This is a genomic window from Faecalibacterium sp. BIOML-A4 (assembly GCF_009679665.1).
Classification (GTDB): domain Bacteria; phylum Bacillota; class Clostridia; order Oscillospirales; family Ruminococcaceae; genus Faecalibacterium; species Faecalibacterium taiwanense.
Window position 1 is genome coordinate 55,413 of the sequence record NZ_WKZG01000009.1, and the last position, 57,671, is coordinate 113,083.

Below are 57,671 nucleotides of genomic sequence, written 5' to 3' on the forward strand. Positions count from 1 at the left end.
CCGTCTGTAAAGCACATCGTAGACAGCAAAGCCGGCCACCACAAAAAATATGGTAAGCAGGTAAGTTGTCCAGAGGTTATTCTCGATTGGTATACCAGTCATCATAAAGGCTCCCTTGGATCGAAACATAGTCATTTAGGTTGATGGATAGCATGCCGTCAGGAGTCCAGGTATCCCACACCTGTGTATAGATGATGTAGTCGGTGGCATCTGGGAACCACAGTGGTGTGAAATGCACTGTCCGGTCATAGGTGGAAAACTCGTTGGGCTTGAAGATGAATTTTGCACTTTGGCCGCCGGAACGCTGCAGAAGCCGCAGATAGGTCTGATACTGGAACTCAGGAAATACGGAAAAAGCAGTTTGGGGATAAGTAATGTGGCTGGTCGGGGCATCTGTGGACAGCGTTGCCCGTACTTCGGTTTTAACGCCGTACCCGCTTTTCATCGTCTTGCCGGATGCTGTGGGTACAATATCGTCTGGCATTAGGGACATCTCGCCGCTGATGGAAGCGGAGTAGCCCGTATATTCGTATTCCCAATATCCTTCATCAACCCAGTGCCCGCCATCTTCACCGTGGTCGCACCATACCCATACAGGCACCCAGTAGCAGCTCCAGACGCCCCAGTTGGCAGTGAGCTTCTGCGTTTCATTGGGCAGGGGCGGCACAGAGTAGCCGGGATTGGTGTCGGTTGCCACAGGGTCAGGCGGAATGTGCTCATTCAAATCTACAATCTTTGCAACAAAGGTATCCTGAGCGGTATAGGCGCCGCTGACAGATACTGTAATGGTCACGGTCTGCGGGGTGGATGGGGTATGCCATTTGACCCAGACTACCTGACTGTCACCGGCTGGGATTACTATATCATTGACTCGGTAGGTGGTGCCGAGGATATGGAAGGTAACCGATGCTGGATTATCCGGCGTCAGATCCTGGTCCGTCCGCAGTGTGACGGCGGTGATTACATCCGTGTCCACCCGGTATTCTACATCAGGAGCCTCAATTTCTCCTTCCGGCGGAGCTTCATCAAACCAGACGATACCAACGCCGAGGGTGCTGATGATGTCGGAATTGTTCTGCTTTCCAGTGGTGCTGCCTGTCCAGGCGGAGATGCCAAGGTCACTGAATTCCAGGAACATGGACAGCGGCAGGTTTTTATGGGTAAGCGAGGTCATGGTTTTCCGCAGATTGCCGCCGGACATCTGATCATACAGGCCGGCTTCAGTAGCTGTCATACAGTAATACTGGCCGTTGTGTGTGAAATAGGCAATGGGTTCGATCAGCAGCTTGTACTCGCCGGCAATCATCCGCTCATAATCGACTCCGGCTGCCTGAGCGACCATCATGCACGCATATTCAGAACAGAAATACCGTTTGATGGCTTCAATGTTGCTCTGCCCCTTGCTGCTGACGATTGTGGGCATAGACTGCGCGGGCTTAATGCAGGAATAGGCAACGCCGGACTGGAGGGAGAGACCGGTGCCGCTCAGGTATTGCAGTTTGTTGACCTTCCCAAAATGGAGAAGACTGGTCTTCTGCGTCCGGTTTGAAAAGTCCAGAGGAGAAGATACGGCAGTTCCGCTGGATGCGTCAACAACCGTAATGCGGACGCCATCATTACCCGGAGTCCAGAAGTTGCTGCTTGTGCCCTGACCCATGCCGCCACCTCCGCCATCTATGTTTCCATTTCCGCCCGTTGCAAAGGCAGAGGAGGGGAATAGACAGAAAACAAGGGTAAAGCAGCATAGGAAGGCGAGAAGTCGTTTCAAATACATCACGCTCCAATCCTTTTGAAAATAGGAAGGCCGCCACAATCCTGTGACGGCCAAGTAGTGCCATATTCAATTGTAGTAAATCAGCCCATATTGCCGACCTGTTTGTTCAGATCCCCATCGCTGTCACCGTTGGACTGCTGTACATCTCCGGGAACAACCCAGCCAAACACCGGATCGTATACAGCTCCATTTCCGTTGCTGGAGCCGGGAGCCGGTTCATTGCTGGGCGGTGTTTGCTCGGCGGGCGGGGCAGTAACCTCCGGAACTGACGGGGCGGGATTGACGGTATGCTCCTGACCAGGATCTTTGATTTCGGTCTTACCTTCCGGCACCGGAGGAGGCGTTTCTTCAGGCTTTTCAGTATCGGTAAAGTCGATCACAACCTCATCCTCCGTTTGGGAGGTTACTTTGGGATATTCTTCTTTGGCATCTGTGGACTGGCCGGGAGTATAAGCATCTGCTCCATTATCACCATCTGCGTGTGTGCCACCATCTGACCAATCGCCGGTGACGCTGCTGGGTGGGGATTCATCCGGCCTAAAATCTCTGGTACGGTCGCGGCTCACGAACCAGCAGACACCCAGAATAGTGACGCAGAGGAGAGCCAGCGAGGAAACAATAAAGCCTTTGGATTGGAAAAATTTCTTCATATTTTGCATACACTCCTTTTTTGCTGTTATATAAAGCCTATACGGTAGAATGTGCCGGGCTTTCAACAGTATTGTTAGAATTTTGTGTTGTGGTAGCCTGTCAGCTCCACCCGTTGGGTGATAGCCGGATAACTGTGGCCGAACATCCGCACATAGAACTCCACGTCACAGTAAAAGATGTACTCAACCCGTCCATCCTCAACATTGAAATCCAGGCTGATGTCGGAAACCTTGTAATCCTCCGTTGAAAGCGGAATCTTGGAGTCCAGGCCACCTGCCACTGTAGCCTCCAGCATGTCGGTATAGTCACTGCTGGAGTAAAGGGTATTTAGGTACTCTTCAAAGTTGGTCTCACGCTGGGAGCGGTAGGTGTCTGCATAAATCGTGCCGCTAAGATTATTTAACTCCATTTTAGCGCCGTTGCGGATGTTGATGCAGGTGATCCGGATGGAAGCATACAGGAGCAGGAAGGAAATCAGCATCACGATGCCTACCACAAAAAAGCAGGCGAAAAAGGTGATCTCGCCCCGTTCGTTTCGCAGCGGCTGTTTCAACCGCAGGAATATGCGTTTCATAGGTCACCTCACTTCCAGTAGTGCTCACTGACGCCGCTGCCACGGGCAACCACTGTGATGTTTACCAGGTCAAAATTCCAGAACCCGCCCAGTTTGGCATCTCCCTCGATAGTAATGAAGAAGGGGGTGCCCAACTGGATGGCATTTGTCATACCGGATGGCCTGGATGATGTGTAAGTAGCGTCAATGGAGTAGGAGATATTTTCGGCTCCTTCGATCTGAGAACTCAAAAATTCAAACAGTTCATCAGTCTCGCCGTTGACGCCGCCGGAAAGCTGGATCTGTTTGACCATCTGATCGGCGGCATGGTCAAGTTCCTGCTTTGTGGAAATAATGCTGAACAGGTCAATAATGAAGGCCAGCAGCAGGACAGCGATGAAGATAAAGACCACCGTACTGAAATAGTTGGCCTCGCCCCGCTCGTTGTTCAGCATTTTCCGGGCTTTTTGAAAGAGAATAGAAACCACCACCTTTACTGAAATTGAAAACAGCCGCTCCAAACCGGAGCGGCTGCTATGCAAAGTTTTGACTGTACCAAGTATAACAGATATGGATTTACGGCGAAAGGGCAGGAGTGTGCCAATGTAGAGACAATTTTGTGCCAACCATGTTTCTTTGAAACATTACAGCAGTGATTCCACCAGCTGATGGATGTCGGTAAATGGATTGACAGCAATTCCAAACGGTTTGCTGCTGTCATTTTGAAGATGGTATTGCTCTACACGTTTGGCGTTCTGAATCGCAATGGCTGTATGCTCTGCTAACTGGTTATATACATCGCCAGCTTTCTCGTAATCAGGGAGATAAGTGGTCAATGCGTTTTTCACTGCGGGGTAGTCTTTGAAAAATTTGGTGGTGTACTGGAAATGCAACAGATACCAAAATTCAAAGCAGGGATTGGAGAGTGCAATCTGAATCCCCTTCGCATCTGCCATTTTCCTTGCCTTGGAGAGCAGACTGTCCTTTGCAGTGATGGGGTCAGGGTTGTTGTAGTTCACATCTCCATCTGCAACTACCCATACAGAGTCTCCCTCTGATACGGAAATCTGATTTTTGTTCTGATATTCCACGGCTTTCCGGATCAGGCTGAGATAATCTGTTTCACCTCCGCTGGTGCGGCTGCCGACCACACGAATATCAATGTTTGTCTGACGGTTGCGGTAGTGTTCAAAATACTTAGGCTCAGTTTGAGAACCCTCCGTTACAATCAGAATGACAGGCTTTATTTTTCTGCGTCGCTGTCCACGCTTTTCAATTTTTCCACGTGCCATTTTACAGCCCTCCCTTGATAAAGGGGATCGCACCATAACGACCAATCAGATAGCCCTTCTCCACCTTGGCATCCTTGCGGATGGAAAAATCGTAAAGGGAGAACAGATCGGTAGCCGCTGTTTGCTCGTCTTTTTCGGTAAACCAAATCTGATCTCTCCTCAGTACATCCAGGTCAAGAAGATTGGTGTTGTGTGATGTGAAAATCAACTGGGCTCCATTTGGATTGAACTCCACGCTGTTAAAAAGTGAGACCAGATGCTTTGTCAGAAGAGGATGCAGATGAGCGTCCATCTCGTCAGCGACAAGAAGGGTTCCTTCATCCAGCACCTTTTTTACAACACCGATCAGTTTGAAATAACTGTTGGTGCCATCAGATTCCTCTGCCATGTTCAGCGCGTAGGAAGAAGTATTTCCCTCTGTATCCTGTACCGTGTGAATGGCCTCAATATTGGTAAAGATATCATTGCGCTGAGAAGGAGCGGGTTCTGCATCACGCATCTGAAGGGACTGTATGCCAAAATCTGCAACACGCAGCATAGAGGCGATCACATGCCGGTAGTCATCATCTTTGAGTTGTTCTGCTTCAAGGCCGTAGGCGTCTGCAACAGAATTTTTCGTGATGATCTGGCAGGAAGCAAACCATTCCAGAACCGGAATCACTTTGGAATAGCTCCAGTTTGATGCGACAGACAGATAGAGCTTGTTGGCCGAAGTGCGATCCTTGAGAGTGTTTTGTTCATCGACATCAACGGTAAAGCGAAAATCTTTTGTGTCTTTTCGCTCAAAAATGAGTGCCTGCCTGCCATTGGGATAGTAATACAGATATTCTTCAATAACAGCCTTGTCTGTTACAGAAAAGCCATACGCATATCGGATGCCATTTGTGGTGAAGATGACCTCAAAGCTGCTGGGGCGAGAGGGTGTTTCCCGGTCAAACTTGAACGGCGAACGCTCAATGGTTTTGTGGAGCTGCTGGTTATGCGAAGTCAGCACATAATTTACCATGAACCAAAACGCATTCAATACATTGGACTTTCCGGAAGCATTGGCGCCGTAAATCACGGCAGACTTCAAATGCTTTTTGCTTCCGTCCACAATCAGGTGCTCTGGATGTTCGTTATCCTTACTGGCAAGCAGGGATAACACGACATTATCTTTGATAGAGAGAAAGTTCTCTACACTAAATTGAATCAGCATAAAACAACCTCCTAAATCCTTGTTATAATATATTATATCCGCATTTTTGTGAAAAATCAACGCAAACGAAAAATAAAAATCTATATAGAGGGTTTAAGAGGATAGTCGTGTGGAGAGGATATGCGGTGGGAGTTTCGGTAATGATAAAAAGCAAGCCTGGGAAACAGTTCGCCGCTGCTTCCCAGGCACTTTGCTTACAGGTTCTGACGGATGATCCGGGTGATAATACCTACAGCCACACCCCGCTCCATATCCAGACGGGTGACGGCAAAAGATACATCGTCCTTTTTGCCGGGCATCCGGTAGTCATAGCAGGAGTGGGCTACCGCATTGACGCCGTTGGAGAGGCGTACATAGACAACGCCCTTGTGGACATCTGTGACACGGCCGGCATACTTGCCCTGGATACGGCACTTCTGCAGGTTGTCCCTGTCGGTGTTCTCGGAAATACTCTTGATGTCAGCCTTGATGCCCAGGTCCTCCAGACTGTTGCGCTGCACGCTGAGAATCCGGACCAGCACCTCATCGCCTACGGAAAAACGCTCATGGGCGTCACCGATCCAGTCCCAGGCAAGGTCACGGGCAAGGATGGAGGTTTCAACGCCGAAGACTTCCACGCGCACAACCTTTTCGGCCACAGCAATCACACGCGCCTGGACGATGCGGCCCTCATAGACACGGTACATACCGGCAGCATCCGTATCCAGATAGAAAATCTGGCGTTTGCGTAGCATGGCCTCCTTGCGGCTGGCAACTACGCTGCGGGTTTTGGAGTCGATACCACGCACGATGAAGTCAATGTCAGCGCCGAGCATGTTGCCAAGAATCTTATTTTGGCGCAGCATAAGGTCGGCGTATTCCTGACCGGAAGGGCTGCGGCCCAGATTGATCATCATTTCCTTGATAGGGATAATGACACGGAACCCCTTGTAATCCACAACTGCCACCGTCTTGCGGTTGTCCAGCTGTTCAATGCCGCCCAGCTTGCCGGTGATGATCTTGCGGGTGCGGTAGGCATTATGGATTTCATGCCAGATTACATCATCACGGTCTTCGGCAGTCTCGACATCATCCCGGCTGCGGATGGTAAGAACGGAGGCCTCGCCGCGCTGGGGGCGGGGCTGACGCCGGGGAGGAGAAGTGGGTGCAGGAGCGGCAGCTTCCTCCAAGGCAGAAGCATCAGGCTCCACAGCGGCTTCCTCCGCATCAGGGATAGTATCGGCTGTAGCTACCGGATCGGCAGCCTCGGCAGGGACTTCCTCTGTGACAATTTCTTCAGGAGCAGCAGCTTCTTTCTTCTTTCGGCTGGTACGCTTGGGCTTGGGAGGTGCAGGGGGTTCCTGCACAGCGTCGGCATTATCTTCGTAAACATCAGGCGGCTGCACATCAGAGTCTTCCGGCATATCAGTGGGAGCAGCGCTTTGATCGTCTGTTTCAGCAGGCGTATCCCCGAACATTTCCTCCTCGGTGAGTTCAGGAAGGGGATCTTCAGCCATATCTTCGGCAGAGGTGTCCTCCAGGGGCTGATCCATTTGCCCCAGCAGTTCGTTCAAATCCAGACCATCGCCAGCGTCAGCAGGAAGGGATTCAGGTTGAGCGGTATCGGCCGGCAGAGTTTCATCTTCCGACATAACGGTTTCGGTAACAGGAGTGTCCTGTTCCAGAAGTTCTTTTTTCTTGGTTGCCATAGATTAAAACCTCCTATGAATTTGATAGTTTTGTTTAAGACAGGATGGAATCCTTGTCTGTGGTGATAATGCCTTCCGGCGTACCGGCAGATTTAGGGGTCGGAGTCTCTTTGGGTGATTTATCCGTGGGGGATGCCGGCTTGGTGGCTTTGCGCTTTGCCGGTTTCTTTGCTGCAGGAGCCGGTTTCGGCGTGGGTTGCGGTGTTTTGGCGGCTTCTTCTTCCAAGCGGCGCCATTCCGGCACATGGGCAGATGCTTTGCAGGAACGCAGGTACTTGGCTTCCGGGTGTTTGGAGTAATCCATTTTGTCTACCTGCAGAACCTTCTTGCCACGGATGATGATGAGCGCCTGATCCAGCGGGAGCCGCAGGACTTCATCAGGAGTAAGTACAGGGCGTTTTCCAACACCGGAGGTCTCACGAAACTCTGGTGTATAGTTGGAGATACGCCAGGTGCCCAGCTGTTTGGATTTACTGGATACTGCTACAGAGGCAAGCCCTGTCCTGGCAGAAATAAATTCGGCAGTAAGCTGGTCTGTACAGCCTAAAAACAACTGCGCGTCACAGTTTCCAATGATTTCCTGCCACAAATTCTGCGGGTATCTGTTCTGCAATCCTGCGAGATTTTGGAACACACAGGACATGGAGATATTCCGGGATCGTATTACGCTGAGCCGGCGGGAGAGGTCTGGGATTGTGCCGCACGCTGTCAGTTCTTCCCCAAGGATATGGACAGGCACAGGCAGTTTGCCGCCCTCGCAGTTGTGGTCTGCATATCGCACCAATTTGATGAAGCAGAAAGATAGAAACAGCGAGGCCAGAAAATCAAAGGTGCTGTCCTGGTCGCTGGTAACGAGGAAGTAGGCACAGGGCTGCTGACCCGGAAGTTCCAGATCGATCTCATTCTTAGCGGTAATTTTTTTAATCAGCTCAGACTGGAATACCTGCAGGCGGCTGCCCAGACCGATAATCACGCCGCTTCGCACTGTGTCGCTGGCCTGCTTGAACAGGCTGTAGGGTGCTTTGGCAGGGTGCGTGGAAGGAAGCGCCTCGAACAATGTGTCAAGTTGGGATTCTCCATTGAGAGTCAGCAGCCGGTAGACTTCGCCAATGTTGCGGTTTTCTTCCGCATAGCCTTGATCCACATACAGTACCAAGGCCTTGAGCAGATTCATCTCGCAGGCATCCCAGAAATGGTCGCTCTTGCCGTTGTTCGTGGTGTTCTTGATGATGACATCTACAAAAAGCTGGGCCATTAGTTCCTGTCCCTCAACTTCGGCAAGGCAGCACCAGGAATCTGAGTTTTCAGGCGAAACGAGGTTGAATACCTTGACACAATAGCCCCGGCTGCGGAGAAATTCGCTTGACTTCTCGTACAATTCCGATTTGGGATCGCAGATGATCAGCGATTCTCCGGCGCTATTTTCGCCTCGGACAGTGGCCTGAAGGATACGGTTCATACAAAACGAACGGGTTTTCATGGAACCACTGGCACCGTAGACGGCCAGATTGCCGTTGATTCTGGTATCTTCCGGTATGCAGACTGCTTTGCCATCCAGCATACCCAGTACAACACCCTTGTGTTTTCGCAGATCAGGCACCAGATCCAGTACGCCGGACATCTCTTTGCGGGACATCCAGCCGGAGGTGCCATAAGTGCCTTTGGCGGAGTAGGAGAAATTACGGTCTTCATCATACTCGCCGGCATCACCATATCCCATGCGCATGACCATGATGAGCAGCACTGCTAACAAGCCAATGCAGATCAAGATGCCATACACGCCATAAGGCGGTCGGAGCACAGAGGAAAGGCAGAGAAGGAAGTCGGGCGAAGCGGCCAGCGGTGAAGTACCATCGCCGGGAATGCCGCCGCCCTGTTTCCAGGTTGCATAGTTGCCCAAAAGCTGCGCCAGAAAGCCGCCTGCGTATAGGATCGCAAGAATGGCAAAGGGCGCTGCAATCAGGCTCACGATCAGTTTTTTCTTGTTTATGGGAACAACCTCCCCTCGAATTTTGTGAAATCAATGGTCTGGAAGCGCACCCGGGAACCGCAGTAGCTGCGAAGTACCTCTGCCTGGAAGTCAAAGCAGATCAGTATGCCCGGGCGCTCGGATAGTTCGAGAGAGGTGTTAAAGCGTGCGATACGGGGCAGATCACAGAAATAGCCAAACAGGACTGGTGAGCCGTCCGGTGAAATTCCGTCATGCTCAATAGCCAGTCCGGGCTGCCTCGCAGTAAGACCTTGGAGCAGAATGCGATCCAGCTCCGCAGTTTTCCCAGGGTCGCACAGCAGTGCAAGTATCACCTCCCCCTGATGGTCGTTGGTAAGATAAAGAAAATGCTCATAGCTGCCATCCAGCATGAAGAAATCATGTTTGCGTCCTCCGGTGCTGGTCAAGATCTGGTAAGCCAGATCCATGCTGTTGCCCAGAATCAGTCCATGAACATCCTCATGGCGAAATTGTTGGGACAGGCGCTGTTGGCAGATTACGCTCCAGATCAATGCCTTGACCCGCATTTCCGATTTGTAGCGCCACTTCATCAGGGCGCTGCTGCTGTTGTAGGTCACGAAGATGCCGGAGGGCGCAAGGAGTATTCCAGTGGAGCGGGAACTGCGGATCTTCGTGGTGTCGATCCCCATTTCTTTCACTTCTCTCGAACTGAAAAAAGCAGGATAGACAATCCTGCCGCCAGCGTAACCCTCCGGCGCAAAAATTGCCGGTTTTTCATCCCGATACACACATACCCCCGCATTATCCATGGTCACATAGGTTTCTGCCAGGCGGTGTAGCCGGAGTCTTCGGTCAATTTCGCATTTCAAACGGTTGGTGTCGGTATCTCCTGTCAGATAGCTGGCAAACCTGTCCGGCCGGCTTTCCAGCAGAGTGGCTTTGGCTCGCGGCCCCAAACGGTAGCCGCGCAGTTTATCCCGGTAATAGGTACGCAGCAGCCCGTCTTTTTTCAGTGCAGTGACAACAGACTCCAGATAATACGGACTGCCGGGAAGTCTGTTAAGCTGGTCTGTGGGGAACTCGCCGGAGATGGCAGTCAGAGAGAGAAGCCTGTACGCCATCGTGTCTGGCTGTGGGAATTTCCCAAGTGATCACCTCCTTGTGGTGTGTGGCTTTTACCGAGACTGCAAGGAACTTCGGTAAAAATCCGTGGTGTAACGACAGAAAAAAGCCCCGAAATCCGGGGCGAAATACGGTGTTGCGGTAGGTCGGACAAGCAATGGCTGAAAATGCTCAAAAATCCGAGATGGATTTTAGGGTGTTTTCATGCTCAGCAAGCCAGGCGGGAAACCGCTTTTTTTCCATGACACTGATTCTGGTACAATCCTTTTCGCCCAGCGCAGCGGTGTTGTAGGCATCGCAGAGCAGGCCGGTATCGTCAGCCATGACGAAGGTGGAGAGGACATCCAGAAGCTGCTTTTCTTCCAGATTGTCGTAGTCACGGATACGCCGGGTGGGAAGGCACTGGTCATAAACCTGCGTAAAGCACACCACACAATCGCTGAAGCGGGGCATGGGATGCTCTTTGGCGTATTGCTCCAATGAGAAGTAGAACGGGTCGAGCAGAAACTCAGTGTTTTGCCTCTGCTTGCGTTTTGGGAGCAGACCAGGCAGGGTGACCTCCAGTACACCGTCCTCATAGACAACCTCAATTCCGTGTACAATACCGGCGGATGTCAGGTAATCGCCTTTGCGGATGGTGGTGCTGGAATATATCAAATGCCGCAGCCTGCAGGCAATTTTCTCTGCCCGCAGGGCGGCGTCAGTGGATAAGACTTCATAGTTGTCCGGATAGCGCTGAATATCCGTGGTATCCATCGCGTAAAGAGCATTGCTCAAACGGGATATATCATCAAGAATGCTTCCGATTCGGTGTGAGATGATTTTTCGTTCCAATCAAGTTCCTCCTGTTTTCTTAAAGTAATGCACCTGGCCCGCTGCATCCACGGTGCAGAAACCGGAAATGCCAGGGCAGTCAATGCGGCGAATGTCTTCCGGATTATCGACCAAAATGATGCGGCGTCCACCGCTGCGGTCATCCCGAAGCGCATGGTTGATTAGGGCCTCCTGGCCGGAAGCTGCGTAGACGATTTCATATAGTTCACCGTTTGCAAAGAAGATAAGCTTGACCGGAAAATCACCGGGAGCATGGTATTCCACCTGCCCGATAAAATCCAAGAGTACCCAGACAGCCCGTATCAGGGAGTTGTCTGATTTTGCTGCCCAACCAGACGGAAAGTAACCGCCTGTATCAGTTTGAAAAATACGGCCCTGCTTTTGCAGATGGGAGAGCAGGGTCTTGATGATTTCTTCTTTGCCAGGGTGAAAGCAAAGAAGCTGCTGCATATTGAGACCGGGATACATCGTGACGATCCGCAGCAGAGCCGCAGCTTCATTTCCATAGATTTCAGCCCTGGTCTTCATGGGTATCACCTCCAATGGCGTAATATAGGCGTATTCAAGACGCATTAAATAGGAAGGAAAGCCAGTCAGTGTAAGCTAAAAAGATGATCTGGCTGGCAAAACTGGCTTTTAGGCGTAATACAGACGCAAAGCAGACGCATAGCGGCGTCTGGCAGGAAAGTTGCACATGGGAATCACCTCGCTTTTCAAATTGTTATATCTGCTGTTCGGCAGATGTGGATTGTTCACGGCGTTTTCGCTCTACGATTTCACGCAGCTCGCGGCGGTCGGTAGTGATCAGATCCTTTTCCAGAGGGCTGGCTTTGAACTCCACCATAATATTGTTGTTATTGGTAGAAATCAGACCGTGACCTCTTTCAAAGTGAGTAATCTCCATTGTTTCAGCATCGGACAGGTGCAGGGCTTCCTGTACCCGCTGGGCTTCGTCGTCCTCCAGATTCAGAATGATCTTGGTCTTGGAGTTGTTGATGATGCCCTTACCAAATCTGCCGCCGTCAAGGTCAAAGAAATCGGCAAGATCCTGGCTTGCAAAAATCGAGGCGCCGCCGTAACCGCGTATGGTTTTGGCAATTTCCAAAAGAAAATCACCGGCCAATCTTACACCAGCAGCACCGGCACCGGATAGAAGCTGCCAACACTCATCGATGAAGATGGCTTTTTCTTCTGTACGGTCGGCTTTGGCTCTGTCCCAAACAAAGTCCAGCGCCACAAACATACCTACGGTGAGCAGGTCTCCGGTGAGGGAGGAAATATCCAAAACAGTGTACTTGTTGTCGAGCCGAACATTGGTCTGCTTATTGAAGGTGCTGGCGCTTCCGTTTACCAGACGATTTAGGATGTGGGCCATGCGCATCGTTTCCTTGGAGGTTTTCAAAATTTCGTACAGGTCACCAAGCACCGGCATCTCACGGTACTGGCCGGGCTTTGCAGGGTCTTCCAAAGAGGCATTATCATGAGTGATGCCTTTTGTGTTATAGGTACGAACAAGGGCTTCGTCCAAAAGCTGTCGTTCCTCGTGAGACATATCGGGGATCAGCAGACTGAAAAATATGTGGAGCTGTTGGATCTTTGCTGCAAGTTCAGATAACTGGATGCCTGGACCGTCCAGAAGTTCGTTCACCGAGCGGTCTACCCGCCGAATCTCCATGACATTGATGCAGTGGGGACTGGCCGGTGAAATCTGGATAAAGGAGCCGCCCACATTGGAGCAGGCGCGATGAAATTCATGGCCTTTTAGGGGCGCAACAATGAAAATGGGGATATTTTTCCGCCTCATTCGCAGCGCCATCAACTGCATGGTAAAGGTTTTGCCGGCTCCGCTCGTGCCAAGGATCGACATATTGGCGTTCTTATAGACCGCAGAATTGAAGATGTCCACGATAATAAGGGAACTGTTGTACTTGTTAACACCCAGCAGGATACCGTTATCATCACACATCTCATAGGATGTAAAGGGATAACAGCTTGCCGCACCGCCTGTCAACAGGTTGCGCTTACCCCGCTCATACAGTTTCTTTTCCATTGCCACCAATGGCAGGGCAGATAAAAACGCCTGTTCCTCCCGAAAATGGCAGGTGCAGGCGTTCATGTCCTGTGAGAGTAGGAGCTTTTTCATTTCGCTGACCTTCCATTCCAAGTCTTCCTCGTTGGAGGCAGTAATGGTAATCAGCAGATTCAAGTAGTAGAAGTCCTCGTTGTTGGCAAGGCCCTCTTTGAGAAAGTACCCGCTTCGGATAGCGCCATCAATGTCATCAAAGTCGGTGTTGGTGTCGCTGGCGTCCTTGATTTTGGAACGGTTGATACGCAGCTGCTGTCCGACTTTCTGGATGATGGTTTCTTTGGGCTGACGGGAGAGGAACATATCCATATCGATCCCATCACCGGCATTGACGATAAGACTGAGCCAGCCGGCTGGAACCTGCGTTTTGTAGCCATCAGAGGGCACCAGCAAATAAGCATAATACAGACCGTCAATGCAGATATGGTGACCATGCGTGAAGTCAATGCTTTTTGGCGCACAGAATTCGGTGGCAGGGATATGGTCAATCTCACTGTCGCGCCCTTTGGCAAGGTACTCAGCCACAACCTCCTGTGCCCGGATGGAGAGCGGCTTTACAGCACTTTCATTTCTGCAGAGCAGGTTATAGAGGACATCTACCGTAAACTCATCCCAGTTTTCCGGAACGATGACCTCGTTACCGCACTGACGGAGGTAGTTGGTAGCAGTATGGACTGCACTTTGCAGGGCATTGATTGCCTCGCCTTCTTCATCAGAGCGCTTGGTGTTGCTCCACGGCTCATATTCAAAAATCAGGAAGAAACGTCGGGTAATTGCCTCACGGGAACCGATCTGCTGAACGAACTGGAGGTAGTCTTCCTGCATGAGCAGACACTGTTCATTGGTCTCCTGTTCCATCTCCTTCCGAACGGTATCCAGATGGCGATTGATCTCTGCCCGACGTGTCAGTACCTTGATTTGCAGCTTGATGGGGCTGATTTTCAAGTAGGACACAAAGGAATAGATGATGTTCCGCTGTTCCTGGGCGCTGCGCAGCATAAAATTGATGGGTACTACCTCGACGACCTTGACATAGCGGTGGTCCTTCGTGTAGATGATGCCGTTTTCAATTTTGGAAATCGGCAGATAATCTGCTACCGGGTTAAGGCAGGCGGGCTTCGGCTCCTGAGTGCGGATAGGGCGTTTTACTTTGCGTTCCTTGGAGACCTTCTTTTTTTGCGTGGCGGCTTTCTTCTCCTTGGCAGACTTCTGCTTTTTCACAGGACGGAGTTTTTGGCGGATCTCGTAGCTGCGAACTTCATCAAACTCTGCTGGGAAATCCTCTCTGCCGGAGCGCCGTGACCGCCTGGGAGTCTTATCGGGTTTGTGTGCCTTCTTTTTAATATGCTTGCCGCCATGCTCTGCCGCAGGAACCGCATCTTCTGCGCTGTTACCGCCTACAATGCGGCGGTTTCGCAGGTACTTTAAGAAAATCAGCAGAAAAGAGGAAAGGCTCTCACCGGAAATTCCGATAAGCGCCACCAATGCTGCCGGCAGTGCGGTCAGGCACAAAGCGATGATACGGGCAGTCAGGCCAAGAGGGAGCAATGAAAAAACCGGCACACCAATGGCAAATGCCAGGATGCCGGCTTCAATCACATTGCGGGCTTTGAACATACCACCGAAGAAGGTGCCTGACTCGATGAAATTCGGTGGTATTATGTAGGTATCTCGGTCGATTTTATGATTCATGATTAACCTCGTTTCCGAAGCCGGGCGGGCACATCAGCCGATAATCCAGAACGGACCGCCAGCTCCAGCGCGCCGGCTGGCCTCATTTAAGATAATGGACAGATCCCAGAGCTGTTCGCTCCGTGTGTAACTGGCAGGGTCAGCCACCATGATCTTGCCGTCCTTTACGCCACGCAGGACAATGAAGTGACCGGAAGAGGTAAAATGGCCTTCAGACATGATCGCTACTACCAGTTTACCATTAGCCAGTGCGTCTGTGATGCGCTGTGGTTCCGCAGTGGTACAGCCGGAAACCGGAAGCCCCCATTCCTCAGCGGCGGCAGGTATCAGCGCATGGTAAGAACCACTGCTTTTACACCAGTAGCCGTTGTTATAAGACCACTCGGCCATCTCCACAGGGTCAACCATATCGTCCGTCAGAGAGGACACCACGATTGCCATAGCGGTGGGGCCGCAGCCATAACCGCCAATATTGTCCGTACCATATGCTTTACCGGCATAGCGTTCATCCAGCTGATTGTAGTAAACAACAGGTGTGATCCCGTCGGTGAAAGTAACATCGCCCAGAGCAGTGATGCTGTTTCCGGTCCACGCTTCCAGATTTTGCAGCAGACCATCGCCCAAGAACAGGCTTAGGTTGGAAGCGTAATCAGATGCAAGCTCCTTTTGGTCATCGGTAAGCTGGAATACAACATCAGAAAAATAGGACTCACCGTTGTAACGGACGGTATAGACCATCCATGTTTCGGACACCGTTGTTTCTTCCCCAGTCTCCGGATCAGTCACGGTGCTTTCACGAATCTCTTGCTTGCTGGTGTAGGAATATAGATGCTGTTTGTTTTCCCGCAGGGTGGCGGCAAGGTCATTCAGAGAAATGCTTTCAAAATCCTTGTCTTTGGCCGCACAATACTGAGAGATAAACAGGTTGGCGTTATAAATGGGACCGCCGGAATAGGCATTTTTGACCTCCATATGGTCGGCTCCCGATGCCGCAAAGTCAGCTTCGATCCGGGCAAGTACATCATCCAGTGCCTCGCCCAAGATGCCGTTGAGGGTAAAGGTGATCTCGTTGGCGTTCTCAATAATCGCTGTTTCGCTATTCAAAATCGGAATTTCGGGGTCAGATGGCGAAAAGGCATTGGTCAGTCCGCCGAAAATAAGACCGGGGAGCATGAGAACAAATAATACCGGCAGCATAAGCAGGGCAATGACTGCCACAATGATTTTCCCGATATGCTTCCGGCCTGCCCACACTGCGCCTGCAACTGCACCGTAAGGACCGCCTGCGGCAGCGCCTTTGGCAGCGGAGGAAATAGCTTTTCCGGTTTTGATTGCGCCGCGGATGGTATGCGCTGCGGAGGCACCGGTCTCCACAGCTTCGGAAAAACTGCTTTTTTGATCTTCTGGCATTTATATCTTGTCCTTTCTCCTCGGGGCTGGAGGCAGCTTTTTGACAATGGACTCGTTGAAGGCGATAGAACCGTCAGGAGCCATATAGGGCGATTTGTCAACAGCATCCACAGCGTACTGCTTATACCATGCTGTGCCATCCACGGCATGAACGGTGGTGTACTGGCCTTCCGGGGCAACATATTGGTCTGCGTGGTACATACCAAAGGAGATGCCTTCGGGATGTTCCTCGGTCACTTCTGTTCCGGTGATGCGGCCGCCGCCGATTTCGACATTTTGGAAGGTTGGAATATTTTCAGCTCCGGATTCCAGTGCCGCATATCCCATGTAAGAGTGCAGGGCTTCGGCGGCTTTTTTACCGGAAATGGAACCCATCTGGCTGATACTGCCCGTGGCTACGCTGCCGATTACATTGTTGGCAAAATTGCCGCCCTTACTGACGGAAGAAGCGTACATATGGCCGCCGATCCCTCCGGCTGCAGCATCGCCTAAAAGACTGCCAAGACCGGAAGGCTTGGAGCCGGGAGTTGTGGTGGCTGTTTTGATGGCGCTGTTTGTGACTTTTCGGCTCACCACTCCAGCAAGACCGCCGCTGGCAAACCCTGCTCCAAAGCCGCCGCTGCCTTTACCACCGTTTGAGTTGACATTGGTGGAACTGCTGTTTCTCCCGCCGCCAAAGTGGTGACTGGAAAAGTTCTTGATGCCGCCGATGCCTCTGGCAGCAATCATAGCCTCAGCCAGCATGCTGCCGCCGGTATGTCCTACATTGACACCCAGACTGGAGAGGAAGGAATCGATTTTCTGGCCGACTTTGAGAAAGCCGATAGCACAGAGAAACCAGATAAACACATTGCCGGAAACGGCTTCTTTTCCCACAGCGTCTACCTGAGCCTGCACATCGCTTTCGGAGATAGCGGCAAAAGCCGGCTGGCAGAGCAGGCAGGAGAGAATTGCGACTGTAAAGGCCGCAAACAAAATTTTTTTGAGTTTCTTCAAGGATAAGACCTCCTTACAACGAAAGCGGGTTCGCAAGGAAGGACCCCACCATGCTTGTGAACAGGCGCAGGCACCAGGCGTTCATGACCAATAGGAAAATTTGACCACCAAGCATCCGGCACCAGGATTTCCAGATGTTTGCTGTGGTCTGGCTGGCGCCCATAGAAAAAGCCACAGGAGCCGTGTAGACCAGTACACCGAGCAGCACATACCGTTCGGCTGCCTCGAACAGAAGTTTTAGGTAGTTCCAGGCCAGGATGAGAACCAAAATCAAGGTAATCAGCGCCACAGCCCCATTGGCACACACACCGATGATGACCAGCATCACGGAATTGAAGTCTGCAAAGCTTAATGCAGGAAGGTCGGACTCCATGATCCAGTGGTAGGGGGTGCCGCCGATGGTAAGAACAATATTGACGATCTCATCTGAAAAGAGCGTCAGCAGGATAAAAATAACGGAACGGATACTCAGCTTTACCGGGTCTTCTGCTTCCACACCTGCGCCAAGACCGAAGTTTTTGAATAACTGCCAGACCCAGTTGAGCAGGATGATCCCGATTGCCAGAGCCACGAAAACAGAGTACATAGTCTCTGCTGCGGGAAAATAACGCAGAAATACAGCCATATCACAGCCCAGCGCACCCAAAACCGATGTGGTCACCAGATCAAGACCGGCCATTACCTGTTCTGCGATCCATTCCACTATGCCGTCTAAAATGCCCATAAATGCAAGCCTCCTTTCCGGCGAGCAGTCAGACGGTCAATCAGCCTGTCCATTGTCCACCACTAAAGAGCGGCGTCACATACGCCATGATAAAGCCCAAGCCATTGAGGATAGCCCAGGTGATACAGATTCGTTTGAGCCAGGCGCGGCTTTCATCTACCGTCCGTCCGGAACGGGAGAAGTTCATGAGCAGCAAGGCTACCGAAGCAGTGACGATGGCGGCGATAGTGGAGATGGCAAGGATTTGGGTGTATACATCCTGCATGATCTCTTTGGCCTTGGTCCATACATCTGTTGCCGCATAAGCCGGCTGGCAGAACATCATGGACATCATCACACACAGGAAGGCGCTGTAAGCCACTTTGGGCAGCGAAAGCCTGCGCTTGGACTGGGTATCCGGCTCCTGAAGCTGCGGAGTTTGAGGGGTTTTCGTTTTCTTCAATTTGCGATCCTCCAATTCTGAATGATTTTTTGATGCTCAATAGGGAACAGAAAAACCCACACCTGTCAAAACAAATGTGGGCTTTCAAATGGCCGGGCGGCCATCTGGGCAGCAAAAAAGCACCCTGATGAAAGGTGCCGTTACTGTCCTGTTCGGTTTTGGGTGCAAGTTTGAGCATATTCAGTTTAACACATCGGTATTTACACTGAAAGAGCAGAACCATGCCAATTTTGTTCCCGAATTGTGCCAATTATTTGCCCGATTGTCCGGAAGGTGATTTTGTCTCTGGAAAGAACTGTTCCAGCATGTCTAAACTGTCCTTAGAGGTATAGCCCCAAAGGACGGAACTGAGGGCTTCAATAGCTTCCCGGCGTTTGCGGTAGTAGGTTCTGAAACTGATGTCACGAATATGCGGTCGTAGGGTATCGATGATTTCCTCAACATTTTTGAGCTGCTGCGGCGAGAGGAAGGAGTAGTACAGCAGCCAGTAATATGCCTCACCGTTTTTGTGCTTGGTACGCAGCAATTCGACTGCGGAATCCAGCAGCTTGAGCATTTTGTGGCTGCGTTCAATGCATTTGGCATGATGCTCGATGTCGCTTCCGGCCAAATCAGCGCCAGCCAGATAGACTGAATCCAGAAAATCCTCGATGGAGGTGCCATACTCGATCTCAAACTTGGTGCGGACATGCTGGACAGAAAGCTCCAGGCTCCACACAACATCCCGGTATTTTTTCAGCAGTTTCCAGGTATCATGGTACAGGGGATTATCAGCAACATCAGGTTCAACAAATTTTCTCATTTCAGGTTCCTCCTATTTTCGTGCTCCTCAAAGGGAGTGAGTGTAAGTTCAAAAGTGGCGATTGAAGTGTTTGTGCCGCAGAGGATGGTCAGACCAAAGTGGGCTGTGGATTTCCCTCGCGCACGCGGAATCAACTCTTCCCAGCAGTCGTCCGATAAGGGATATAACTTATAGCGGGAGAGCGGGCAAGAAAAGCAGGAAATCCCTTGCGTAGATAGGATGTCAGCCATCTTGCGGAGTATCGTTTCAATGTGCGATTTTGAAACGCTGGAAAGTGCATCCGAAACAATGACCTCATGCTCAGAGATGGAATGGCTCTCTTCGGTTTCAGCAGTTTCCGGAAGCTCCAGATGAATGTTTAAGGTCATGGCAACTTCCTCCTTGTCGATTAAAACATCGGAAATCTCAAACATGGTGGACAGGTAGTTCTGCAGGTAGATCACGCTTCCATGCCGGCCGGGAAACGACATGATAGAGATATACCCAAGACCGTCCAGCTTTTTCAGTATCCGGCATACGGTAGCGCGTGACAGCCCCCAGCGGCAGGAGAGTTCGGTATAACTGACCAACGGGTTTCCTGTACCATTGCGAAAGTAGGCTACCGGACCGACCTCTGACCCCTGCACCTGCGTATCGTTGTAGACAGCGGATACCCACAGATCCAGAACGATGTCCATTTCAGAGCAGCGGGCAGAGCTGACCAGTTCCAGGGCAACAGAGACTGGCAGGAAGAAAAAACCGGTATCCTTTTGGCAGGGGGCATTGTACTCCAGTGCGGAATTGTGGCGGGCCCAGTGGAGGATTTTATATTTGACTACATTGCCGCGGCCCAGCAGTGTATAGGAAATCAAGTGCTGCTTCTGAAGGGTATCCAGCATGGACAGCGCCTGCCGATGAAAGCGGGTGCGGAACCAGCAAGACAGTTCCTTGACGGTGCACACCCATTCGCCGGGCGAGACTGTATAACTGATTCCGTCAATACGGCGGTATGAGGTGCGGAAGTTTGCATAGCTGCAAAGTACAGTAAAATGAAAAAGGCCGGAGCCTCCGTTTATGCGGATGCTCCGGTCGTTGATCAGTTTGTGGATGAACTCACGATAAATCCGGCATCGTGGGTAATCTACCACTTGTTTAATTTGAAGTTGGTATTCAGGCATAGCAGTCTCCTCTTTACTAATTATTAAAGGTAGGGAAATAAAAGTCATAAAATGTTTCAATAAAAACCGTTGACTTGGATGGGCTTGGAGGTTATCATATAATATGTATGCGTCTGCGATTAAACAAACAAGCCGTTCTTCATGTAGAGATTATGGTGGATACGGCATACTGGGATAGCATAGCAGAATGCTGCCATTCCTGTGCCAGTAATATGCCATAACAGACGCACTACAACTTTCTACAATTTTTCTACAACTTTTGAGGCGAAAAGGACGGCACAAGAGGACACAAGACGAATGAAAAAAGTTTCACGAATCGAGTATTGTGCGAGTTTTGAACCCCTACAGAGCGGCATGGGGCAGGATGGAGAGAGCAAAATTTTATTCCCGACGATGAAGCCGATTGAGCAGTAAATTCCGCGTTTGCGCAGCAATGAAAGCCCCAGTGGGGCTTTTAAGCGGCCGAGCGGTCTTGCGCCAGCAAGATGGAGGGGCCTTGCCCCGACAAGCTCCAATTTAAGCGAAACAAAGCCTGAAACTTCTTGATGTACCGAGAAGTTTCAGGCTTTTTCTTTTGATGGATTTCCAGCAAAAACTACGCCATACGCCAAACGTGGAGGACGAATACGGCAACACCCTGGCACAGCGGGCAGAGCTGGACTGGCTGCTCTACAACAAGCCCTTGGAGTATGCCCAGCTTGTGCTGGGTGGGGAGATTGGACATTATCTCTCGCTTGGTTGCGACCACGGCAGGCTGGAAGATCAATGACATAACAAACACAGCCCCACTTTGGCGAAGGAGAAGCCAAAGCGGGGCTGTATTCAATGAAGGAGAAATGAAAGGAATATCAGGTTACAGATTCAGCTCAAACTGTTCCACCGTAACAGTTGCTTTGCCATCGGCGGCAAAGGTGATGCCGTCGGCAGACTGGGGGGTGTAGATCCATGCGGTCATGGTCTGCTCACCGTCGTTGGCGAAAACTTCGATGCTGTTTTTATCCAGCAGGATGCGGAGCTTCAGGGCACCGTTCTGGCTGCGCACCTTGCAGCTGCGGCGGTGAACGATGTCGGCACGGGAACCGGCATAGCTGCGATCCAGCGTCAGCTCGGAGGTGTAGGGGTCGTAGGTCAGGCTGGTGTGATGGTCTGCGTCAGCAGCCAGCTTCAGGGTAAAGGAGCGGTACTCGCCGGGCTGCACCGTAACGGTCAGGTCGGCCACACGGCCCTTGATGCCTTCCAGAGAAGTTTCGCTTTGCACCGTCACATTTTCGTGCAGGGTGCGCTTGCCGTGGACGGCGTCCAGCTCCCGCACCGGGGCCTGAACAATGCGTCCATCCTTGATGTGCAGCTCACGGGGGCAGATGGTCTGTCCGAACCACTTGCAGCCCCGGGGCTTATCCTCGGTGTCCGACCAGGTCTGCAGCCATGCGGTCATGATGCGGCGGCCGTCCGGGGCAAGGGTGGTCTGGGTGGCATAGAAGTCGATGCCGCCGTCCATCAGCTGCACGTTTTCCCTGGTGAAGGTGTGGGTGGCTTGGTCGTAACTGCCGATGAAGGCAATCACGTTGTGACCGTTGTGGAACTCGCCCTTGGGCAGCATCTCCATGGGGCCGAGCATCAGGATCTGCTTGCCGTCCAGCGGGAAGAAGTCCGGGCACTCCCACATTTTGCCGTACTGGTTGTTGCAGCGTTCCAGCACCGTGACAAAGTGCCAGTCGAAGCCGTCCTTGCTTTGGAACAGTGCTGCTGCGCCGCTGCCGTCCTCGGCCAGGCAGACGGTGACGGCGGAGTAGGTGCCGTCGGCCTCACGCCAGATCTTGGGGTCCCGGAAATCAAACTTGCTGAAGCCTTCCGGCAGGTCTTTCTGGGTCAGCACCGGGTTGCAGGCAGGCTTTTCGTAGTCGAGACCGTCACCAATGGCAATGCTCTGGGTCTGGATGTCCCGCATCTCCCCATTGGGCTGCTTTTCTGCCACCACGCTGGTGTACATCAGCAGCTGCTTGCCGTCATCCATCTCGGTAGCAGAACCGGAGAAGCAGCCGGGGCCGTTGTCCGCCGGGGAATCCGGGGCGAGTGCACAGGGCAGATACTCCCAGTGCAGCAGGTCGGTGCTGACCGCGTGACCCCAGTGCATGGGCGCCCACCGCACATCGTAGGGGTTATACTGATAGAACTGGTGATACTTCCCTTTATAATAAGAGAAACCGTTTGGGTCGTTCAGCCAGCCCACATAGGGGGTCATGTGGTAAGCAGGGCGTTCCTCCGGGGAGATCGCTGCGCCGTGCTCGGCCTCGTAGGCACGGGCTTTTTGTAAAGTCAAATCGTTCATGGAATCCTCCAAAGGAAAGAATTCTTATGCGTAGTAAGCATCCAGATATTTCTGCATAATGCCCAGATAGTCGGACAGGCCGTAGTCTTCCAGCTTGCTCAGATATTCGTTCCACTCTGCATCCGTAGTGCCGTTCATGATCCAGTCGGCCTTCTGCGTATTCATGTAGGTCTGCAGATCTGCCTGCAGGTTAGAGACCTGCTCGGTGTCCTCGCTGCTCATAAAGACATTGGGATAGACATAATCGTTGTTCATATCCGGGGTGTAGATCTCCTTGATCCAGTCCAGACGATACTGTGCATCGTCCGGGCAGGTAACGTATACACCATAGTAATCATCCAGAACCGCCAGAGGTCCACTGACACACTGCGCTTCACGGACTTCCACGGGAGAAGCATCGCCCAGAGGAGCGTGCTTCAGCATGGGCTCGCCCTTATCGTTGGTGGACAGTTCAAAGATGTTAAAGCCTTCCGCATCGCCGTAAGTACCCCAGTTGTTCTGCGGAGACTGGAGGGGTGCGTACATCTGATCCAGCCATGCGCAAACCAGTGCAGGATTCGTCGCCTTTGCGGTGACAACGCATCTGCCGCGGGCAAAGCCGCTGGTGAAAGAACCGTTCTGCGGAGTGATATTGCGGGTATCGGCGGTCAGGGCAGGCAGCGGCTCCCAGTCGGTCAGGTTGTCAATGTTGGCAACATCCCAGCTGAAGCAGACACCATAGCGGCCAGCCTTGCCCTTGGAAACATAGGTGGACCACTCCTGCGTGAAGCACTCCGGGTCGATGAGCTTCTCGGTATACAGCTTGTGCAGCCAGTCCAGACCATCGCGGTAGCCCTGCTGGGTGGCGGCACAGATAACTTTCCGGTCGTTGGTAACGGCGATATGGCGGTCTTTGTCTGCATCGCCGTAGCCTTCGCCAAAGCCATTGATGAGGATGCTGGGGTCCTGATCGCCGTTGTTGACGATGCAGGACATGGGGATGATGTCGCCGTCAATGCCATACTCTGCCTTGATCGAAGCGGCGTTATCACGGAATGCCATCAGCACCTGCTCAAACTCGTCCACCGTGGTGGGCATCGACAGACCGAGGAAGTTCAGCCACTTGGTATTGATGAAGCTCATGTTGCCAATGGTCTGGATGGCGGTCTTTTCTGAGCCGAGCTGCTCGATCCAGGGCAGTGCCCAGATGTGGCCATCGCTGTCGGTGCACATGGTGCGGTACTCCGGGTACTTCTCAAAGACCTTCTGGAGATAAGGCATATTGTTGTCAATGTAGTCTTCCAGATTGAGGATGACACCCTGATCTGCGTAGCGCAGCAGATTGCTGTCGGTAAAATCAGCAGTAAAAACAAAATCCGTCAGGGTGTTGGGGTTGGACATATTCAGGGTGATCTTATCGCTCCACTGGTCGGACTGGATGGCGGTCCAGTCGATGTGCACATTGGTCTGCTCTTCCAGACGCTTGAAGATGGTGCGGTTGTTCGGCTCGGGTTCGCTGCCCACAGGGAAGCTGGTCATACCGGTAAAGGTGACCTTTTCGGACAGCGGAAATGTAACGGCACCGGTCACGTCTACATCTGCGGCAGCAGAATTGCCGCTGCCGGTGGATTTGCCGCCACAGGCAGACAGAGCAGCGGCAGAGCCCGCCAGAGCGCAGACCTTGAGGAAGTTGCGGCGAGAGATCAGCTTTTTCATGGTATTTTCTCCTTTTTCATGTTTCTTTTTTCGTGTAACAGATGAGCGTACCTGCTTATAAAATTCTGGAATATCCTCAGCCTTTAATGGAACCAGCCATGATGCCGGCATCAAAGTACTTCTGGAAGAAGGGATACATCACCAGCAGCGGCAGACTGGAAATAATAATGGTTGCATATTTGAGCAGCTCTGCCATCTTGGCACGTTCGGCAGTGCTCTGGATATCTGCGATCATGCCGGATTCCGGCTGGCTCTGGATCAGGATGGAACGCAGCACCAGCTGCAACGGCTGCTTCGATGCGCTGTTCAGGTAGATCATGGCGTCAAAGTAGCTGTTCCACATAGCCACGAACTGCCACAGGGCCAGAACCGCCACCACCGGCATACAGACGGGCAGCAGGATCTTGAAGAAGTAAAGCATCTCGCTGGCTCCATCCACATCCGCAGCTTCGCGCAGCTCACGCGGGACGCCTTGATAATAGGTACGGGCAATGATCATGTTCCACACGCTGAATGCTCCCGGCAGAATGACCGCCCACATGGAATCCAGCAGACCCAGATTGTTGATGAGCAGGTAGGTGGGGATCAGACCGCCGCTGAAAAACATCGTGATCACAAACAAGGTGTTGAAGAGCTTTTTGCCTTTGAAGTCCGGCAGCGACATGGGATAAGCGGCAAGCATCGTCACAGCTACCGAGATGATGGTGAAGATGATCGAGTAAAGCACTGCGTTCCTGAAGCCGACCCAGATCTGCTTGTCCGAAACGACACGCTGGTAAGCATCCAGACTCCACTTGCTGAAATCAAAGGAGATGCCCTTGTTTTGCAGAGTGACCGGGTCCATAAAGGACGCGATGACGATGTAGATCATCGGAACGATGATCGCCAGCAGGAACAAACCCAGAAGTGCGTAGCCGCAGTACAGGATGATCTTATCTTGTTTGGTGTAGAGGGCCATTTTTGATTTTTTCTGTTTTGCCATGGTAAACCCCTCCTTACAAGCCCTTGCCATCGTTCATTTTGGCAACGATCTTGTTCACTGCGATCAGCAGGATGACGTTGACAATGGTGTTGAACAGACCGACTGCCGTGGAAAAGCTGTAATCGCCGTCCAACAGGCCCTTTTTATAAACGTACGTTGCAATGATCTCGGCAGTGTTCAGGTTCAGGTCAGTTTGCAGGGCATAGGCTTTTTCAAAACCGATGCTCATAATGTTGCCTGCCTGCAGGATAAACTGAATCACGACCATATCCTTAATGGCGGGCCACTCCACCGTCATGATCTGCTGGATCAGGTTTGCGCCGTCGATCATCGCAGCTTCCTTCAGATCTTTGCTGGCGTTAGAAAGGGATGCGGTGTACATGATGGATGCCCAGCCGGCACCCTGCCAGATGCCGCTGATAATGTAGATGGGGCGGAATGCTTCCGGCAGCGTCATGAAGTTGATGCTGGTGTGAAGCAGGCCGTTCACCGGACCGGTGACACTCAGCAGCACTCGGACGATGCCGCACAGCACGATGACCGAGATGAAGTTGGGCATATACAGCACCAGCTGCACCTTCTGCTTGATCTTCTTGCTCTCGATACGGTTGAGCAGGAATGCCAGCAGGATGGGGATCGGGAAGCCCCACAGCAGACCGTAGACGCTCAGCTTCAGGGTGTTGATCAGATAGCGCTGGAAGTCCGGCGAGGACATGAAGCGGGTAAAGTTTTTGAAGCCTACCCACTCGCTGCCCCAGATGCCCTTGAAGGGATTGTACTTCTGGAACGCGATCAGAACACCGCCCATGGGAGCGTACTTGAACACCAGCGTCAGCGCCACGGCAGGCAGCAGGAACAACAGGTAAAGCTGCCAATGCCGTTTGATGTAGACCCATGTGTTGTGCAGCTTGCGTTCTGCTGTCAGCACAGCCGTTTCCGGCGAGGCCGTCTTTGCTTTCATGAATCATTCTCCTCCTTTTTGATTTGCTTGCCGTTTGATTCGCACTTTACATTTGCACCTTTGAATTTTACGTTTTTCACTTCTATTGTGCAAATGTAAAATCCTTTGATTTATTTATACCACTCACGCAAGCGAATGTCAACGATAATTCATGGTATACATCAAAAATTATTGTGGATTTGTACAGATGCACAAATCCAAAAGTGCGCAAATATGCAAAATGATGATTTGCATTTTTGCATTTGACTAATTTGTGCATTTGCACTATACTGGAGTCGCAAAGAATAAGATCCGTCACCGGACTTTATCTATAAAAGAAAGAACACCCGCTCCTATTTATAAAGAAAGAGGATGACTTATGGCAACCAAAGTCACCATTCAGGATATTGCAAACGAACTGCAGCTTTCCCGCAACACAGTTTCAAAGGCCATCAACAACACCGGTGTGCTGGCAGATGCCACACGGGAGAAGATCCTGCGCAAAGCCGCCGAAATGGGCTATAAGCAGTTTGCCTATCTGCCGCTGTTTCAGGAAGACACTGCAAAAGCAGCAGAGCATTCCATTCTGCCGAGTGACAAACGGGAGATCGCCATGCTGACGACCCAGTTTCTGAGCAGCTCTCACTTTTCCTCCATGATGCTGGATCGTTTCCAGTCGGAAATCGAGCATCTGCATAGCTGTACGACCATTCATCGCATTTCTCCCATAGAGCTGAAAGAGAAAAAGCATCCATCTTCTCTCAACATCCAGCGTACAGCCGGCATCATCTGCATTGAAGTATTCGACTATGACTACGCACAGATGCTGTGCGATCTGGATGTTCCGCTGCTGTTTGTAGACACCCCTGTGATGGATATGCGTCCTCCCCTTAAAGCCGACCGCCTTTATATGGAAAACCGCATTGAGGTCCAGAATGCGGTGGCTCACATGGTCCAGCGCGGCAAAAAACGCATCAGCTTTGCGGGGGATAAAAACCACTGTCAGTCCTTTTTTGAGCGTTATATGGCTTATAAGGATGCAGTGGAGTACTTTGGTCTGACAGAAGGCCTGAGCACCTGTGCGATGCCATCTGGACAGCAGAACTATCCGGTATCCCTGTACGAAACCATACGTCGGTTCAAAACGATGCCGGATGCCTTTGTCTGCGCCAATGACTTTGTTGCCATGGATCTGGTCAAGGCATTGAATGAGCTGGGGTATTCGGTTCCCGATGATATCTGGGTCTGCGGCTTCGATGACAGTCAGGAGGCTTCCTACTTTGCCCCCCGTCTGACTTCGATCCATATCCATGGACAGATCATGGGCTACACCGCTGCCAATCTGCTTATGACCCGCATCGAAGAGCCATCGCTGAACTATCGCACCGTCTATACGGAAACCAACCTGATCCTGCGCGAATCCACAGGAGATTGAGCGAAAGGAGAACCCCCATGCGTGACCTGTGCAATACGGACAAGCCGCTGTTTGCTGTGCTGACGAAATTGACTTACAGTGCTTATCTGAACATCTTATGGCTCGTGTGCAGCCTGCCCATCGTTACCATAGGAGCTTCTACGACCGCATTGTTCTACGTCACGCTCAAAATGGCGGAAGATCGGGACGATGGTCTGACCCGGATGTTTTTTAAGGCGTTCCGGGAAAATTTTAAGCCTGCCACAAAACTCTGGCTGATCCTGCTGGCAGTCGGCAGTTTCCTGGCTGCGGATGGCTTTGTGTTGCGCCGAATGTGGAGCGAAAACATTTTCTGGACGCTGCTCACTGCAGTGCTTATTGGTGCGGCAATTCTGTACGGCATCGTTCTGCTGTATGCCTTTCCTCTGCTGGCACGGTTTGAAAACACCACCTTCGGCATCCTGAAAACAGCGTTTCTCGTGGGTGTCCGGTATCTGTTTTGCACCCTGCTGATGGCGGCGATCTATGGCATCATGGGGTACGTCATAGTGTTTGTGTTCACGCCTGCATTCCTGCTGGGCATGGGCTTGTGCGCCATGCTCTGCTCCTTTCTGATGCTTCGGATCCTCTATCAGATCGGTGGAGACCCTGATGCAGTACACGAGGAATACGACCATGACAAAAACTGACCGGGATACGCTCCGCTCCCTCCATGGGCGCAAAAAGTGGGAGCACATCTGGGCATATTACAAGCTGCCCATTGCGATCGTGCTCATCGTCGTCTATATCCTCGGGTATGCAGCCTACCGTCATGTGACGAAAAAAGAGGATGTGCTTTACCTTGGTCTGGTAAATATCACTGCCGGGTCTGATCTGACGGAACAGCTTACCACCGGCTTTGCCGAGGCGCAGGGTCTGACCAAAAAGCAACAGGTCGATCTGCTGTCCGGCTTGCTGCTCAGCGAAAGCGAACGCGCAGAGGAGCAGTATGTATATGCTTCGGAGATGAAGCTGCTGGGTGCAGTCAGTGCCCAGCGGTTAGATGTTGTTCTGATGGACGAATATGCACGGGATCGACTGTTGGCAGATGATTATTTTCTCGATCTGCGGACACTGGATGCGTCTTTCCATGCACTGTCGGGTCTGAACGCCGGTGGGACCGTGCTGGATATTTCGGACACGCCGTTTGTCAGGCAGGCAGGTTTTTCTGGCAGGGTCTATCTTGGGGTAGTGCAGAATGCACCGCACCCGGAGCGTGCAGCCGCTTACATTCATTATCTGTTCCAGCGGTGACCGTTGGGTTTTAGCTTATAGGATAAAAATAAGGAGAAAACGCATGGACATTTTAACGATTGGTGAAGTTTTGATCGACCTGACCCAGACCGGCAAGGATGCGCGCGGCATCCCCCAGTTTGCCGCAAACCCCGGCGGTGCACCGGCCAATCTGGCGGTGGCTGCTTCCAGACTGGGCGCACAGACTGCCTTTATCGGCAAGGTGGGTGCGGATGCTTTTGGCCGCTACCTGAAAGAGGTTCTGGCAGAAAACAAGGTAGACGTTTCCGGCATGGCGGTGGATGCAGACCACCCCACCACCATGGCAGTCGTGTCGGTGGATGCCACCGGCGAGCGGGATTTCAGCTTCTACCGCAGCGCCAACGCTGACGTGATGCTGTGCAAGGAGGACATTTCGGACGAGGCTCTGAAGGCTGCCAAAATCGTCCACTTCGGCTCGGTCAGCCTGACCGCTGACCCCTCCCGTACCGCTACGCTGGATGCCGCCGCCCGCGCCAAAAAGCTGGGTGCTACCATCACCTACGACCCCAACTACCGTGCAAACCTCTGGAAGAACAAAGAGGATGCCATTGCTCAGATGAAAGCTCCCCTGCCGCTGGTGGATATCCTGAAGGTGTCCGATGAGGAGTTGCCCCTGCTCACCGGCACCACCGACTGCGAAAGCGGCACGGCACAACTGGCACAGAACGGCATCCGGCTGATTTTCGTCACCTTGGGTGCAAACGGCGTATTCTACCGCTTTGGGGAGAAAACCGGCCATGTGGCAGGTGTCCCCTGCAAGGTAGGCGACACCAACGGCGCAGGCGATACCTTCTTTGGGGCTGCCCTGTCCAAGCTCTGCAAGGAGGAGCTGGACACCCTGACGGTGGACAAGCTGGAAAGCATTCTGGCCTTTGCCAACAAGGCCGCCAGCATCACCACCAGCCGCCACGGCGCTATCCCCGCCATGCCCACCCTTGCAGAAGTGGAGGGCTGAACCATGGCAGCAAAACAGGAATTTGAGTCCCGGTTTGCCAAGCACAAGGACGAACTGGAATGGCTGTTCATGGAACTGTACCACAACCGGGAAGGGCTGGAAGTTCTGGAGCGGGAGATGGCAGAAGCCTACAACGCCCGCAGCGCCGAGCTGAAAGCACTGGACAAGGCACGCTCTGCCGACCCGGACTGGTACAAGCGTGGCAATATGTTCGGCATGACCATGTACACCGACCTCTTTGCCGGAAACCTGAAAGAACTGGCAAAGAAGCTGCCCTACCTCAAGGAGCAGAAGCTGACCTATCTGCACCTGATGCCCCTGCTGCAGATGCCCCACCCCCACAACGATGGCGGCTATGCAGTGGAGGATTTCGACACCGTAGACCCGGCCCTTGGCACCAACAAAGATCTGGAAAACCTGACCCGGGAGCTGCGGAAAGCCGGCATCAGCCTGTGTCTGGATTTTGTCATGAACCACACCGCCAGCACCCACCGCTGGGCCATGGCGGCAAAGGCGGGCGACCCGTGGTTTCAGGCCTATTACCATCTCTACGAGGACCGCACCATCCCCGACCAGTACGAGCAGACCGTGCCGCAGGTGTTCCCCAACACCGCGCCCGGCAACTTTACATGGTGCGAGGAAATGCACAAATGGGTGCTGACCACCTTCCACGATTATCAGTGGGATCTGAACTACGCAAACCCGGCGGTGTTCGTGGACATGACCAAGAGCATTCTGCATCTGGCAAATCTGGGCGTAGAGGTGTTCCGCATTGATGCAGTGCCCTACATCTGGAAGCAGCTGGGCACCACCTGCCGCAATCTGCCGCAGGTGCACACCATCGTGCGGATGCTCCGCATGGTGCTGGAATGCGTCTGCCCGGCTGTCATCCTCAAGGGTGAGGTGGTCATGGCTCCCAAGGAGCTGGCCGCCTATTTCGGCACCCCGGAAAAACCGGAATGCCACATGCTCTACAACGTGTCCACCATGGTCAACCTGTGGGGTGCCCTTGCCAGCCGGGATACCCGGCTGCTGAAGGCGCAGCTGGATGCCCTCCACGCCCTGCCGGACAACTGCTGGTTCGTGAACTATCTGCGCTGCCACGATGATATCGGCTGGGGTCTGGACGAGGCGGTGGAGAAACGGCTTGGCATTGACCCGCAAAAGCACAAAGAATATCTGTATCACTTCTACGAGGGCAATTTCCCCGGCAGCTGGGCAAAGGGCGAGCTGTACAACTACGACCCTGCCACCGGCGATGCCCGAAGCTGCGGCACCACCGCCAGCCTGTGCGGTATCGAACAGGCACTGGAAAAGGACGATAAAACCGCACTGGACTACGCCGTGAAACGTGACCTGCTGCTGCACACTGCTATGGCGTTTTTGCAGGGCTTCCCCATGCTGAACTGCGGCGATGAGATCGCACAACTCAATGGCTGGGATTATAAAAACGACCCCGACCGTGTGGAGGACAGCCGCAATCTGCACCGCAGCAAATTCAACTGGGAGGACGCAAAGCAGCGCACCCGGAAGGGCACGCTGCAAAACAAGTTGTGGCAGGGCATGGAGCAGCTGCGCCAAATGCGGGCAGACCCCTGCTTTGCCCCGGATGCGTGGGTAACAACTTGGGACAGCCACAACCCCGGTGTGCTGGCGCTGGTGCGCAAGCGCGGCGAGGAAACGCTGGTGGGACTGTTCAACTTTACCGAGTACCCGGCAGGGGCCAGTCTGGACGCTCTGGGCGGCGAGTATCACACCCCGGAGGGCACTTCCGTCTGGCTGGCGGATGTGGAACTGGAGCCGTATCAGGCATTGCTGGTAAAAACAAATAAGTAAAGCGGAATACTCCGGTAACTTTCTCTTGGTTGGAAAGTTGCCGGAGTATTTTTGTTTCGCGCAAACTGCAAGGTCACTGGATCATTGAAATGTCGGAGATGATTGCCACCGCCAATGCCACGCGTGCCTGCGCAAAAAAATCCCCCCGATACCGGGTATCCGGTATCGGGGGGATCTGTCATTCTGAGGCTTTACGGAGGAAGCGCTCAGAGGTTACTTTTTGGGGAACGCCTTGTTCCAGATCTCAATGGTCTTGAACTTGGGCATCCAGCCGTCCGATTCAAACTTGCCTTCCCGTGCATCCAGCAGACCCTGCTCCACGCACCACTGAGCGGCCTTGGCCTGCTCGGCATCGGTGATGTCTGCAAAGGCGGGCTGTGCGGCGGGTTCGGGCTTGCCCTTCTCAGTCCAGATGAGCAGTGCCAGCTGGCCGCGGTTTGCCGGGATGGCTGCGCCCTCGGGCAGGAGGTTGTGCAGGATCACGCGGGTGGCGATCTCGTAGCCGCCCCAGATGGCTGCACCACCAACGGCCACGGCGGCAATGGTGCCACCTGTGGTATCCATGGGTGCAGGTTCTACGCCGAAGTCTTCATCAATAGGTTCGTCCGGGTCGGTCACCGCGCTGGCCGACCAGTGGGCGATCAGTTTGACCGGGTAAACGGGCATCTCAAACGTCGTGGCCGCGCTCTTGGCATTGTTCAGCTTGAGCTGCAGATTTTCCGGAATGCCATCGGGGAAGTTCTGGTAGAAGCTATCGGGGTACTTGATCTCCCATTCCACGAACTCCATGCCGGGGTATTTCTCGGCATCATACGGGGTAGCTGTGATCTCCACCGTGGTGCCGATCTCTGCGGGGATATCGCTGCCCTCGCCCAGAGTGGACTTTGCCGTGCCGCCCGTAACAGTAACAGTACTCCTCAGCACGGAAGCGGGGATGCTGTAAACGGCGGTCAGCTTCACGCCGTCCTGCGGCATGGTAAAGACGATCTTTTCCGTGCCCTTTTCCGTTTCGGAGCCCAGACTACCCTCAATTATGCCAATATTCTTGCTGGAATCTTTTTCCACCTTCCAGTGATGGAACGACTCATTCTCCTTGGCAGGCTCATCGGCTTCGATCGTGACGGTCTGGCCCGGCTGTACGAACACCGTGCCCGTCTGGCTTTCGCCCTCTCCGACGCGGATCGTGCCGCCCTTCACTGTGACCTGCATATCTAATACAGGTGCCGGGAAGCTATAAGAAGCTTTCAGCTCCACCGGGCTGGCCGGCATGGTGAAGGTCATAGTTTTTTCGGTATTTTTCTGCGCTTCGGTCAGTTCAAAGCCTTCCGGGCTGATCACTTTCCAGCCGCCGAACTTTGTAACACTCGGGTTTTTGTTCTCACCGCTCACCGTGACCTTTTCGCCTGCAAAGGCGGTAGTCAGTTTTCCATCAGTGTCACCAACGACCTGAGCGGTGCCGTTTTTCACGGTAATGCTGTAAGTCTCCCTCGGCTCAATGCGCAGGTAGTTGCTTTCTATTGTCTCAGGAATCGGGGTAATGCGGGAGTCCTTGTACTCCGAAGATTGGTCCGTGAAATAGACATAGGGTTTTTTCTTCGCCTGAGTGAAGCTCACTTTGCCAAGGTTACGGTAACTGTCACTGTTCAGTTCCACCTTGCCAGCTGCCTTGATATTAATCACCTTGTCATTGTACTCATACTCAAGAGAAACATCTTTTCCTGCATCTATCGTCACATCACCTTTGATTGGGCTCATACCGCTAATTATTACCGTACCGCTGCATTTGATCACTGCGCCCTGATCGATCAAACAATACCAACTGCCGGACGTCATCGTCACATTGTTTGCACTGTTCACCATCAGCTTTGAAACCGTCGTGCCCCACTCATTACCAAGCTTTATATCGCCAGTACAGTCAATAATCGTTTCGCCGCCAATGCCGCCTTCGGTCGTGACCGTATTTGCCCGATGCACGGTAAGGCCATTCCCTATCAGGTTTCGGCCGTCACCATGCGAACCGCCAAAACTTTTGAGGATCACATCACCGGAACAGGTGATCTCCGCCTTGCCTTCAATTGCTGCAGCCGCACTGCCACCTAGCTTGGTCACTTTCACATCCTTTGCGCCGTCTACGGTCAGGTTACCGTTCACAACGTTGGGTGCATCCGCTTTCAGATCAATGGAAACATCCTCCGGTGCCGTGATGGTCAGGGCGCCTTCAAAGGATTTTCCATCCTTCAGCTTCAGGGTCTTTTCCTCAATGTCATAGTAGAGGATGTCGTTTCCAAGGATGTCTGTGTAGTTCTTTCTGGTAACAGGCGTATTATTGATTTTGATGTTGAAATACTGTACAATTTCGTCAACCTGATTGCCGTCCTTGTCCAGTTTGGTGATCGTGCCAAGCAGCTTGCTGGTGTCAATTTCAGCTTCCTCTTGACCATTGCCGATATAAATGCCATCGTCATCTACAATTTGCAGCGTAACATTGCCGCCGGTGATCTTGATGTTTTCGCCTTTGCCAGGCCATCGTCCGCCGCCGATTGCCGCAGCAGGGCCGCGTCCGCCGCCGGATCGAGAATATACAGTGCCGCCCTCAATGGTAATGTTCCTACCGTCACCTCGACAGCCGCCGCCAATACCAGCTGCTTCGCTGCCGGGTATCGCCGTTACATTACCATCACGAATCGTAATATTTTGACCCGCTGCGTGTTGACCTCCGCCAATGCCTGCACCCAAGACACCGCCCTTGGCGGTGATGGTGCCGCTTTCGATCACAATATTGCTGCAGCCTTTCTCGGAACCACTGCCAATGCCTGCACCCCAGTTACCGCCGTAAGCTTCTAGCGTACCGGAGCCGCTGATGGTCAGGGTCCCGTCGTCGTCGGCCTTTTCCACACCGGCGTGGTCCGTGCCGCTTTGCAGGATATTCTTGCCTGCAATAACTAGCTCCACATTGCCGCTGACCGAGACTGCCGCATCGGAAGTAGTCTCGATATTGACATTAGACAGTGTGACTTTTGCACCCATGGTGCCGCCTTTGATGGTAATGGTATTGTGCGTCTGGCTGCCGTCCGTTGTGATAGACAGATTGCCCCTTTGCTGGGCTTCATTATTGCCCTGCTGGACATACTGTTTGTCATCCTCCCCAATATAGACTCTGATGCTGCCGTTCTTGAGATTCATCTGATACGCAGGTTCTACCTCCGTACCGTTCTCTTCGTCCAGCACGCTCACCGCGCTTTTGGCGGCGGTGCTCTGCTGGAGCAGGGCATCGGTGCTTGCGGCCAGAGCCGGAGCAGAAAGGCTGAACATCATGCATGCCGCCAGCGCAGCCGAAGCCGCCCGCCGGGCCAAAACATTTCGTTTCATAGGGGTTCCTCCTTTGCAGAAATTATTACGGGGGGGGGTATGCATTACGGTACTTTGATTATCTCACACTTTACCGGATTTTGGAAGCAAACCTGCGTGAATCGCCCTAAAAGCAGCGTGAAAAGCATGATTTGTGCCGGTTCTGTTGCAGTTGTCCGGCCCGCAGGCACAGCAAAGCCCCCCGGCAGGTCTTCGTCTGCCGGGGGGCTGTTTGCTGTTTTACTGCTTGGGGAACGCCTTATTCCACACTTCGATCACCTTGAACTTCGGGGTCCAGCCTTCGGGTTCAAAGCAGTCGCCCTTGGCATCCATGGCGCCCTGCTCCACGCACCACTGAGCGGCCTTGGCCTGCTCGGCATCGGTGATGTCTGCAAAGGCGGGCTGTGCGGCGGGTTCGGGCTTGCCCTTCTCAGTCCAGATGAGCAGTGCCAGCTGGCCGCGGTTTGCGGGGATGGCTGCGCCCTCGGGCAGGAGGCCGTTCAGAATCACGCGGGTGGCGATCTCGTAGCCGCCCCAGACGGCTGCACCGCCCAGTGCTGCACCGGCCACGATCGCACCAGCTGCGCCGGAGCCGTCGTCCACGGGGTCAACGTCGAAATCGGGGTCCAACGAAGCATCCGGGTCAGTACTGGGGTTGAGCGCGTCGCTCTTCCAGTGAGCCACGAGCTTCACTTCACTCTTCGGTACTTTAAACTCGATGGTCTGGCTCTCGATGTTCTCGGCCTTGAGGTCTGCCGGGGTCACGATCTCCCAGTAGTCGAACACCATACCGGGGAAGATTGCTTCGTCGATTTCTGCGGTGATGTTTGCCATCTCACCGACATCTGCCCATTCGGTCACAGACTCTTCGCCGGTGTCCTCACTGAACTTGGCCGGGACGCTGAACACGGTGACCATTGCCTTGTAGTGGGCGGTCAGCTCCACAGGCTCGTTCACCATTACAAAGGTTGCTTCGCCGGTTGCTTCGTCCACAGTGGTCAGCGTAACATTCTCGGGATCCACCGTCCAGTGGTCGAACTTCAGGCCGGGGATCTCATCCGCCTTGACGGTAACGGTCTGGCCGGCCTTTGCGATGCCGCCCTCTTCGCCTTCCACATAAGTGGTGCCGTCATGGACGGTGATCTCACGCAGGTGCAGGAACTTTGCTTCCACGGTCACATCCTCGTCCGGCATGGTGAAGCTGGTGCGCTCTGCCTTGCGGTTGGCAATTTCCAGATCTTCCGGGCCACTCTCCCAGTGCTTGAACTCGAACTCGTCCGGGTTGCGCTGTTCGCGGTCGATCTCGATCCAGATCTCGGTGCCTTCCAATGCGCTGGAAATGGGGTTGCCCTCTGCGTCCGTGGCCACGCCCTTGGACACTTCGATGCTGTGGTACTGCTTATACTTTGCCTCGATGGTCACATCATGATCGGGCATGGTGAACTTTCCGTCCTCGGTCAGCTCCACGCCGTCGGAGGCTTCCCAGCGGTCAAACACGTAGCCCGGGCGTTCGTCAGCAGTAACGGTGATCTCCGTGCCCACGATAGCGCTGGCCGGGTCTGCGGTGCAGAATGTGGTATGGATGCTGTGGATGGTGTTGTACACAGCCTTCAGCGAGATGGACTCGGCCGGCATGGTAAAGGTGGTTTTGGCCTTGTTTGCATTTTCCAGCGTCACATTGCCGGAGACGATTTCCCAACGGTCGAAGACCTTGCCGTCAAGATCGTCTGCCATGATGGCGACTTCGGTGCCCTTCTTCGCAGTGGTGATCTCCTCACCGCCTGCATAGGCCTTGCCGTTTTCCAGCGTGATGGACTGCAGCTTCTTATATTTTGCAGTCAGCACGACCATGCTGTCGGGCATGGTAAAGGTGGTCTCTTTCGCATTCTTGTTAGCCACAGCAACATCGCCGTAGCTCACTTCCCAGTGGTCGAACACATAGCCCTCGCGGCTCTCTGCCTTGATCTTAACAGTGTCGCCGATGACAGCTTCTTCAACATTGGCAGTGCCGTTGTTCACGGTGATGGCATGCAGATCGTTGTATTCGGCCGTGATTTCCACAGCGGTCTCCGGCATGATGAACTTCGTCTCAGGTTCGCGCCGATCATCCAGGATCACGTTTTTAGACACGATCTCCCAGTGGTCAAAGAGCTTGCCTTTGATCTTGTCGGCCTTGATGACAACAGGTTTACCCTTCAGGGCTGCATCGGTCACGGCATCTTCCACATAAGCCTTGCCGCTGTTCACCGTGATGCCCAGCAGCTTCTTATACTTTGCGACGGCGGTCACAGGCTTATCCGGCATGACAAAGGTGGTCTCTTCCTCATTCTTTTTAGCCACAGCAACATCGCCGTTGTTCACTTCCCAGCGGTCGAACACATAGCCCGGGCGGCTCTCTGCCGTGATCTTAACGGTCTCGCCCTCAATGGCGGTGTCCTTGTCTGCAGTGCTGAACTTCACGTCGATCTTGTGCAGAGTCTTGAACACAGCCTTCAGGGTCACTTCCCCTCTGGGCATCGTAAACTCAAGGGGCACGTTCTTCAGCTGCTCCTCCGTCAGGCCGTCCACACCGGTCACTTCCCAGTGGCTGAACTTCTGGCCTGCAGGGGCAGAGTCTGCCGTTGCAACGATGGCGTCGCCCATTTTGGCTGTCTCTGCGGTGTCGCCATTGACGGTAAAGGAGCCGCCTTCAATGGAGATGCCGTGGAGTTCCTTGTAAACGGCCTTCACCTTCACGTTCGTGTTCTTCACGGTAACAGTCGCAGTCTTGTTCTTTTCGTCTTCCAGCTCCGCTTCGCCCTCGAGAATCACCCAGCGGTCGAACACATAGCCCGGACGATGATTCGCAGTAACGATAACTTTCGTACCCTCTTTTGCCGAGGTGATATCTGCCGTACCATTTACCACTTCAATTGCATGGAGCTTTGCATACTGCGGGTTCAAGGTAACATTGCTTTCCGGCATCTTGAAGGTGATCCAGTCCTTGTTGACCCAATTGCCCAGATCAACGCCGGTCGCGTTCCATTTTTCAAACTCCCAGCCGTCCTTGTTCGGTGCCCAAGCTCTGATCGTCTGCCCCGGAAATGCCTTTTCAGCTTCCGTGCCATCCACCTTGATGATAACAGCAGTATCGTTGGAGTTGATGGTGTAGTACTGCTTGTAATTCGGGATCAGAGTCACGCTCTTGTCCGGCATGGTAAAGGTGACTTCTTTTGCTTTCAGCTGGTCAGACGTCAGCACACTGTCCAGGTCAGTCCAGCCGGTAAACTCAGCGTTTTCTCTGCCTGCTGCGGTCACGGTGACCTCTTCGCCCGCAAAGGCCGAGGTCACTGCCTTACCATCCACGGTGATGGTGGCATCGTCTGCCGTAATCGTATAGGAAACTTTCGGCACAATGCGCAGGTAATTTACCGTACTGGCCGGAATCTTCCCAGTGCCCGCATCCGTCGGCGTTGCATCCGCTGCATTGCTGGTATAGTAGACAAAATCGCTCGCACTTACCGGAGCGGCAAACTCAATTCCGCTACTTGCAACTCCATGATTTGCGCCTGCTCCCGTGTGCTCAAGGGTAACAGGGCAAGCACAGTAGATGTACACTTTTTCTCCAACCGGTGTCCAAAGAGAATTGCTGGAAACTTTCACGGAACGAGCGTTTTCGATCAACAGATTAAAATTCACAATCATATTTGTGGATTCCAGCACCACGTCCGTGTTCGGTGCATCGATGGTCAGATAATGGACTGCGTCGGCACTCGGATTCAGCAGGGTCAACTTTTGCTTATCAGGATCATACTTCAGGAAGCCAAGAATGTTGTTGCAATTATCGCTGTCAACTTCCACCTCACCTCTGCCATAGATTTCAATGGTAATGCCATACTTCGTAGCAACAGACGCATTAGCATCCGTTCCGCTGTTCTCCGCGTCCAGCACGCTCACGGCGCTGCGGCGAGTCATGCTCAACTGCATCAGCGCATCGGTGCTTTCGGCCAGCGCCGGAGCGGAAAGGGTGAACATCATGCATCCGGCCAGCGCCGCCGATACTGCACGCCGGATAAGTTTGCCTTGTTTCATGGTACAGCCTCCTTTTTCCCCTCGCATTTTTACGGGGGGGGGGTATATATTACAGTATCTTGATTATTTCACACTTTACCGGATTTTGGAAGCAAACCTGCGTGAATCGCCCTAAAAGCAGCGTGAAAAGCATGATTTGTGCCGGTTCTGTTGCAGTTGCCCGGCCCGCAGGCACAGCAAAGCCCCCGGCAGGTTTGCGCCTGCCGGGGGCTTTGCTGTATTATGAAAGATCAATCCTTCTTCTCTGCTGTGCGGGCAAAGAAGTTGGCGAGGATCGCACCGGAAATGTTATGCCACACGGAGAACACAGCGCCGGGAATGGTAGCCAGCGGATACTGTGCAAAGTGTGCGGCGGCCAGACTGGTTGCAAGGCCGGAGTTCTGCATGCCCACCTCGATGGAGATCGCGCGGCACTTGGTGGAGTCCAGCTTGAGCAGCTTGCCCACGCCAAAGCCGGTGAGGTAGCCCAGCACATTGTGCAGGATGACCACCACAAGGATCAGCAGACCGCTGGTCATGATCTTGGCGCTGTTGGCGGAGACCACGGCGCAGATGATCAGCACGATGGCGGTAGTGGAGACCAGAGGCAGCACACGGACGGCTTCCTCGGTGAACTTATGGAAGAAGTGATTGACCACAAAGCCCAGTGCGATGGGCACCAGCACCACCTTGACGATGGACATGAACATGCTCATGGGGTTCACGTCAACACGCTGGCCAGCGTACAGCAGGGTGAGCAGCGGAGTGAGGAGAGGAGCCAGCACGGTGGAAACAGCGGTCATGCCAACGGACAGTGCAACGTCGCCCTTGGAAAGATAGGTCATCACGTTGGAAGAGGTGCCGCCGGGGCAGGTGCCAACCAGGATCACGCCAATGGCCAGCTCGGTGGGCAGGTGGAACACCTGCGTGAGCGCCCATGCCAGAAACGGCATGAGGGTGAACTGTGCAACGCAGCCGATAATCACGTCCTTCGGGCGGCTGAACACCACCTTGAAGTCCTCCGGCTTCAGGGTAAGGCCCATGCCGAACATCACGATGCCCAGCAGGTTATTGACCCACGCCGTCTTTACCACGCTGAACGGGCCGGGGAAGAACAGGGCACCCGCGGCCACCACAATAACGATGGCGGCCATGTACTTGCCCACAAAGTCGCTTACTTTTTCAAGTGTTTTCATAATTGTTTCTCCTTTTCCTTCTGACATGCTTTGGGACAAAAGCATCCGCAAAATAAAACGCCCTTGTCCCCTACGGTCTGTAAGAGACAAAGGCGTGTAATATCCTCTGCGGTACCACTCTTATTGCCAGCACAACGCTGACCACTCAGTGCACGTCCAACAACGCGCGGCCCGTGATAACGGGGGCCTGCCGTTCCTGCTTACTGGGGCGCACACCGTCCATTCAGCCGGAAAGCTCGGAGAGGATCTTCCCACGGATGCCCTGCACTGCCTTGCACCAACCGGCAGCTCTCTGCAGCATTCCTTCCGGGTACTTTTTCTCGTCATAGCCGTAATATTCTTGGTGACATGGAGTATACTCCCCTGCAAAGGCAAAGTCAATAGAATGAGGCCTTCTGATTTTTCATGCAGTTCATTTCAGGAGTGAAAGTGGTTCACGCAGCAGACAAAGCAGAACGGCATCGGCACCGACTGCTCCGGCAGGATGACGCGAAGCCATGGTCTAAAGAGTAGGCCGCAATGCCATCCCATCACACAACAAAAGACCGCTCATCTTTTCGGGTGAGCGGTCTTGCTGTTTCTGCGGTTTATTCGCCTTTGGCTTTTGTAAGCAGCATGTGCACGTATTCCGCGCAGGCATCCCAGTCGCGGGCGGCGGCCTTGTCCTTCGGCATCAGGCTGCTGGCAAGGCCCACGCCAAGGCAGCCCGCCTTGCGGAACTCCGGGATGTTCTCCGGCGTTACGCCGCCAATGGCAACATAGTTTGTGTCGTCCTGGAATCCGACAATCTGGGGCAGGAGAAAAACGACCTCTGAGCCGCTTTTTCCTGTCTGATACGCAAAAAAGATCCCGTTCACCCAGAAGTGGACGGGATCTTTTATTGCTTATGGGGCTTTACTGCAGCCGATCAGGCTTTGACGAAGGCAGCTGCTTACTTTGCAGCCAGGTATTTGCCCAGTTCGCGGCCCAGCGTCAGGCACATACCAATGCTCACACCGGGGATCGGGGTGATATACTCGGGACCAAAGCGCATACCGCAGGTGTTGCCGGAAGCGTACAGGCCCTCGATGGGCTGATAATCCTCGTTCAGCACCTGCTGGTCATTGGTGGTCACAAAGCCGCCGGTGGTCACCAGTGCAAAGCCCAGACTCGGGGTGGTGACATGGGCGTAGAAGGGAGCCTTTGCAACTGCATTCAGGAAGTGCGGGTCCTTGGCAAAGTCGCTGTCGTAGCCCTCGGCGCAAACCTTATTGTACTGCTCCACAGTAGCGGAAAGGGCTGCAGGCTCCACACCGATGTACTCAGCCAGCTGTTCGATGGTATCGGCGCAGTACCAGCCGTTGGCGCCCTCGGCACCAGCAGCCTTTGCGGCCTCAAAGTTGCCCTTCATGGCTTCCACCACAGCGGGCATGTCGTACTCGAATGCCTGATGGCCGGGGAAGCCGCGCAGGATCTGGGTCTCATAGGTGCTGTCGTAGATGGAGGTGATATTGCCGCGCTTTGCACGTGCCATGAAGAAGCCGTTGATCTCCGGGCCGGCAAAGGCTTCGTTCTGGAAGCGCTGGCCATTCTCGTCCACCCACAGGGGGCCGGGCAGATAGTCGGGCACGGCCATGGAGTCGAAGTTCATGGTGGAGATGTCGCCCTCCAGACGGCCGCCTGCCCACACACCCATCTGGATGGTGGAGCCGTCGCGGCCAAAGGGAGCAAAGAAGTCCTCATCCTTGGTGAACAGACGCTTGATGTCCGGCAGCAGATCGTCCATCATTTCCTTGTTGCCGCCAAAGCCGCCGCCTGCCAGCACAACGCCGTTCTTGGCGTTGATCTTGAGGTAATTGCCGTCGCTGTCCTGTGCGATCACGCCGGTGACCTTTGCACCGTCCATTACCAGCTGCACACCCTTGGTGCCAAACAGAGCGGTGGCATTGTCAGAGAAATTCTCCTCCACATAATTGTAGTTGTCCCAGCTCAGGTCCTTCAGCTCCAGCTGACCGGCGGTGTTGTTGTTCTTCTCGCCGCTGGCGGGGTTCTCCCAGTAGTTCTCCCACCATTCCAGCGTGCCGGTGTAGTAGTGCATGCCGTTGTTCAGCTGGTGCACGGTGTACTCGTTGTCCGGCCAGAACTGGATGCGGGTCTTGGCCAGCGTGTCCGGGTTGATCTTGTCCAGCCACCAGTCCACCGTGCTGCCGCTGTTCTTGGCAAACTTCATCACCAGTGCGGTGTTTGCCTTGCCGTGGGTCTGCATCATCCAGTTGTTCACAAACTCCACTTCGTCCACCTTGGGCACACCGTGGCTCAGCAGGTAGTCCGAGTTGATGTGGCCGATATCGTGGCCGACCGTCCACCAGCTCTCGCGGGGCATGGCTTCCAGCACCAGAACGTTCTTGCCCTCTTCGGCCAGCTCACGGTAGCAGCTCAGGCCGGCATAGCCCATACCGATGATGGCAACGTCAACATCGTAGGTCTTGGTGATCTCACTGTCCGGGATGGCTTCCGGGGCGGTGCGCCAGCTGGCAGCCTGCTCAGAAGCTTCCGGGGCAGACACTGCCGTGCCGCCCATGGCCTGTGTGATGCAGTCGTTCATGCACTGCTTCACAGCATCGCTGGTAATGGTTGCACCGGACACGCCGTCGATGGTGCTGTTCTGAGCTTCCAGCAGCTGCTTGATCAGGTCATCCTTTGCGGCCTGACCGATGGAGTCGGTCTCACCGGACAGATCCAGCTGGATGTCGGTAATGGCCGTCTCGCTGAAGGTGGCGGTCATGGTGATATCGCTCATGCCCTTGGCTGTGGCAGTGTAGGTGCCCGGGGTGTACTTTGCAGCGGCAGAAGATGCAGCCGTGCTGCCGGAAGCAGCATTGCAGGCAGCCAGTGCACCGGCGGTGATGCCGCTCATGGCAGCAGCAGAAGCCAGCTTCAGAAAGCTTTTGCGCGAGATCTTTTTCATCTTGGTGGTTCCTTTCGTTTTTCTCTTTCTTCTCAATGTGCGGGGTCGTGTGCCCCTTTCGGTTGTTAATTCTATCACAATATCTCGCACTTGAAAAATATTGCTTTCTTCTTATAATCAGAAGTAAAAGTTATAAGCAATTTTTTAAGAGAAAAAGGAGCCGGTCATGACCCTGCAGCAGATTCGCTATTTTATTGCGGTGGCACAGAATTTGAGCTTTTCCAAAGCGGCACAGCAGCACTATGTTTCCCAAACGGCGGTCAGCCAGCAGATCAAGCTGCTAGAAGAAGAACTTGAAACTGAGCTGTTCCAGCGCACACGGCACTCGGTGGCGCTTACCAGTGCCGGGCAGGTATTCTACGAGTATGCGGTGCGCATCACCGATCTTGCGGAGGATGCCGCCCGCCGCACCCGCGCCGCTGCCGCCGAGTGCAGCACCCCGCTTGAGATCGGCATGATGAGCGGCATGGAAAATCTGCCCATTCTGGAAAAGCTGCTGCTGTTCAAGGAGCAGCACCCTGCCATTCCGCTGCACTTTCATCTTGGGGATTTTCCCACCCTGAAAAAACGCCTGCAGCAGAAAAAGCTGGACTTTGCCCTGCAGCTGGAGCTGGTCCCGCTGGAGGATGCCTCCTCCCTGCTGCGTGCTCAAGTAGGCCAGCTGCGCCAGTACGTAGTGCTCAACCGCCAGAGCCACCTGTCCAGCTATGCGTCCCTGCACCGCAGCCAGCTTGCCAGCGAACAATATTATGTACCCGCCATGGACCGGGAGCTGTGGAACCAGTTTGCGCAAGTCCTCACCCGCCACGGCAGCGACCCGCAGAACATCAAATTTGCGTATTCCATGGAGAAGTTGATGCTGCAGCTGGCTTTCTACGGCGGCTATACCATCCTTGCCGAGCCGGTTCTGGCTCAGCTGCCCGCCAACAAAAACCTCACCTTTATCCCGCTGGAAAACGATACCGTTCCCGCTTGGGCCGTGTGGAACCGCGAGAACATCTCGCCCGCCCTCCGGCTGCTTCTGCGTGAGCTGGATATTGACCCGTGACCTGCTGCAGAATGCATTGACGATCTTGCGCAAAAGCGCTGCTCTTTTTTCAGAAATTCAGCAAGAAAGGTCTCTCCGGCGCTGCGTGGAGAAATGCAAAGGTCGATCACATGAATCAAAACGATCCTGTCCCGGACGATTTCACTCTTTCGCCGGCCTTTGTGGATGCACTGCCCGCGCTGTTTTTTTGCCTGCAACATGGTACTGGTGGCAGGAATTTTGCTTTTATCATGAATATGCAGTGAGCCGGAAGCCTCTGATCTACAGAAGGCTCCCGGCTCATTTGCTATGGATTTTTTACGTGGATACCATTCGAGTCCTTGATCGAAACAAAAAATTCCACGTCATACGACTTGGGATTTCCTGGTAGCCTATTCTGTTGCTCAAACACCCCACTGGGGTGTTTGTTGCTGTCGCAAACGCAAACTTCCGATAAACAAAAAACGTACCCGAACCCTTTTTCATAAAGAATCGGGTTCGAGTACGAACTGTATGGTGGAGAATTAGGGACTCGAACCCCAGACCCCCTGCGTGTGATGCATGATGACTTTTCGTTTTTTAGAACGATGATTCGTTAAATAGACTCGATTTGCCACAGATCTGCTACAAATCAAGCCTCGTCATCCAACAAAAGTCATTGTTTCTGGGAATGCAATACCAAAGTCAATTACAAGTTGCTCTATGGCTTTCCAATCATCCTCCCATGGCTTTTTTACATACTGTAGTATGCAGTGTGCTTTGATTGCTTTTTGATGTACTTTTTCACAATCCTCTTCTTTGCAACGGAACTGCACCATTTTCTCATATCTTTCGTCCAGTTGATGCTTCAGCACACTTTTATGAAAATTTCCTAAACCATTAGCTCCAATCCCCGGAACTAAAATTTTATCAGGTTCATTAACTATTTGTTCCTCACTAGGCCATATAATGCCTATAGCTTCGAGCTCCGCTCTAAAATTCAAAACTTTTTCGCTTCTTTTTAGCGTCACACCATCCTTAAAGTTAAAGAATTTAAAGAACTCTTCAAAGCGAGAATCATCTTGAAACTGTATCAAGGCTGTTAAAAATTCTTTATTCTCAATATTGGTCTCTAATGTTAGTACTTCTGGCGGGAAAAAATTTTCTTTCATTCTTACAGCCAAAACATGCAATTCTATTGGATATGTCTCTTTCTTTTCTTCGTAAATTCCAATAGCTTTTTGAGCAGACGATCCATATTTATCGTTTTCACATTTCTTATCGCTATCCATAATACAAGCTATCGGTCTGCATTCTCCTGTCAGAACTTCATTTTTTATTGTTGTATCCGCTTCTGATCCACCACAATGGATTCCATGAATCGAAAGATTTATATTCGCACTTTTCTCTCTGATTATTTCCCTAGTAAGATCCGTATAGAGTTCGCAATCTCTCAAATTTTCGCAAATCAGTTCTGATTGTGCCAGCATAAATTTTCTTGTAATAGGGACATATAATTTAATTGTACCATCCTCTTCCTTTAGTGTATTACAATCAACCTCTGTGCTGTACACAATTCTATATCTTGTTACATCCACATATGATTTTAACTTAAAAGCTCTCCTAAAAAGTGCTGAAAAGACTCTTTTCGAGCGATTTTCAAGTATTCCACAATTTTTTAAATACTCTAAGACATCAACTTCTGCATAAATCACATGGTGATGTTCATAACACTGTCTTGCAATCTCATCAAGCATTACTATTATATCACTTTGGTCATTCAACTCCTCTTTGTGAGACTCTAAATATTCCACTACATCCTCTGTAATTTCAACAACCATAGTTTCTCACACTTCATCTGGATCAAAGAAACCAATCGGCCATTTTTCCAGTTGCCCTTTTTCATTAAATTTTGTCTGAGATACCTTCGTGTTTCCTGTATCATCTTTATCAAAAATAACAACATTAACCATCTCTGGTAGCAATTTTTTCTTATTAATTAAATATCCCAAACGGTTAATCATTGCTTCGCTGTGTGTTTCCAAAACAAATTTTATCTTGCCGCCGTTTTCTTCCGATGCCAATTGTGAAAACACATCAATTAATTTAGCCTGCAATGCAGGATGAAGATGCAATTCCGGTTGTTCAATCGCTTCATAGTAGTCTGCTGACTGCCCTCCTATATAGCCATAAAGAAATCTCCTCACCGAAGAATTCTCGGACATATTAACTTTCCATACACTTAATAATATTGGCAAAATCTGTGAATATCCAAAACCAGTATCCACCAGATTTTCTTTTATATTAGTACGGCTATCTTTCACCAAGATGGACACATGCCCATCTTTTTGTACTGTCGAAAACTCACAACCAATAGTACTTTTTGTCCATTGTGAAAACGCCTTTTGTTCTTTTTCCCTTAAGTTATTAAGAACCATTTCAAGATTTTCTCCACTCGGATCAACCTCATTAACCGATAAACCTTGAATTCTTCGATAACGCTCCGCATTTAATCTCAGCGGTTTTGAATATCGCACTCCTGTAAACTCTGAAGTTATTTGTCCACATACAAACGACATTATCGTCGGAATAGATGCCAAAACTATCAAATCATTTATTTTCTTTATATTTTCATCATCAACACTCGCCTTGTTTAAATTTTTTCTCATTCCCTCTGGGAAAGCAGTTGTATTCGTTAAATGTTTTAATACTTCTTTGTGCGATCCAAACAACTCCGGACGAATGCCTGCAGCAATCGTTCTATCTTTCGTATTCGAATTGGAGTATCGTTTTAAATACTGAACAATTTGATTCAAAAGCTCCTCGTTAATAAAGTATCTATAAAGAGACACTCCCATTTGATCATTTTTATCAGATACCATAACAATTTCTGGTAGCAACGCTCCCCTATTATAGTTAGTAAAGTAGCGCTCATTAAAAGTGTTTCCATTAACTTCGATTGAATCTACCTCGGATAGTGAATTAAAATTCAATCTAAAATTCTGATCCTTAATACTTACGTTTATTGATGACACTACTTGTTTTTTTAACGAAAAAGTTGCGGTTGCCTCCATTTTCTTATCTCTGTCGTCCACAAAAACTATCGACTTCGTGCTAATTTTCGACACATCCGGAATTTCAAGGCCAAACGTCAATTCAATATCTTCTTTTTCATTATGGGTCTTACTTTGATCGTAATCCCCAAAGTCCACATATTTCCCATACCATAAAATCGGTTCAGCCGTTTTAGCTTCTAGCGTCTGCTTCAGAAGTGGAAATATTCTCAAGAATGTGCTCTTTCCGGAGCTATTTCTTCCAACTAGAATTGTAATCGGTTTTATCTCAATCTGCTCAACATTTTTTAACGAGCGAAGATTCTTAATTCCAATAGATTTCATAGAGAACTCCCTTCTCTGCCAACTCTATAACCTTAAATTATTTCAAATATTGCTAATTTATCTTTTCTTAAATTACAATTGTTTCTTTCAGTTTACAAAATCTACAATTGAATTCTTTTTTATATTTCTTTTGTCCATCCCATATACTTTTATTTATATCATAAATTTGACATACTCCAATTTTTTGTATAGCCTCCACCGCCGCTTCTCTCTGGCTCAAATGCCGCTTTCCAACGGTCAGGCAGTTTGCGCCATCCAATGTGTCATACTGCCGGAACGCTCGGTTGAAATCCATCAAATCATGCAGACGGATAGGTTGATTCGTCTCATTGTCCACCAACAGACCCCAGTTTTCCCAATGGCGGTCGGTGTTGCCCACCAGATAATCCAGAATGTTCATCATATAGTATCCGTGAGCATCCAGTTCCAGAATCTTATCCAGCGTGTTCCAATCATGGTTTGTGCAGTAGACATCGTAGGCTGCATACGTCACTAGGCTATATCGCTGCGAGGTCATAATCTTACTGATGGAAACAGGCTCGTTTTCAAACATTCCCTGCTCATACAAAACCTGATGGCAGTCAAAGCATCGGCAGATTTTACTTGCCAGCACTTCACGCTCGACTGCATCTTGTCCACCATCTTTGTAAAGATAGAAGCCATCATCCTTGCGCACCCACGCTTTAGGATAGCATCCACCAGTGGACAAATCATTTGCTAAAAGATGTGCATTTGTCACAGTCATCTGATGCCCACGCAGTGCAATATCCACAAGAGCATTGCTTAAAGAGTGTGTGTAGAGATTGATATCCTCAAACAGGATATTCTCTTTTTCTCCTTTTACCCAGAACACATCCAGCAGTGACAGGCAATGGTACGAAAGCGCAATCTGTGCACGTTCCCGATCCGTAACGCTTTGAGATGCGCCGATACTATTCAGAATCTCTTTCGCGTAGGTACGATCCAGCGTTAGCATACGGGATGCACACCAATAATAAAAATTGGTTACATTGTTGATTCGATCATCAAAGTCATCCGATTCTTCCAGCACCAAATCGTATGGCATAAAATCTTCAAGGTAAATCTTGCATTCACCAGCCGTGCTCACCTGTGCCACGCACTTTTCCATGTGCATGACATGATAGACTATTGCTTCGCCCATTGCTTTCACCACCTTATTTGACCAATGCACGCCGTCTTTTCTACTATTGTACCTTCTTTCCCCCTGCAAAACAAGATGTAAAAAAGCTCTCGATCCTTAATATAGCGGCCAAGAGCTTTTTTACCCGATTATCTTTGTCTGTTCCAGAGCTTTAGCTCAATCATTAGATTTCATCCAATCCATACTTGTGTCTTTTCCCTCCACAGCATTGCACATAAATACCATATCGACTTATCTTGGCTTCGAGAGAGCAGCCGCATCTGGGGCAAAGCATTCCGTTTTTATTGCCCTTATGATAAAAATACTCTTCTACGAATTCCGTTTCGACAAATTCTGTATGCTTGCAGGACGGATAGCCAGAACAGCTCAAAAAGTACTTTTGATTTCTGGACTTTTTCAGCTGCATAGGTTTTCCGCAGACAGGGCACTTTTTGTGTGCAAGAACATAATCCGATAACTTATCCGTTATCAAGTTTCCCTGTGCATCCTTTTCAACGGTTTTGGCTTGATCCATCACCTGACTCATTTCCAGTAATCCGTAAAGGATCTTTGCTGTGTGCGTTCCCCAAAAACGAATACATGGACGATTGTTAATAGCGCTTGTCCTGCCTTCTATTTTGAAGCACGCTGCAGATTCTGGCATGCCAAACCATGTTACAGTCTTGTCGATCAATGCAATCGGATCTGTCAGATAGTGATTTTCTACCGCAAAATACTTTAACGTCGGATGGAGGTTCTTCTTCGATTCGGCTCGAACAAATACTTTTACTCCACGGCTTTGAGCTTCTGCAAGAGCCTGTGCAATTCTAGTGGTATTTATATCCGAGTTTGCCGGAGAATCCGGAATGTCAATCCGGACCTCACGCCTTGCAGTAGCCAAATCCTTAATGAATTCATCCACTTGATTTTCTTTTTCCACGAAATCAAAATAGTATTTTTCAAGGTCGTCATTCGGGCGAATTATTTCCGGAATCATGGGAGCTGTCGCGCGATAGCTTTTCAGCATTTGCATGAACATCAGATTTTCTGACATTCCTTTATTTCTCATGAACGATCCATTTGCTACGCAAATAAACTTCCCCGGCCGATGTCAAGTCTTGGACAACATTTTTCACAAATAAAATTGAAAAAACGCCAAAAAAATAAGCCCTACAAGGCTTTCAATCGGTATCGAACCGATCTGAGCCTTGTAGGGCTTTACATTTTACTCTATATGCTTTTTATCTTAGACCGCCTGCAGCGGGGTGTTTTCCATCACTTTCTTAAATTCCTCTACTGTCATTCCAGCATCTTCCGCTGCTTCTTCAATCGTCACACGGCCTTTTCTTACCTGTTTAACCAGCATCCGCATCTCACCAATGTTGATGCCTTCTTCTCTACCTTCGGCCTTTACGCCCTGACTAAGGTTGCACATAACAAGCACCTCCCTTTCCAGTTCTTCGTTCATTGCAACGCCAAATTCTTCTTCAAGAATTTTCTTTTTCTCAGTAGCTGCTCTGGAAGAAGAGAGCAGCACATCCATAAATTTCACAATACCTGTATAGTTTTCCGTACCCGGTTCTCCAAGACAAATCGTTACAACACTCATCAAATCGTAGTTTTCCGATTTTTCAACAGCGTTTCCAATCAACTGCTCTGGTCGGATAGAATAACGAATCAGAGTGTTTTGGAACTCCTTGGTTGGGTGTGTACAAACCCAGATAGAGTACACTTTTCGGATTTTCCCATACTCCGAGTTCGTGAATATCGGACCATGCTGTGCGGAGATCATCCTGCTGCAATAATAGATTGCTCGCTTTGTCAACGGGTATCCCGGATTAAAAGCAGTCTGCGCTTCCACATTAATAATAAGACGTATCACATCTTTCTGTGCAGTAGAACCCTCTGATGTTGGTGCGATTGCATCGAACCGGACATCATAATTGATGGTTCCTTCCGTCAGCGTAGAATCCTCATTATTGCTTCCGACAATTACGTCAGAAGTTTTTTGGGGTCTGTTTGTATCATCAACATGAACGCCAACCGTGCCCACTTCCGGCGTTCCTTCGATATACTTCTCTGCAATTTCGTCTACGGAACAGGCACTGTACTCATTCACACAGTTCTTCATAATCTGTGCCAGAATCTGTTTGTTGGCAAGCAGCTTCTTGGCAGCCTTATCATAACTCGAATCATATTCCGTCTGCGTTATCGCATGAGCAAGCTGATTTTCCATCGGCATTCACTTCCTTACAGCAGGTTCAACGGGAGCGTATACCACCCCTATTGTGCTTTCATCTTACCATAAAACACTTTGCATATCAAGCTGACAGATGTAAACTTTTCTGCATAGATTTGTCCATATTGCCCACTCTGGTTTAAATCTAAGTCGGCATAATTCAGCATAATATTTCAATAGAGCAATACCTATATTCAAGATTCTTCCCGCCTTGACTACCATTCCCGTTCATCTTTTTCAAGTGAAATGATAACTGCGTTTTTCTCAGCCTCATATCTCCCCTTAAACTGATGATCCTTTCCTACAGCTAGTTCATTTGCCTCCAGCAACGCCTGAATGAACTGTATTCCGTTAATCATCATTCGGCACTGCCCATCGGTCAACAGCCTGTCTGGAACCTTAAAGGACATGGGATGTTCAGCGGTGCACGGAGTAATCGCAATAGACTTCCGATCTTTCCTCTGCAAAACACAAATATAGGTCGGGCTCCCAAGAACACGAATAACATCCTTTCCCACATTCATTCTTCGGCTTTCTGCCGGAATCGTCACCAGCAGATTCATAATTCGTCCAGAACTCATGTCAGCATTCCTTTCTCAACAACCTCACTGCCCGGTCGTTGTACATTTTCAGGCTGTTCCGGAAAATCTGATAAAGGTATATTTTCAGATTCTTCACATTGCGGTATCGGTACTGAAATAGTATCTGTTTTCTGTTCAGGCTCATCCAATACAGCAGAGCCTTCTTTTCCTTAAATTGTCATGCTCGTCTTTTACTATTCACCTTTCCTACTTCACAGCACAACAACAAGCCTGTATACAGATTGCAGCAACAATCTATACGCAGGCTTGTCCTCGTACCTCCTTATTCTGTTTTCTGCTCTATCAGCTTTCGCTGTGGTGGGTTAAGTATAGAGCGCAACCAGAAGCCATTAACCCCCGAAATCACGCCGGAACGCAACGCACCATGGTAAACAGAAACAAGTTAAGGTAAAAAAGGTCAAGCCGCGCAAACCCGCATGAAATCAGGATTTTTTCTGGTTACTAACATTATTTCACAGGTTCCATGGACGGTAACAACAACTCTTTTCCCAAACATCTTCGGCAGCCATGCAAAGAACGCCGGTCCTTCGGCGTGGATGTGCACCACATCGTATTTTCCAAATGCACTATAAAGTGCCGCAAATGCGGAGGAGCTGACTGCAGCAAGTCCCCCTGATGTCAAGATAGGGACAAAAAAATTCTCAAAAAAAGCAAAAAAATAAGCCCCACAAGGCTTTTCTGACAATTCTTTGAATCATCAGGGCCTTGTAGGGCTATCCGTTATCTTATGCTATTTTATTTTCACACTGCCTGTAATGGGGTGTTCTCCATTGTTTCCTTAAACTGCTCAACTGTCATCTTTGCTTTTGCCGCAGCACGCTCCAGCGGTAAATCACCCTCTCGAACAAGCTGAACCAGCATCCGAATCTCGCCAATTCCGATGCCTTCGATTCTGCCTTCCTGACGGCCTTCTTCACGGCCTTCGGCTCTTACGCCTTGACTAAGATTGCACACTTCAAGCACCTCTCTTTCCAGTTCTTCGCTCATTGCAACGCCAAACTCTTCTTCCAGAATCTTCTTTTTCTCCGAACCTGATCTTGTGGAAGATAACAGCACTTCCATAAATTTCAGGATTCCCTTATGATTCTCCGTCCCTGGCTTGCCTAAACAAATCATTACGACACTCATCAAATCGTAGTTTTCGGTTTCTTCCTGCGCTTCTCCAATCAACTGTTCGGGTTTGATGGAGTACCGGGTAAGCGTATTTTCAAAACCATCTGACGGCTGAGTACAAATCCAGATGGAGTAGACCTTACGAATCTTCCCATATTCAGATTTTGTAAAAATCGGACCGTGCTGTGCAGAAATCATTCTGCTACAATAATAGATTGCCCGTTTCGTCAATGGGTATCCCGGCTTGAATTTTGTCTGTGCTTCCACATTGATAATCAGACGAATGACTTCTTCCTGTTCTGCACTGTCCGCAGATTTCGGTGCGATTGCGTCAAAGCGAACATCGTAGAACAATGTTCCCTCGGTCAGCGTAGAGTCCTCGTTGTTACTACCCTTGATTACATCTGTTGACTTTTTGGGTCTGTTCGTATCATCGACATGAACACCAACAGAGCCAACCTCCGGGGTTCCCTCGATGTATTTCTCAACAATATCATCTACGGTGCAATCGCTGTATTCATTCACACAGCCTTTCATGATCTGTGCCAGAATCTGTTTGTTTGCCAACAGCTTTTTCGCTGTTCTGTCATACCTCGAATCATACTCTGTCTGATCTATCGTGTGGGCAAGCTGATTTTCCACCGTGCCTTGTTTTTCCATCGGCATTCACTTCCTCGCAGTAGATTCAACAAGAGCGTAAACTCTCCTATCGTACTTCCATCTTACCATAATTCACCGCCCATATCAAGCAACCAACTGTAAACTTTCCTTGCACGGAGTTGTCCATATTATTGCATTCTTCGCCACTGTTATATCATAGGCAACTAATTATTTCAGAACCCACTAATGTGAGATTCACATTTCAGTCAGTACTCTCCCGTTTTCTATCTGCATCGCATCCGTTATCTTAAACGAAACAAGTCGCTGCTGTGGAAAAGCTCTTCCGATCAGCCGATAGGACATTTTCTTGTCCCACCCAGAATCCCCGTAAATCATGCGAACCAATGCCATACACTTGATTTCGCCGTTATTAGATTCGTCTGGTTTTCCCACACGATGCGCTCCTGATTCTTCTGCTCCACACGCCTGTACAGCTATCTGTTTCATTTTACGATTATACAGAAACCGATAGTGTGACGGCCATTCTAACGCTTCCAGCGTTTTTCTGAAGACCGTGATTCGTCCCTCTTCCTCGCAGAAACTCATGCCAAGTCCTGCCTGTTGCTCCGTTTTCTGTTCTGTTTTTTGCATATTGCTCACCTCCCACAAATGGACAGACCCTCCCCTTGTACAACCTGTCAATTAGTCCTTTCCAGCTTCAGGAGCAATCTTTCCTGTCAGAATCCCCATTGACACATACCCATCCATTTGCTTGACTTCAGATTCTTTCCGGTGTTCTTCCACAGGCACACCAAAAGTTCCCACAATATCATCCAGGTAAAATCCCTTTCGGCTGTTCACAGGTTTTGTTGACGCAGCATTATCCTGCGAATCGACTGCGTTCTTTTTTCTCTGTCCTTCATGAAAAATTTCTGGCACAAGCAGATCAAAAACATACAGAGTTTCACCCTCAAAGGTAATCCTGTACCCCAGCATTTTATATCGGCACTCGCTGTCCCATCCCATTTCCTGATAAACTAAAGTCGCAAATGGCTTGCAGGACATCTTCCGGCTTTTGCGCTTATCCGGTTTTGCCACGCACCAACGCAGAGCGTCCTTGTCATTTTCATCACACCCACGAACAACGATACGCTTCAAATCATTGTTGAACATGACATGAACGTAGACCACATCCTCCAGCCCTGTGATACAGGCTGTATTGAATGTGATACTATCTTTACGAATCACGATTGCCGGGTCACGCAGATGGGCAAACAATTCCTTTCGCACGACCTGGTAGCCATCATACGAAAAGGCACTTTCCAGTTCTTCCGCCCGTGCGTCTCTATCATCCTGCACAATCTGCTTCTCTGGCGGCATGATTGTTGTGTTTTCTTCATTCATCTATAATCAGCCCATCCTTCCATTATCTTCTCCGCTTCACGGAGCAACTCATTTAGACTTTCTGCCGTAAATATGTTCATTTCCTCTATCTCCGTCGCAGGACGAAATACATCCCAGTTTCCGGCATAATGCTCCTGCCGTAAGATACCCACCTGTGCTATACTTGTAATCGGCTGTCCAAATGTTCCAGCCCACTCTGGTGGAAAAATGTAAATCTTCTTTTTGACCGTTTCGCCCTCATCTTCTTCGGTGTTTTCCTTTGGAGGCAGAACGATTTCTTCCACCTTAATCATTTCAGGCTCATCAAATGCGAACAGCATCATTTTGTTATCGCCCTGCTCCAAAAACTGGCCACGGAACCGATAACGCAAATCCTCATCCCATTCCATAATGTCAAATAAAGTCTTTGCAAGTCCACGACAGCCCAAAGTGCTTGCACACCAACGTCCCTCTTTCAGTCTGCCCCAACGGATCGCGTTTGGATTATTCTTGTCACAGGGGCGAATGGCAATGCAGCGTTCAACAGAATTTAGCAGCAGCTCCACATATTCAACATTTTCAAACTTTTTCAAGCAAGCGGTGTTAAAGCGCAATCGTCCATTAGAAATCGTCATAGCCGGATTCTGCATAGTAGAAAAATACTGTACCCTGACTATTTCATAGCCCGTCAGATCAAGACGCTTTTTCACATCCGCAGTAACAGTGACATCCGGTTCTTTCATCACGCTTTCAGAGGCTTCCCTGTATTCTTCTGCCGAAAAACCTGTCCAATCCTTATCAAAAGGCACATATCCTCGCAAAATCCCATCTTCAACCACGCTCAACACGGGCAAGGGTCTGTTTTTCTTTGAATAATTGCGGGATGCCCGCAGATGATTGGCTGCATTAAAAACTTCTCTGGAAACAATGGCTTCATGGTGATTCTTCTGCCTGTACTGTGTCCGATCATTGTTGTTTTTCTTTGATTTATGCGTCAAAAAGTTCGGTGTAAAGGTCTTTCTTGCCAGTACATCACCACAATGGCGCTCATTTGCCAGAACACCTGCAAGTGTACCGGGATTCCACTCCACACGTCCCAACTTCGTCTTACGGCTATGAACACCGCAATGACCTCATTGATGACCGCGGCTGCCGCAATGGTCCCTGCAGGATGGAAGCGCACTCGGGGGCGGGACCGCTCAGAACGGATACCGCGATACCGGTGAATACCAGCGACACGCCGGAGTGCGGCAGCAGGGCAAAGCCCAGAAAATTGCGCACGGTTTTGGGCGCGCCGGTCACGGCGGCCCCCAGATAGGCCCCGCTGTACTTGCCCACAGCCCGCGCCAGAATGTACACGGCAGTATAGATCCCCGCGCCGAAAATCAGATGATAGTCCAGCGGCGCACCCAGGTTCAAAATGACCACAATCAGCCCCACCCCGATGACGGGATTCATCACACGCATGATGTTTTCCAGAAGGCCTTCGGGAATGCAGTTGGCAAATGCCGCGGAAAAGGACATGCCCAGCAGCATGAAGTTCAGCACAGGAACCGGCAGAAGCGCATTTACCAGCGCGCCCAGTCCGGCGGTGGCTGCAAGCAGGACCAGCATGGTACCAAAGGCCTGGCGCGGGGGTCCGCGCGCGGCACATCCGGCACCCGGCCCAAAAGCCCATCGCTCCGCCCAGCGGAACCGGAAGAAACACCAGCACCAGAATGCCTGCCACCGGAATCCCCACCGAGGAGATCTGCGCCGAAACCAGCGCCACCACTACAAAGAACACCGTGGCGCCCACCAGATCATCCAGCGCGGCCATGGGCATGAGGGTGCGGGTCACCGGGCCGTTGGTCTTCAGCTCGTTCACAATGGAAAGCGAGGGCGCGGGCGCTGTGGCCAGCACGATGCCGCCGAACAAAAACGCCAGATAGACCGGCACGCTCGTGATGCGGAACACGCAGGCAAACACCAGGCTGACCACTGCAAAGGTGCCCAGCGATTCGGTCACGGTGGTGACCAGGATCTGCCGCCCGGCACTGCGCAGCTTTTTCCACAGCAGCTCGGTGCCGATTATCAGGCCCGCAACGCACTCCAAAAGGTGTTCCACACTGCCGAACCAGGCCGCGTCCAGCGTCTGCTGGTCCAGCAGGTTCAGCGCATGGGGCCCCAGCACCATCCCTGCGATCAGCCAGCCCAGAATGACGGGCATTTTCAGCTTTGAAGCCAGCTTGCCGGCTCCGAAGGCCAGAACCATGACCGCCAAAAGCCGCAGAATCTGTAAAAAAATCATCCGTTTCGCTTCCTTTCAAAAAAACAGACGGAATCGTCTATAAATGGGTATAGCACGGATGCGCCGGGACAGCTGTAAAAATTTTGTGAAGGTTTGCTTGTGCGGCGAACAGTCTGCTTGCCGCAAAAAGCTCTGCTTCCCGATAAAAGAAGCAGAGCTTTTGCTGAAACTTAGCCCGCAGCAGCGGAGATTTCTCTCTGAAAACGTCGGCAGGCAGCGGAAATATTGTCCGGTTGGTTGAAGACCGTATAAATTCCGGTTACAAAAATTTGGGCTCCCCGTCTGGCGCATTCTGCGGCATGGTACATATCTACGCCGCCATCGATGGAAATGGGGATCGGCCGGTTCCCTCTTAGCTGGACCAGTTGTTCCAGCCGGGAAAGACTGTCCGACAGAAAGCGCTGCCCCGCATAGCCGGGTTCCACGGTCATGAGGACGATATAGTCCACAAAGTCAATCAGAGGCTCCAAAAGCGAGATTGGCTGGCTGGGATTGATCACGATACCGGCTTTCATTCCTTG

The 57,671-nt window shown here is 51.3% G+C and carries 49 protein-coding genes, 1 pseudogene and 1 other annotated feature (2 of these 51 cut by a window edge); of the genes and pseudogenes, 8 read left to right on the forward strand and 42 right to left on the reverse strand.

Features of this window, described 5'->3' with window-relative positions; all coding sequences use genetic code 11:
* The 19 genes from GKG34_RS07780 to GKG34_RS07870 all read right to left on the reverse strand — a co-directional run.
* Positions 1-105 carry the beginning of a prepilin peptidase gene (locus tag GKG34_RS07780; protein WP_154255933.1) on the reverse strand. The gene continues 408 nt to the left of window position 1, outside the view, so only the first 105 of its 513 coding nucleotides appear in the window; the start codon lies at positions 103-105; its stop codon lies off the left edge, out of view.
* Positions 77-1,774, reverse strand: a complete 1,698-nt coding sequence (locus GKG34_RS07785; RefSeq protein ID WP_154255961.1) for a hypothetical protein — start codon at positions 1,772-1,774, stop codon at positions 77-79. The genes GKG34_RS07780 and GKG34_RS07785 overlap by 29 nt, the downstream gene beginning before the upstream one ends.
* 80 nt (positions 1,775-1,854) lie before the next feature.
* Positions 1,855-2,424: a DUF6550 family protein gene (locus GKG34_RS07790; RefSeq protein WP_154255934.1), complete on the reverse strand. Its 570-nt coding sequence runs from the start codon at positions 2,422-2,424 to the stop codon at positions 1,855-1,857.
* A 74-nt stretch (positions 2,425-2,498) separates the two neighbouring features.
* The gene (locus tag GKG34_RS07795) at positions 2,499-2,999 is read right to left on the reverse strand and encodes a hypothetical protein (RefSeq protein WP_154255935.1); all 501 of its coding nucleotides are present in this window, start codon (positions 2,997-2,999) and stop codon (positions 2,499-2,501) included.
* A gap of 8 nt (positions 3,000-3,007) precedes the next feature.
* A complete protein-coding gene (locus GKG34_RS07800) occupies positions 3,008-3,433 on the reverse strand; it encodes a DUF4320 family protein (RefSeq protein ID WP_050624199.1) in 426 nt (141 codons plus the stop codon).
* Between the two features lie 189 nt (positions 3,434-3,622).
* Entirely contained in the window at positions 3,623-4,270 is a 648-nt protein-coding gene (locus GKG34_RS07805) for an RloB family protein (protein WP_154255936.1), read from the reverse strand.
* A gap of 1 nt (position 4,271) precedes the next feature.
* A complete protein-coding gene (locus GKG34_RS07810) occupies positions 4,272-5,468 on the reverse strand; it encodes an ATP-binding protein (protein WP_154255937.1) in 1,197 nt (398 codons plus the stop codon).
* 194 nt (positions 5,469-5,662) lie between these two features.
* The gene (locus GKG34_RS07815; protein WP_154255938.1) at positions 5,663-7,156 is read right to left on the reverse strand and encodes a S1 RNA-binding domain-containing protein; all 1,494 of its coding nucleotides are present in this window, start codon (positions 7,154-7,156) and stop codon (positions 5,663-5,665) included.
* 34 nt (positions 7,157-7,190) lie between these two features.
* Positions 7,191-9,125, reverse strand: a complete 1,935-nt coding sequence (locus GKG34_RS07820; RefSeq protein ID WP_082203560.1) for a VirD4-like conjugal transfer protein, CD1115 family — start codon at positions 9,123-9,125, stop codon at positions 7,191-7,193.
* Between the two features lie 17 nt (positions 9,126-9,142).
* A complete protein-coding gene (locus GKG34_RS07825; protein WP_050624203.1) occupies positions 9,143-10,228 on the reverse strand; it encodes a hypothetical protein in 1,086 nt (361 codons plus the stop codon).
* Positions 10,229-10,400: 172 nt separating this feature from the next.
* Entirely contained in the window at positions 10,401-11,063 is a 663-nt protein-coding gene (locus tag GKG34_RS07830; protein ID WP_006873396.1) for a DUF6100 family protein, read from the reverse strand.
* Positions 11,064-11,591: a DUF5697 family protein gene (locus GKG34_RS07835; protein WP_173015234.1), complete on the reverse strand. Its 528-nt coding sequence runs from the start codon at positions 11,589-11,591 to the stop codon at positions 11,064-11,066.
* Between the two features lie 193 nt (positions 11,592-11,784).
* Entirely contained in the window at positions 11,785-14,841 is a 3,057-nt protein-coding gene (locus GKG34_RS07840) for an ATP-binding protein (protein ID WP_154255939.1), read from the reverse strand.
* Between the two features lie 33 nt (positions 14,842-14,874).
* Positions 14,875-16,251 carry a C39 family peptidase gene (locus GKG34_RS07845; RefSeq protein WP_050624206.1) on the reverse strand — a complete coding sequence of 459 codons (1,377 nt, stop codon included), beginning with the start codon at positions 16,249-16,251 and terminating at the stop codon, positions 14,875-14,877.
* On the reverse strand, positions 16,252-17,247 hold the full coding sequence (locus GKG34_RS07850; RefSeq protein ID WP_050624207.1) for a hypothetical protein: 996 nt from the start codon (positions 17,245-17,247) through the stop codon (positions 16,252-16,254).
* 13 nt (positions 17,248-17,260) lie between these two features.
* Positions 17,261-17,971: a hypothetical protein gene (locus tag GKG34_RS07855; RefSeq protein WP_003499607.1), complete on the reverse strand. Its 711-nt coding sequence runs from the start codon at positions 17,969-17,971 to the stop codon at positions 17,261-17,263.
* A 40-nt stretch (positions 17,972-18,011) separates the two neighbouring features.
* Positions 18,012-18,413 carry a hypothetical protein gene (locus GKG34_RS07860; RefSeq protein ID WP_003499603.1) on the reverse strand — a complete coding sequence of 134 codons (402 nt, stop codon included), beginning with the start codon at positions 18,411-18,413 and terminating at the stop codon, positions 18,012-18,014.
* A 250-nt stretch (positions 18,414-18,663) separates the two neighbouring features.
* Positions 18,664-19,215 carry a hypothetical protein gene (locus tag GKG34_RS07865; RefSeq protein WP_154255940.1) on the reverse strand — a complete coding sequence of 184 codons (552 nt, stop codon included), beginning with the start codon at positions 19,213-19,215 and terminating at the stop codon, positions 18,664-18,666.
* A complete protein-coding gene (locus tag GKG34_RS07870) occupies positions 19,212-20,372 on the reverse strand; it encodes a MarR family transcriptional regulator (protein ID WP_154255941.1) in 1,161 nt (386 codons plus the stop codon). The genes GKG34_RS07865 and GKG34_RS07870 overlap by 4 nt, the downstream gene beginning before the upstream one ends.
* A gap of 613 nt (positions 20,373-20,985) precedes the next feature.
* On the opposite strand from GKG34_RS07870, the pseudogene GKG34_RS07875 reads away from it, so the two are divergent.
* A pseudogene (locus GKG34_RS07875) lies at positions 20,986-21,141 on the forward strand (DUF6061 family protein); the annotation flags it as partial.
* An 84-nt stretch (positions 21,142-21,225) separates the two neighbouring features.
* Here the strand turns inward: GKG34_RS07875 and GKG34_RS07880 are convergent.
* The 4 genes from GKG34_RS07880 to GKG34_RS07895 all read right to left on the reverse strand — a co-directional run bounded on the left by GKG34_RS07880 (position 21,226) and on the right by GKG34_RS07895 (position 26,339).
* Positions 21,226-22,701 carry a glycoside hydrolase family 32 protein gene (locus GKG34_RS07880; RefSeq protein WP_005945017.1) on the reverse strand — a complete coding sequence of 492 codons (1,476 nt, stop codon included), beginning with the start codon at positions 22,699-22,701 and terminating at the stop codon, positions 21,226-21,228.
* 24 nt (positions 22,702-22,725) lie between these two features.
* On the reverse strand, positions 22,726-24,396 hold the full coding sequence (locus tag GKG34_RS07885; RefSeq protein WP_154255942.1) for an extracellular solute-binding protein: 1,671 nt from the start codon (positions 24,394-24,396) through the stop codon (positions 22,726-22,728).
* A gap of 76 nt (positions 24,397-24,472) precedes the next feature.
* Positions 24,473-25,378, reverse strand: a complete 906-nt coding sequence (locus tag GKG34_RS07890) for a carbohydrate ABC transporter permease (protein WP_173015235.1) — start codon at positions 25,376-25,378, stop codon at positions 24,473-24,475.
* 13 nt (positions 25,379-25,391) lie between these two features.
* Positions 25,392-26,339 (reverse strand): ABC transporter permease subunit, encoded by a 948-nt coding sequence (locus GKG34_RS07895; protein ID WP_097781457.1) that lies wholly within the window; start codon positions 26,337-26,339, stop codon positions 25,392-25,394.
* Positions 26,340-26,697: 358 nt separating this feature from the next.
* Between GKG34_RS07895 and GKG34_RS07900 the strand changes: the two genes are divergently transcribed.
* From GKG34_RS07900 to GKG34_RS07920, 5 genes are read left to right on the forward strand one after another with little or no spacing between them, the layout of a single operon-like run.
* A complete protein-coding gene (locus GKG34_RS07900) occupies positions 26,698-27,753 on the forward strand; it encodes a LacI family DNA-binding transcriptional regulator (RefSeq protein ID WP_154255944.1) in 1,056 nt (351 codons plus the stop codon).
* A 17-nt stretch (positions 27,754-27,770) separates the two neighbouring features.
* Positions 27,771-28,421 (forward strand): DUF624 domain-containing protein, encoded by a 651-nt coding sequence (locus GKG34_RS07905; RefSeq protein WP_154255945.1) that lies wholly within the window; start codon positions 27,771-27,773, stop codon positions 28,419-28,421.
* Positions 28,408-29,025 carry a hypothetical protein gene (locus GKG34_RS07910; protein WP_097781454.1) on the forward strand — a complete coding sequence of 206 codons (618 nt, stop codon included), beginning with the start codon at positions 28,408-28,410 and terminating at the stop codon, positions 29,023-29,025. The genes GKG34_RS07905 and GKG34_RS07910 overlap by 14 nt, the downstream gene beginning before the upstream one ends.
* 43 nt (positions 29,026-29,068) lie before the next feature.
* Positions 29,069-30,001, forward strand: coding sequence for a carbohydrate kinase (locus tag GKG34_RS07915; protein WP_154255946.1), 933 nt, complete (start codon positions 29,069-29,071; stop codon positions 29,999-30,001).
* 3 nt (positions 30,002-30,004) lie between these two features.
* Positions 30,005-31,837, forward strand: coding sequence for an amylosucrase (locus tag GKG34_RS07920; RefSeq protein WP_154255947.1), 1,833 nt, complete (start codon positions 30,005-30,007; stop codon positions 31,835-31,837).
* A 213-nt stretch (positions 31,838-32,050) separates the two neighbouring features.
* On the opposite strand, the gene GKG34_RS07930 is transcribed toward GKG34_RS07920, so the two are convergent.
* From GKG34_RS07930 to GKG34_RS07950, 5 genes are all read right to left on the reverse strand, one after another.
* Positions 32,051-35,206 (reverse strand): S-layer family protein, encoded by a 3,156-nt coding sequence (locus GKG34_RS07930; protein ID WP_154255949.1) that lies wholly within the window; start codon positions 35,204-35,206, stop codon positions 32,051-32,053.
* Positions 35,207-35,425: 219 nt separating this feature from the next.
* Positions 35,426-39,256, reverse strand: coding sequence for a hypothetical protein (locus tag GKG34_RS07935; RefSeq protein WP_173015236.1), 3,831 nt, complete (start codon positions 39,254-39,256; stop codon positions 35,426-35,428).
* 230 nt (positions 39,257-39,486) lie between these two features.
* Entirely contained in the window at positions 39,487-40,431 is a 945-nt protein-coding gene (locus tag GKG34_RS07940; RefSeq protein WP_154255951.1) for a bile acid:sodium symporter family protein, read from the reverse strand.
* 80 nt (positions 40,432-40,511) lie between these two features.
* Positions 40,512-40,767, reverse strand: a binding site (T-box leader).
* 251 nt (positions 40,768-41,018) lie between these two features.
* The gene (locus tag GKG34_RS07945; RefSeq protein WP_154255952.1) at positions 41,019-41,288 is read right to left on the reverse strand and encodes a hypothetical protein; all 270 of its coding nucleotides are present in this window, start codon (positions 41,286-41,288) and stop codon (positions 41,019-41,021) included.
* Between the two features lie 74 nt (positions 41,289-41,362).
* Positions 41,363-43,378, reverse strand: a complete 2,016-nt coding sequence (locus GKG34_RS07950) for an FAD-dependent oxidoreductase (protein WP_005945061.1) — start codon at positions 43,376-43,378, stop codon at positions 41,363-41,365.
* Between the two features lie 166 nt (positions 43,379-43,544).
* Here GKG34_RS07950 and GKG34_RS07955 point away from each other — a divergent pair, with 166 nt between their 5' ends.
* Positions 43,545-44,426, forward strand: coding sequence for a LysR family transcriptional regulator (locus GKG34_RS07955; RefSeq protein ID WP_005945064.1), 882 nt, complete (start codon positions 43,545-43,547; stop codon positions 44,424-44,426).
* Between the two features lie 110 nt (positions 44,427-44,536).
* Positions 44,537-44,671, forward strand: a complete 135-nt coding sequence (locus tag GKG34_RS16060; protein WP_005945067.1) for a hypothetical protein — start codon at positions 44,537-44,539, stop codon at positions 44,669-44,671.
* Positions 44,672-45,046: 375 nt separating this feature from the next.
* Here GKG34_RS16060 and GKG34_RS07960 read toward each other — a convergent pair whose 3' ends face one another.
* From GKG34_RS07960 to GKG34_RS08025, 14 genes are all read right to left on the reverse strand, one after another.
* The gene (locus GKG34_RS07960; RefSeq protein ID WP_005945069.1) at positions 45,047-46,225 is read right to left on the reverse strand and encodes a hypothetical protein; all 1,179 of its coding nucleotides are present in this window, start codon (positions 46,223-46,225) and stop codon (positions 45,047-45,049) included.
* A 6-nt stretch (positions 46,226-46,231) separates the two neighbouring features.
* A complete protein-coding gene (locus tag GKG34_RS07965; protein WP_005945072.1) occupies positions 46,232-47,782 on the reverse strand; it encodes an AAA family ATPase in 1,551 nt (516 codons plus the stop codon).
* Positions 47,783-47,849: 67 nt separating this feature from the next.
* Positions 47,850-48,944 (reverse strand): hypothetical protein, encoded by a 1,095-nt coding sequence (locus GKG34_RS07970; RefSeq protein ID WP_154255953.1) that lies wholly within the window; start codon positions 48,942-48,944, stop codon positions 47,850-47,852.
* Between the two features lie 163 nt (positions 48,945-49,107).
* On the reverse strand, positions 49,108-49,977 hold the full coding sequence (locus GKG34_RS07975; protein WP_005938788.1) for a topoisomerase DNA-binding C4 zinc finger domain-containing protein: 870 nt from the start codon (positions 49,975-49,977) through the stop codon (positions 49,108-49,110).
* A gap of 192 nt (positions 49,978-50,169) precedes the next feature.
* The gene (locus GKG34_RS07980; protein ID WP_242821920.1) at positions 50,170-51,159 is read right to left on the reverse strand and encodes an Rpn family recombination-promoting nuclease/putative transposase; all 990 of its coding nucleotides are present in this window, start codon (positions 51,157-51,159) and stop codon (positions 50,170-50,172) included.
* Between the two features lie 218 nt (positions 51,160-51,377).
* Complete coding sequence (locus GKG34_RS07985; protein WP_005938783.1) at positions 51,378-51,725, reverse strand: hypothetical protein; 348 nt, start codon at positions 51,723-51,725, stop codon at positions 51,378-51,380.
* 14 nt (positions 51,726-51,739) lie between these two features.
* Positions 51,740-51,892 (reverse strand): hypothetical protein, encoded by a 153-nt coding sequence (locus GKG34_RS07990; RefSeq protein WP_005938780.1) that lies wholly within the window; start codon positions 51,890-51,892, stop codon positions 51,740-51,742.
* Between the two features lie 269 nt (positions 51,893-52,161).
* A complete protein-coding gene (locus GKG34_RS16135; RefSeq protein WP_082210827.1) occupies positions 52,162-52,449 on the reverse strand; it encodes a glycosyltransferase in 288 nt (95 codons plus the stop codon).
* A gap of 56 nt (positions 52,450-52,505) precedes the next feature.
* The gene (locus tag GKG34_RS08000; RefSeq protein WP_113998567.1) at positions 52,506-53,537 is read right to left on the reverse strand and encodes a hypothetical protein; all 1,032 of its coding nucleotides are present in this window, start codon (positions 53,535-53,537) and stop codon (positions 52,506-52,508) included.
* A 195-nt stretch (positions 53,538-53,732) separates the two neighbouring features.
* Positions 53,733-54,128: a hypothetical protein gene (locus tag GKG34_RS08005; RefSeq protein WP_005938772.1), complete on the reverse strand. Its 396-nt coding sequence runs from the start codon at positions 54,126-54,128 to the stop codon at positions 53,733-53,735.
* A 51-nt stretch (positions 54,129-54,179) separates the two neighbouring features.
* On the reverse strand, positions 54,180-54,881 hold the full coding sequence (locus tag GKG34_RS08010; protein WP_005938769.1) for a hypothetical protein: 702 nt from the start codon (positions 54,879-54,881) through the stop codon (positions 54,180-54,182).
* A complete protein-coding gene (locus GKG34_RS08015) occupies positions 54,878-55,951 on the reverse strand; it encodes a recombinase family protein (protein ID WP_173015237.1) in 1,074 nt (357 codons plus the stop codon). Before GKG34_RS08015 ends, GKG34_RS08010 begins: the two co-directional genes overlap by 4 nt.
* Complete coding sequence (locus tag GKG34_RS08020; protein WP_347563441.1) at positions 55,855-57,150, reverse strand: cation:proton antiporter; 1,296 nt, start codon at positions 57,148-57,150, stop codon at positions 55,855-55,857. Before GKG34_RS08020 ends, GKG34_RS08015 begins: the two co-directional genes overlap by 97 nt.
* A 170-nt stretch (positions 57,151-57,320) precedes the next feature.
* Positions 57,321-57,671, reverse strand: partial view of a ribulose-phosphate 3-epimerase gene (locus GKG34_RS08025; RefSeq protein WP_005938758.1) — the 3' portion only. 321 nt of this gene lie beyond the right edge of the window; the window shows 351 of its 672 coding nt (coding positions 322-672); the start codon falls outside the window, past its right edge; its stop codon occupies positions 57,321-57,323.

Bases quoted from the DNA above. Each gene is read 5' to 3' on its own strand.
- GKG34_RS07890 (WP_173015235.1), bottom strand. From the start codon at position 25,378: ATGGCAAAACAGAAAAAATCAAAAATGGCCCTCTACACCAAACAAGAT.
- GKG34_RS07985 (WP_005938783.1), bottom strand. From the start codon at position 51,725: ATGAATCTGCTGGTGACGATTCCGGCAGAAAGCCGAAGAATGAATGTG.
- GKG34_RS07935 (WP_173015236.1), bottom strand. From the start codon at position 39,256: ATGAAACAAGGCAAACTTATCCGGCGTGCAGTATCGGCGGCGCTGGCC.
- GKG34_RS07930 (WP_154255949.1), bottom strand. From the start codon at position 35,206: ATGAAACGAAATGTTTTGGCCCGGCGGGCGGCTTCGGCTGCGCTGGCG.
- GKG34_RS07975 (WP_005938788.1), bottom strand. From the start codon at position 49,977: ATGTCAGAAAATCTGATGTTCATGCAAATGCTGAAAAGCTATCGCGCG.
- GKG34_RS07955 (WP_005945064.1), top strand. From the start codon at position 43,545: ATGACCCTGCAGCAGATTCGCTATTTTATTGCGGTGGCACAGAATTTG.
- GKG34_RS07885 (WP_154255942.1), bottom strand. From the start codon at position 24,396: ATGAAAAAGCTGATCTCTCGCCGCAACTTCCTCAAGGTCTGCGCTCTG.
- GKG34_RS08000 (WP_113998567.1), bottom strand. From the start codon at position 53,537: ATGGAAAAACAAGGCACGGTGGAAAATCAGCTTGCCCACACGATAGAT.
- GKG34_RS16060 (WP_005945067.1), top strand. From the start codon at position 44,537: ATGAATCAAAACGATCCTGTCCCGGACGATTTCACTCTTTCGCCGGCC.
- GKG34_RS07900 (WP_154255944.1), top strand. From the start codon at position 26,698: ATGGCAACCAAAGTCACCATTCAGGATATTGCAAACGAACTGCAGCTT.
- GKG34_RS08020 (WP_347563441.1), bottom strand. From the start codon at position 57,150: ATGATTTTTTTACAGATTCTGCGGCTTTTGGCGGTCATGGTTCTGGCC.
- GKG34_RS07825 (WP_050624203.1), bottom strand. From the start codon at position 10,228: ATGGCGTACAGGCTTCTCTCTCTGACTGCCATCTCCGGCGAGTTCCCC.
- GKG34_RS07800 (WP_050624199.1), bottom strand. From the start codon at position 3,433: ATGCTGAACAACGAGCGGGGCGAGGCCAACTATTTCAGTACGGTGGTC.
- GKG34_RS07880 (WP_005945017.1), bottom strand. From the start codon at position 22,701: ATGAACGATTTGACTTTACAAAAAGCCCGTGCCTACGAGGCCGAGCAC.
- GKG34_RS07785 (WP_154255961.1), bottom strand. From the start codon at position 1,774: ATGTATTTGAAACGACTTCTCGCCTTCCTATGCTGCTTTACCCTTGTT.
- GKG34_RS07940 (WP_154255951.1), bottom strand. From the start codon at position 40,431: ATGAAAACACTTGAAAAAGTAAGCGACTTTGTGGGCAAGTACATGGCC.
- GKG34_RS07845 (WP_050624206.1), bottom strand. From the start codon at position 16,251: ATGCCAGAAGATCAAAAAAGCAGTTTTTCCGAAGCTGTGGAGACCGGT.
- GKG34_RS07960 (WP_005945069.1), bottom strand. From the start codon at position 46,225: ATGGTTGTTGAAATTACAGAGGATGTAGTGGAATATTTAGAGTCTCAC.
- GKG34_RS07950 (WP_005945061.1), bottom strand. From the start codon at position 43,378: ATGAAAAAGATCTCGCGCAAAAGCTTTCTGAAGCTGGCTTCTGCTGCT.
- GKG34_RS07910 (WP_097781454.1), top strand. From the start codon at position 28,408: ATGACAAAAACTGACCGGGATACGCTCCGCTCCCTCCATGGGCGCAAA.
- GKG34_RS07905 (WP_154255945.1), top strand. From the start codon at position 27,771: ATGCGTGACCTGTGCAATACGGACAAGCCGCTGTTTGCTGTGCTGACG.
- GKG34_RS07795 (WP_154255935.1), bottom strand. From the start codon at position 2,999: ATGAAACGCATATTCCTGCGGTTGAAACAGCCGCTGCGAAACGAACGG.
- GKG34_RS07810 (WP_154255937.1), bottom strand. From the start codon at position 5,468: ATGCTGATTCAATTTAGTGTAGAGAACTTTCTCTCTATCAAAGATAAT.
- GKG34_RS07805 (WP_154255936.1), bottom strand. From the start codon at position 4,270: ATGGCACGTGGAAAAATTGAAAAGCGTGGACAGCGACGCAGAAAAATA.
- GKG34_RS07920 (WP_154255947.1), top strand. From the start codon at position 30,005: ATGGCAGCAAAACAGGAATTTGAGTCCCGGTTTGCCAAGCACAAGGAC.
- GKG34_RS08010 (WP_005938769.1), bottom strand. From the start codon at position 54,881: ATGAATGAAGAAAACACAACAATCATGCCGCCAGAGAAGCAGATTGTG.
- GKG34_RS07865 (WP_154255940.1), bottom strand. From the start codon at position 19,215: ATGAGAAAATTTGTTGAACCTGATGTTGCTGATAATCCCCTGTACCAT.
- GKG34_RS07835 (WP_173015234.1), bottom strand. From the start codon at position 11,591: ATGAAGACCAGGGCTGAAATCTATGGAAATGAAGCTGCGGCTCTGCTG.
- GKG34_RS07815 (WP_154255938.1), bottom strand. From the start codon at position 7,156: ATGGCAACCAAGAAAAAAGAACTTCTGGAACAGGACACTCCTGTTACC.
- GKG34_RS07870 (WP_154255941.1), bottom strand. From the start codon at position 20,372: ATGCCTGAATACCAACTTCAAATTAAACAAGTGGTAGATTACCCACGA.
- GKG34_RS07965 (WP_005945072.1), bottom strand. From the start codon at position 47,782: ATGAAATCTATTGGAATTAAGAATCTTCGCTCGTTAAAAAATGTTGAG.
- GKG34_RS07855 (WP_003499607.1), bottom strand. From the start codon at position 17,971: ATGGGCATTTTAGACGGCATAGTGGAATGGATCGCAGAACAGGTAATG.
- GKG34_RS07790 (WP_154255934.1), bottom strand. From the start codon at position 2,424: ATGAAGAAATTTTTCCAATCCAAAGGCTTTATTGTTTCCTCGCTGGCT.
- GKG34_RS08005 (WP_005938772.1), bottom strand. From the start codon at position 54,128: ATGCAAAAAACAGAACAGAAAACGGAGCAACAGGCAGGACTTGGCATG.
- GKG34_RS07895 (WP_097781457.1), bottom strand. From the start codon at position 26,339: ATGAAAGCAAAGACGGCCTCGCCGGAAACGGCTGTGCTGACAGCAGAA.
- GKG34_RS07980 (WP_242821920.1), bottom strand. From the start codon at position 51,159: ATGGAAAATCAGCTTGCTCATGCGATAACGCAGACGGAATATGATTCG.
- GKG34_RS07840 (WP_154255939.1), bottom strand. From the start codon at position 14,841: ATGAATCATAAAATCGACCGAGATACCTACATAATACCACCGAATTTC.
- GKG34_RS07915 (WP_154255946.1), top strand. From the start codon at position 29,069: ATGGACATTTTAACGATTGGTGAAGTTTTGATCGACCTGACCCAGACC.
- GKG34_RS07970 (WP_154255953.1), bottom strand. From the start codon at position 48,944: ATGGGCGAAGCAATAGTCTATCATGTCATGCACATGGAAAAGTGCGTG.